The organism is Gordonia aichiensis NBRC 108223 (assembly GCF_000332975.1).
Lineage (GTDB): Bacteria > Actinomycetota > Actinomycetes > Mycobacteriales > Mycobacteriaceae > Gordonia > Gordonia aichiensis.
Genome location: NZ_BANR01000029.1, coordinates 1 through 48,174 on the forward strand (window position 1 = coordinate 1; position 48,174 = coordinate 48,174).

Sequence of the window (48,174 nt, forward strand, 5' to 3'; positions counted from 1 at the left end):
AGGCTGACGCTGAGGTGGTGGCGCAGGCAGCCGCACGTGATCAACGCTCACAAGCCCAACGCAACCATGATGCCGTATCAGCGTTGCTGTCGCAGGTGGTTGATGCCGGTGTACTCGGCCGCTCACATCGTGGCCTGCCGATCCAGGTCATCGCCACCACCACCCTGGCCGAGCTGCAGGCACAGGCCGGGATCGCGCAGACCGCATCCGGCACCCTGTTACCGATCCCGGATCTGATCGCGATGGCCGCGCACTCGGCGAGCGGGGTGCAACCGTTCCTGGCGGTGTTCGCCGAGCACACCAGCGTGCCCTTGTATTTGGGGCGGTCGAAACGACTCGCCTCGCAGGGACAACGGTTGGCGTCGTTCGCGTCGGCGGGTGGGCGGATGTGTTCAGCACCCGGTTGTACCCAACCAGCCAGCCGGGTGGCGATGCACCACGCCGCCAAGGACTGGGCCCAGGGTGGGCGCACCGACATCGACCAGTTGGCCCCCGCCTGCGATGTGCACAACAACCGGGTCGGACCCAAGCCCGGCCAGTACACGACCCGCATCATCACCGACGGCCCCGACACCGGACGCGTCGCCTGGCGGTTGAACACCGCGCCCGGCATGCCACCCAACCCCGAACACATCAACCGCGCCGCGGACGTCGCCACCGACTTCCGCGACCACCTCGCCACCACACGCGCCCAAGCGTCTACCGCCGCGGCCGGCACCATCACCCACCTCTCCGACCGACGCCGCCGACACACACGAACAGACACAGATGCTGACACAGGGGCCGATGCTGTCGGTGCTGCTGTGCGGGAGAGTGTCGATCGCGGCGACGTGACCGCGTCGGCCGGTCGGAGTGGAGGACGTGGCAATCCCGGCAACCCGGCGACGCCCACAGCGATCAGCGTCGTCGATCACCGACTCCTGACAACGCTGCTCGACACCACACCCGAGCACGCCGATGACCGGCGCGTCGACATCACCTGGAACCCGCCCCGACCACTCGACCTCGACCCCGACCCACCTCCTGGCGGCGATCCACCCGGCGGCGAACCACCCGGCAGCGTCGACCCGCCCCTACCCGACGCCGCCTGACAGACCCGACCTGCCCCATCGAGCCACGGACCACCCCACACCCCGCCACCACTCCACGTGGCGGGGCACCGGTGGTTGCCCACCTCGTACCCGATGTCAGCCTCAGATACCAGCCGACACTGGAAGATTCACGAAGCTCGGCTGCGCAGGGTCGAGCATGATGTGCTGTGGTTTCAGGCCCGACTCGTTCAACAGCGGGCGGAGGGGAAGGCCACGCGGCATGTTCATGGCGAACACGTCGATACGTAGTCGATGACCGGCCGGGATTCGCGCTTCGGTTGGGAGTAGTCCGACGTCGAGGGTGACCGGCTTGCCCGGCGTGACCCGTTGGCGCGCAGCAAGAGTCATCGTGTACATCGGGTCGATGACATCACCGTTCGGCGCGAACTGCGATTCCGCCCGGTTGTAACCCCGCAGCGACGCCATCACCTGGCCCGAACTGATCACCTTCGAGGTCCCGTCTGGTGCGACGTCGTTCAGCGTCGCCGTCCAGTAGCCGTCGGTGGCATCCATGACGGTATTGAGGTGCAGGCTGCTGTAGCCCGACACCTGACGGGTGCTGTTCAGCGGAGCTGTGGTGAACGAAAGTGCTCCCCGCTCCGAGGTCCTTGCATCGTCTGAGCAACCCTGGAACACCGCGGTCAGACCTGCCATCTGCTGGGCGGAGTCACGCGAACACAGCGTCCACAATGTCGGAGATACGGTCATCGAACCCCGGGCCCCGGTGGCTGCAGGTGTCAGGGTGCCGTCGCCCTGCGCGTGGGGCGCAGTTCCGCTGCGACGGTTCGACAGATACAACCGCTGCCGGGTCATACCGTCACGCGGGAACTGTGACGCGCTGATCCAGCTGTCGCCCACCTGCTTCAGGTTGACAGGCCCGTACGAGTCGATCCCGTTGTCGATTCCCTTGAGCCACTTGTCGAACCACGCCTTCTGCAAGACGTCGAGTCGCGGTGGGGTGCCCGGCCGACCCTGCCCGCCACCGATCGTCATGTGGTAGCCGTCGCCCATCACCAGCTGTTTACGTCCGGGCGAGAGCGGGATCTTGTTGTACATCCGCACCTCGCTGTTGGTGAACAGATCGAACCACCCGCCGTAGATGAACGTGGGCGTGGTGATGCGCTCGGCATGGTCTAGCCACGATTGCCGGGGCTCCGAACCGGTTGTCAGTAGGTCCTTCAAATACGGGGGAACCGACGGGATGTCGGGGGTGGTGAGCCCCGCGATGAGCTCGGGATAGAAGGTCAACGGGTCTTTCACCCTGTCTGCCAGCCACTTCCAGTCGAATGTGCCGTTGAGCATCGATGCGACGTTGGGAATCATCTTGGTGCCGTTGACGAGGGTCAGCCACAACGGCAGAAAGCCCGCTCCGAGCGCTCCGCCGGGAGCGACAATATCGCGGATGAGGTCGCCACCGGGTTCGACGGGGAAGATCGCCTTCAACGCCGCGGGGCGTTTGTTGGCTGCCTGGATCTGATTGATCGCCGAGTACGACACGCCCGCCATGCCGATCCTGCCGTTCGACCAGCGTTGCTTGGCGGCCCAGTCGATCACCTCGGTGGTGTCCTGCTGCTCACGGCTCTGGAATACGTCCCAGACGCCCTGGGAAAAGCCGGTACCTCTGACATCGACGACCACCACTGTGTAACCGCTGCGCACCAGATCGAAGTCGGCCGAGAAGTTACGCGTCCCGCCGTCGCTGACGGTTCTCGCCAACTGGTTGATCCCGTCGATCGGCGTTCCACGCAGATTGATGGCCTTCGCGAGTTGCATCGCGTAGGGGGCAAGAACCGGATGCTGAAGCGCCTCCGACGCGACGGCGGTCACGAGCTTCGTGTACGGAGTCATGTTCACCACGACGGGTGTACGCGTCGCGACAGCCCTCCCGTGAGCGTTCGCAGGCCGATAGACATTGGCGCGGAGCACGGTTCCATCGCTCATGCGAATCGGGACGTCCCATTGGGTTGCCACACCGGCGTACGGATGGGCGCCGTCGTGTGACGCCTGCCAGCGTGCTGCCGCCCGACCGCCGTCGGGCGTCGACGCGTCCGCGACACCCGGCCCGGCCAACACCAGCACCGCCGCCGAGAGCACGGCGATCACCGCACCCCACCCCGTCGAACCTGACACACTTCGCAACCGACCGACCACCGGGACCCCTGACCGTTGAACGCATTGTGAGACGAACGCGTCGCAGACTATCAGCCCGCTGTGGCCCAGGTCACTTTCGGCCCCGTAGCCGCGCTCCGTCGCGGACCTCTGCAAGCCCGAACCCGAGCGCGCAAGCGATCAGTTCTGCTCGACGTCGATCGGATGCGTCGCGAGCAAGGGCATCGGCCAGGGCTGGCGACGCAGCACGTCGGCCCACACGTCGACGGTCGGAGGAGCCAGGAGATCTCGCGGAAGAGCCGAGGCCAGCAACCAGCTGTCCTGCGCCAACTCGGCGTCGAGCTGCCCGATCCCCCAGCCTGCGTACCCGGCGAAGATACGGACACCTTCGAGGACTTCTGCAAGGAGCTCTTCATCCGCGTCAAGGTCGACGAGAACCACTCGACCGTCGACCGGACGCAGCCCCTCGAACGCCTCGATCTCCACGCCGTGTTTCGCGACACCGAGGCACAACGCGGCGTCTTGCTTGACCGGCCCCCCGATGAAGAGTGCCTGCGGCGACGCCGCGAGATCGGTCCACTGCGGAAGAATGTTGTGGACCGCGGTCTGACTCATCCGGTTGAGGATCACCCCGAGGCTGCCGCCATCGTTGTGCTCGATGACATAGATGACCGAACGGGCGAACGTGGGCTCGGTCAGGTCCGTCGACGCGAGCAGCAACGTACCGGGCCGCACACTGTTTGCCGATTCCATGTCGCGGGCACCGGGGATGCCGCTGCCGCCCTCGGTTCCGTCAGAGTTCTCGGGTGAGAAATCGTCCGCGCTGTCACCACCCACGGTGACCATCATCTCATGCCACGTGCGCGCAGGTCGGTACTCTTGATCGGTGAGCTCCACTGCGCGCGACGGCCGTTCCGTGCGTGCTGCGTGGCGCGATCTCCTCGACTCGTTGCGCCGATCGCCCGGGCTCGGGCGGCTGCTCTCCGTACGCCTTGCGAGCCAATTGACCGATGGCGTGTTCCAGGCGGCACTCGTCGGCGGTGTGCTGTTCAATCCCGAGCGCCATGCCGACCCGCTCGCCGTCGCAGGCGGTATGGCGGTGCTGCTGCTCCCCTACTCGATCATCGGGCCGTTCGCGGGAGCACTGCTCGACCACTGGGATCGTCGAGCGGTTCTGTTGTACGCCAACCTGATTCGCGGTCTGATGATCACCCTGGTCGCAGTGGCCATTGCGACCGGGAGTCCCGACAGCGTCGTGCTGATCGGCGCGCTCGCAGTGACCGGCGCCAGCCGCTTCGTCGCGTCCGGATTGTCGGCAGGACTTCCCCACGTCGCGTCGCAGGACGTCATTGTCGCGACCAACGCACTGTTCACGACTCTCGGCGGCTTCATGTTGTCGGTGGGTGCCGTCCTCGCGATGGGGGTACGCCTCCTCGCAGGCTCCGACAACACAGGCAGCGCGACGACCATGATTGCGGCTGTCGTGATCGCAATTGTCGCGGCGTTCCTGGCGCGGGGCTTTCCGCGCCTCCAACTCGGTCCCGACCATCCCGACGATCCCGGCCGGTCTGCGGTGCACGCTGTCGCCGTCGGTCTGCAGCACGGTGCGATCGCCGTCGCGCGCTGTAGGCCGGTGGCCGCCGCGCTGTCGGCGATCGGCGCGCACCGCGTGGTGTTCGGCATCAACACGCTGATGCTGCTCGTCCTCGCGCGGCATTCGGGATCGGGCGACGGCCTCGACCGTGTCGGCGCCGTCGTCGCGTGCACCGCGGCAGGCGCGTTGGCCGCAGCCTTCATCACGCCGGTCGCCGTCGACCGGTTCGGCCGCAAGGCGACGCTCATCACCGCGCTGTCGGTCGGAGCCGTCGCCGAGGTGTCGTTGTTGTCGTTCGCGCCCGTCGTCTTCTGTATCTGCGCGGTCGTACTCGGGCTCATCGGACAGGTCGCGAAGCTGTGCGGCGACGTGTCGATGCAGGTCGACATCGACGACGCCGTCCGAGGCCAGGTCTTCTCAGTTCAGGACGCAGTCTTCAACATCGCTTATGTCGCGGCGATCGCCATCGCCGCCACCACGATCGCGCCCGATGGCCGGACCCCCGCGCTCGTCGTCGTCGCCGTGCTGATCTATGTGGCGGGTATCGTCGTCGTGCGTCTGGTGCATCCCGGGCGCGACGAGCTGCTCGGTGCGAGCCACCATGCCGCGGAGCACCCGCGCGACGAACGTCAGCCAGAACAGCACTCCGACTCTCACCTCCCGAACTCAGGCGCGTCGGCACCGTAGGCCGCGTCGGCGAGACCGTCTCCGTCGGAGTCGACGAGCACGGTGTCGAAATCGCCGTCACCGTCGGAATCCACGTAGAGCCGACGCCGCGTTCCCGACGCCGACACCTCGGCGTCGATCTTGCCGTCTCCGTCGAGGTCGAGCCGCCCGGACGACGGTTGGCGACCTGCGCGCGGTAACGGCTCGTCCTCGCCACCGGATTCTGATGCGCCGTCCGTCTTGCTGCCGTCCACCCCGCCGCCGTCCACCCCGCCCTGATCGACCGCGACATCCCACAGACCGCGGCCCGAGTCGCGATACAGCCGTTCCGGTCGGCCGTCGTTGTCGACGTCGAGAGCGGCGACATCGGCGCGGCCGTCGCCGTCGACATCCCACAGCGCATCGTCGGCGCGCCCGTCGCCGTCGAAGTCGATACTGACCGCGTCGTGTGTGCCATCGGAATCGAGATCGAGATCCGCGCGACTCGACCAGCGGCTCAACGTGCCATCGCCGGGTCCGAACACGTACTCGATCAAGGAATCCACGCGTCATCAGACGTTCTCGAATGCTCTGGGGTTCCATCCCCTGCGATCGATCTCGGCGCGCGCCGCGACTACCCCGTTCGCACTTCCCGCGATCCTTTCCGAGTTCGTGGCACGGTACGTTTTGTTCATGTATGTGAGCGAGCTGGGAGAGCAGTTCCACCGCGCTCGTCTCGAACCGGCGATCACACATCTCGACGCCGCATCGGCCGGGCGATCGTCGAACGCTGTCATCGGGACGGTGTCGGCGCACCTCTGGCGCGAGGCCGAGCGCGGGTCGTATGTCGCGGCCGACGACCGCGCCGCCGAGATCGCACGGGACAAACGCGACATCGCGCAACTTATCGGCCACACACCCGACGAACTGACCTACCGCGAGAGCGCTCGTGCCGCACTGCGCACGCTGCTGACCTCGTGGAGCCTGCCGATGGCGTCGACGGTCTGGGTGGCCAAGAACGAGTTCGGGCCCAATCTCGTGGAGTTCGAGCGGCGCGGCTACGCGGTCCGGCCACTCCCCGACGGCGACGTGTACGGGCACGTGGACACCGACGCCCTCGAGAACATGCTGCAGTTCGAGCAGCCCGATTTCATCCACGTCTGCCATGTCGGCTCCATGTCTGGTGCGGTGCAGCCCGTGGCCCGCATCGTCGAGATCGCACATCAGGTCGGGGTCCCGGTCGTCGCCGACATGGCGCAGGCCGTCGGTCACGTACCGACGGTCACCGGCGCCGACGTCGTCTATGGCACCAGCCGCAAATGGCTGACCGGCCCGCGCGGCGTCGGGTTCCTTGCCGTACGCCGTGACTCGCTGCGCCCGGTGGAGGTCGACGCCTCGCAGTCGTTCATCGCGGGCATGCTCGGCCTGGGCGTCGCGGTGTCGGAGGTGCTCCAGATCGGTCAGCAGCGGGTGTTTCGCGAACTCGCCGGGATCGGCCGGGCCACCCGTGAGCGGCTCGACGGAATCGGCAGTTGGCAGGTCCTCGAGCCGATCGACGAACCGTCGGCCATCGTCACCCTCGCCCCGCCGCCGGGCTTCCAGCGTGCCGACGTCCACCAGGCACGCGACAAACTGTTCGAACTCGGACTGCTGGTGACCGCAGCCGACTCGTGGCGCGCACCGCTGGCCGGCGAGTCGTCAGTACTGCGGATCAGTCCGCACCTCGACGTGACGCGCGAACAACTCGACCGGCTTGCCGACGCCCTTCGCACGATGGGTTACTGAGCGCGGCGCCCGAGCTATCGAGCGCGGCGCGCAGGTGACCGAACGCCGGACCCGGCGCGCGAGCACTTGCACGATGCGCTGAAGTCGGTCTGGCGACCCACCGGTGTGACCTGCCCCTTTGCTCCACACCGATGTGTCAGACTGTTTCTCGATGTCTGCGCGCCGAGAGAGCACGAGCACCGTCGGTCACCTCGCGATCGTTGCCAATCCGACGTCGGGTCACGGTTCGGCACAGCGCGTGCTGGAGGCCGCCACGGCCGTCCTGCGCGGACATGGCGTCAGCCACGAGGTCCTCATCGGCGACTCCCGCCAGCAGAGCGCACAACTCGCCGAAAGCGCTGCCGAACGCAAGGCGGACGCCCTCGTCGTCGTGGGTGGTGACGGAACGGTGCAGACTGTTCTGCGCGCTGTCTCCAGTCGCCGGCTGCCCCTCGGCATCATCCCCGCAGGCAGCGGAAACGATGCCGCGCGGATGCTCGACATCCCCGTCGACGACGTGGCCCGAGCGGTCGGGCTCATTCTCGACGGCCACACCCGTCGAATCGACCTCGGCCGCGCGTCGTTCTCCGACGGCACCGAGGAACTGTTCTGCACCATCGCCGCAACGGGATTCGACGCCGCTGTCGCCGAACGTGCCGGGGAGATCTCCTGGCCGAGCGGCCGAGCACTCTTCGCGCTGGCAGCCCTACGGCAACTACCCAAGCTCAACCGCCACCACTACCAGGTGCGTGTCGACGACGTCGAGGTCGAAACCGACGCCGCATTCACCGCGATCGCCAACAGTCCGACCTACGGGGCAGGCATGCGGATCGCACCCCACGCCAAGGTCGACGACGGGCTCTTCGACATCGTGATGGGCGCTCACCCCCGCCGCCTGCCCCGACTCGCACTCCTCCGCGGTTTGGCACAGCTGCTCTACGGCAGCGTCGAGAAGAACCCGCTGTTCACAGACATGCGGGGGCGGGAAGTAGAGCTCTACTGCGATCCGCAGGCGGATGTGTCGCTCGACGGCGAGATCGTCGGCTCGCTGCCCGGTGTCTTCGACGTCGTCGCCGAGGCCATCGACGTCTTCGCGCCGCACTGAGATCTGGGCACATCTCCGGCAACGCAGACCGGACGGGCGGTCAGGCCTCCCCGCGCTCGGCCCACCACTCGCGCAGCGCGGCGACGGCCTCCTCGTGCGAGAGGGGACCGCGATCAAGGCGCAACTCCTTGAGATACCGCCATGCCTGGCCGACGATCGGCCCGGCGGGTATCTGGAGGATCTCCATGATCGCGTTGCCGTCCAGATCGGGTCGCACGCGTTCGAGGTCTTCGGCTGCAGCCAACGCGGCGATCCGCTCCTCGAGGCTGTCGTAGTTCTCCTGCAGACGACGCGCTCTGCGCTTGTTGCGCGTGGTGCAGTCGGCACGCACCAGCTTGTTGAGGCGATCGAGCAGCGGACCGGCGTCGGTGACGTAGCGGCGGACAGCCGAATCAGTCCACCGTCCCTCCCCGTAGCCATGGAAGCGCAGGTGCAGGAACACCAGCGTTGCCACATCTTCGACGACGGCCTTCGGGTACTTCAGTGCGCGCATACGTTTGCGCACCATTTTCGCGCCGACGACCTCGTGATGGTGAAAGCTCACCCCGCCGTCGGGCTCGTGGCGTCGCGTCGCGGGTTTGCCGATGTCATGGAGCAGCGCCGCCCAGCGCAGTATGAGGTCGGGGTCGCCCTGCTCGAGGTCGATCGCCTGCTGCAGCACCGTCAGCGAGTGCTGGTAGACGTCCTTGTGCTGATGGTGCTCGTCGATGGTGAGCTTCATGCCCGGGACCTCGGGGAGCACGCGCTGCGCGAGCCCGGTCTCGACCATCACGTCGATCGCCTCGATCGGATGCTCACCGAGGATGAGCTTGTCGAGTTCGGTGCGCACACGCTCGGCGGTGATGCGGTTGATCTCGTCGGCCATCTCGGTGATCGCGTCGAAAACCCGTGGCGCGAGCCGGAACCCGAGCTGGGACACGAACCGCACCGCCCGCAGCATCCGCAGCGGGTCGTCGTTGAACGACTCCTGCGGCGTCGCCGGGGTGTCGATGATCCCGGCGAGCAGTGCGGTCATTCCGTCGAGCGGATCGTGGAACTCCGCCGGCCCGGTGGGACCGATCGCGACCGCCATCGCGTTCATCGTGAAATCGCGGCGCACCAGATCGGCTTCGAGTGAATCGCCGAACGTCACCTCGGGATTTCGGCCGACCCGGTCGTACTGATCGGCACGAAACGTCGTGATCTCGATCATCACGTCGCCCTTACGTGCCGAGATCGTCCCGAACTCGATACCGGTGTCCCAGATCGCGTCGGCCCACCCGGTCAGCAGGCGCGTGATCTCTTCCGGCCGCGCGTCGGTGGTGAAGTCGAGGTCGTTGCCGAGCCGCCCGAGGACGGCGTCGCGAACCGACCCTCCCACCAGGTACAACTCGTGGCCTGCGGTCGCGAACCGCTCGCCCAGCGGCGCGAGGACGTCGGAAAGTCCCTGCAACGAGACCGCGGCAGCGGCGAGCAGCCTGGTGCGGCGCTCGATGCGCGCGTTCGATGCGGTCGGGTCGGTCACGGCACGCCAGCCTACCGGCGCGGCCGCCGCACAAACATCTCGGCACCCACGCCGAACAGCCTTCTGACCGGTCCCGTTCCCGGCTCGCCCGGCGGCTGTGGGCAAACGGCAGGTGACCAGCGGCTAGCATCGAGTCTGTGTCCACCGAGTCCCCGACCAACCGTGCAGACGTCTCAGGCGACGTCTCTTCGGCTGGTCAGGGCGGTCCTTCGACGGGAAACTCCCCCGGTAGAGCGGGCGCCGATCCGGCGGGGAAATCCGTAGGCAACCCGGCAGCCGGCTCCGCCGGCAAACCCGGGCCGTCGCGCCGGTCGCGTCGAGGCCGTCGCCGACGACGCGCCCAGGACAACCGCCGCACCGAGAACTCCGGGACCGATCACCGTGCGGGCATCGAGCCCGCTCACAGTGCCAAGAACCCGAACCCCAAGAACCCGAACGCCAAGAACCCGAACGGCAAGAACCCCGACACGCAGCGAGACCGCCAGCGCAAACGTGCACCGTCTCCGGCAGATGTCGCTCGCGCCACATCCCGTTCACACCGCGTCGAAGCCGGTCTGGCAGATGCCGAGCCCGCCGATTGTGACGCGGAGACGTCGATCGAGGGCGCCCACGCCAAGGTCACGCCGCCCAAGCCGTCCGACATCGCGGTCGTCAGTGCACAGATCACCAAGACCGGCCTGGCCCACGCGTCGAACGGTCCCAAGCCGGGTCAGAACCGCAATCGACGACGCACCGCCCGCACCGGCGAACGCGGTGGCAGCCCCGACCGCTTGCAGACCGTCCGCGAGACGTCTGCCGGCGGGCTCGTGATCTCCGACCTCGAGCTGCCCGTCGACGAGCTGTCCGCGGCGCTGATCGGTCGTGTCGACAGACGCGGCAGGCTGATGTGGTCGCTGCCGAAGGGGCACATCGAGACCGGCGAGACCGCCGAGCAGACCGCGATCCGCGAGGTCGCGGAGGAGACCGGCATCCAGGGCACGGTGGTGGCGCCACTCGGCAAGATCGACTACTGGTTCGTCAGCGAAGGCAAACGCATCCACAAGACGGTGCACCACTATCTGCTGCGCAGCGTCGGCGGCGAACTCTCCGACGCCGATTACGAGGTCAGCGAGGTCGCCTGGGTGCCGTTGCACGAGTTGCCGCGGAAGCTCACGTACTCTGACGAGCGGCGATTGGCCCGGATGGCGCGCGGCGTGATCGCCGATCTCGCCGCCGACCCTGCGCGGTTGGCCCAATCCGAGGCCGAGAGCAGCCGCACCGAACCGAACGCATATGAGAGAGCCGCAGCCGCACGTAATCAGCGACGCAACGACGTCGGGCATCGCTCGGAGGTCAAGCGCCGCACGGACAGCCAGCCCCAGGCGCGGCCGCGCCGACGGCGCAGGCGTCCACGGCGTCCTGCGTCCGGGGATGCGTGACGTCCTGCGTACTGGTGTTTCACGGCGCCCGCGTGCCTCTGTCGTCACCCGTGCGCGCGTTCTGCTCGCTCTCGTCGGCGTGGTCATCCTGGCGGCACTGTGCGCTGCCCCAGCGTCCGCCGCACCCGGTACGGGAACCTCGGATGGCGCAGCGTCGTCGTCAGACGACCAGCGTTTCGCCTCCGTCGTGATCGACACGCTGACCCCGTCGTTGGTCACCACCACATCGGGCCCTGATCTCACCATCGAGGGGCACGTACGCAACACCAGTTCGCGCTCGATCAAAGACCTCAGCATCCGTCTCGAACGCGGCGACGCCGTGCGTGACGCCGCCGGGCTGCGGAGCAGTCTCGCCGTGGCTCATCCGCCGATCGCCGTCGCCGGTCGCTTCCGCGCCCTCACCGACGAGCTCGCTCCCGGTGCCGAGGTCTCGTTCCGACTCAACATGTCCCTCTCGGGCGAGTCGGGCATGCAGATTTCGCAGACCGGCGTGTACCCGCTGCAGGTCAACGTCAACGGTGTCCCCGACTACGGATCGATGGCGCAGGTAGCCGGATCACGGACCCTTCTCCCCGTCCTCTCTCTACCGCCCGATAAGGACCGCGCGGCCCAATTCGACTCATCGGGGCTCGACGGGACGGGACTCGGTTCGACGGGACCGGATTCGACGTCGGGCAGCAATGGTGGTCTCGGGGCCGACGGTGCGGTCTCGGCCGATACCTCTGACCCCGCGCGTATCACCATGCTCTGGCCCCTGGCAGCACCCCCACAACTCGCGGCAGGCGGGTTGGGCGGCGGAACCGAGCCCGTGCGCCTGATCAGTGACGACATGGCGCGCTCCCTTCGAGATGGCGGCCGGCTGCATGAGCTGCTCGAATCCGCCAAGAATGCGATCGGCACCTCCGATTCCGATGCCGGGCAGGACGACGCCGGTGGCGCAAACGCCGGCGCGTCGTCGAGCGGTTCCGGTTCACAGACATCGGACTCGGGCACGCCGGGTTCCGGAACGGGCGCATCGGGAGCACAAACACAGGGCGCAGGCTCATCGGAGGCCGGGACGCCGGGTCCCGCCGCGGCGGGGCCCGGGGAGTCGTCGACGACATCCGGTGCAGCCCCGACCTCCGACCTGCAACGAAGCATGTGTCTTGCCGTCGATCCCGATCTGTTGGTGACCATTCGCGCAATGTCGATGGGCTACGTGGTGGCCAGCGATCCGTCCGACCCCACGTCGCGGACCACGCCCGGCACCGGGAGTGACGCCGCCTCCCAGTGGCTCACCGACCTTCGTGGTGTCGCGGCACGGACCTGTGTCGTCGCCCTACCGTTCAGCCAGGCAGATCTGGCCTCGCTGGCCCGCATCGACCGTTCCGGGCTGACCTCGGCCACACTCGACACCCCCGCCGACGTCGTCGACGCAATCCTCGGAGTCCGCAGTGTGCGGGGACTGACCATCCCCGCGCTCGGTGCCGTCGATCAGTCCGGAAGTGAGTTGCTGCGCCGGTCGGGGCATCCCAGAGTGCTCGTCGCCGGTTCGTCGGTCGATCCGACCGGCGCTCCCACTGCGTCCGGCCTCTACAACGCGGGCGGTCTGCAAGCTCAGACCTACGACTCGTCGGTCAGCGCCGCACTCGGCGCGGTGGGCACGGGTCCGCTGGTCACCGCGCTCACGCCGCCGAGCCAGCAGGTCGATCTTGCCGACGAGTCACCGACCAGCAGACGCCAGGCCGCCGTCGCTGCGCTGGCGTTCCGGTCGATCGCGACACCCGGATCGAGCGCAGGCGATGGAACCGATGCCGGCACCGCAACCACGAACACCGCAACGACGAACACACCGGTGACGAACACAGCCGGCCGCGCAGAGGTCGTCATGCCGCCGACCTACTGGTCTGCCACCGCCGACGACGCCAACGCTCTGTTCTCCACGGCGACGGTCCTGTTCGGCTCGCGCGCGGCCACCCCCGCCCCGTTGGACGACCTGGTGAATCGACTCGGCGCGGCGTCGGCACCCGCGCGCCTGATCGATCCGCCCGGCGTCGGCCCGATATCGCAGATAGGACCCGCGCTCACCGATCGAACCATCGACTCGATCCGGTCTGCGGCAGACGAATCATGGCGCCTTCAGGGAGCGCTGGTCGATTCGACCGACGTCGACGCCAGCCCGGAGCGATACATGTCCCAGTTGCGTGAGGATCTTCTCCGCTCGATCCGCTCGCCCGACGAGAACAATTCGACCACCAGAACGCGGCTCGCCCGAGAACGTCAGCAGCGGATCGCCGCGGTGCGCGCGACTCTCGACCGAATGCACGGTTCGGTCGACATCCTCGATCCCGGCGGCCGATACACGCTCGCCTCGGAGCGCAGTCCGCTGCTGCTCGTCGTGCGCAACGACCTCGCACTACCGATCAGGGTCCGGATCACCACGACGGCCCCGAAGGATCTCGAGATCGGAGACGTCGGGGTCGTCGAGATCCCCGCCCGCGGCACCCGGCAGATCCAGTTGCCGACGCATGCGCAGTCATCCGAGGCGATGACGGTGACGATCGGCATGTCGACGGTGACCGGCGTGACACTCGGTGCGCCCATCAAACTCTCGGTGTACTCCAACGCCTACGGGAAACCGCTGTTCATCGTCACGATCTGCGCAGCCGTCGCGCTGATCCTGCTCACGGCACGCCGGTTGTGGCGGCGGTTCCGCGGCAGGCCGGACCCCGCCGACGAGGACAGACCCGAGCCCGACGAGCTCGAACGCATGCTCGCCGCGAGCACGTACCAGCAACGGCGCCGTACCCTCCAACAAGAGGAAGCACTCATCGAGGCGACCGAACCGCGTGACGGTGACAGGCTCGCGGGTGAACTGCCCGACGGGGAGACCCCCGAAACCGGCCGGGCCGAGTTGGCCGGCGACCACAACGAGGGCTACGAGAACGAGAAGAACCGGGTAGGCGGGGAGCAGCCAGGTACCGAGACGGCGAAAGACAGCGGGACGGCAAAGGACAGCGGCACGGACAGGACGGGTGCATGAGCGATCGAGGACAACGAGGCGACGGCCGAGACCCACGCGCCCCCCGCGATCCCGGCATGCGCGATCCCGGGGTGGGTCCTGCGCCATTGAACGGGCCGGTCGGCGCGCGTCCGCCGCTGTCGGGTCGCGCCGCTCCCCGCGTGATCCCGCCGACACGCTCCGACATCCCGCGTTCGACGCCGCGCGACCCGCGCCCGTCCCGTGATCTACCCCCGCACCGTGACAGCGCGCACGAGCGGCCCCGCGACAACGCGCCTCAGCCGGGTGCTCAGCCGCGACGTGGCGCCCAACCGCGCCGCGGCACCGAACCTGTGCGCCCGGGACGCCCCCTGCGCGAGGCCAAACCGTCGACGACGTCACGGCGGTCTGATGCGCGCAGGGAGGTTCCGCCAAACCCCCAGGCGGCCCGCGGCCGGACGCCCACCGCGACCGTGCCGCGTAGCGCCGGCAGCTCGACCGACGCCTCTCGCCCGAACGACGCCTCGTCGTCGCCGACGGGCCTCGCGCGCGACTCCGACGAGAGCATCGTCAAGACCTCCGGCTCCATCGCGCTCGCCACTCTGACCAGCCGCGTCACCGGTTTCGTCCGCACCGTTCTGGTGTTGGCGATGCTCGGTCCCGCGATAGCCTCGGCGTTCCAGGCGGCGTACGTGCTGCCGAACATGATCGCCGAGGTCGTACTCGGCGCAGTGCTGACCGCGATCGTGATCCCGACCCTTGTCCGTGCGGAGGCCGAGGACCCCGACGGCGGTCGCGGCTTCATCAACCGCATCTTCACGCTGGCGCTGTGCACACTGGGCGCCGCGACGGTGATCGCGCTGATCGCCGCTCCCCTGCTCACCTACCTCAATGTCGGCGATGGGGATGTCAACAGACCGCTGACGACAGCACTCGCCTATCTGCTGCTGCCGGAGATCCTCTTCTACGGGCTCTCGGCGCTGTTCATCGCGATCCTGAACATGAAGGGCCTGTTCAAACCCGGTGCATGGGCGCCGGTGCTGAACAACGTCGTGCAGATCGCCACGCTCGTCCTGTACGCGCTGATGCCGGGCGAGATGACCCTCAACCCGGTCAGAATGTCCGAGCCCAAGCTGCTCGTCCTCGGTATCGGCACCACGCTCGGCGTTGTCTTGCAGGCGTCCGTATTGCTCCCCTGGCTGCGCCGTGCCGGGGTGCAGCTGAAACTCCAATGGGGCATCGACGCGCGGCTGCGCGCCTTCGGCCGTCAGGCCGTCGCGATCGTCGGCTACGTAGCGGTACTGCAGGTGGGCCTCTTCATCACCTACCGGATCGCGTCTCACGCCGACTCGTCGGGCATTTCGATCTACAACACTCATTGGCAGTTGCTGCAGCTGCCCTACGGCGTCCTCGGCGTGACGATCCTGACGGCGATCATGCCGAGGCTGTCCCGCAACGCGGCAGCCGACAACCGCGATGCCGTCGTCGACGATCTCTCGCTCGCCTCGCGTCTCACGATGGTCGCGCTGGTTCCGACCGTCGCGTTCATGACGTTCTTCGGTCCGGCCATCGGCATCGCGATCTTCAACTTCGGCAAGTTCGACGCCGCCGCGTCGTCCCAGCTCGGCTCTGTACTCGCCTGGGGCGCTTTCACGCTCATCCCGTATTCGATCACGCTCGTGCAATTGCGCGTCTTCTACGCCGCGCAGGATGCGTGGACGCCGACGTGGATCGCGCTCGGCATCACCGTCGTCAAGGTCGCGGCGTCGTATCTGGGTCCTGTCCTGTTCTCCGATCCGCACCTGGTGATCCGGTGGCTGTCGCTGTCCAATGGTCTCGGATATCTCGCAGGCGCCATCGTCGGCCACTTCCTCCTCCGAAAACGACTCGCCTACCGACGCCTCGAAGGTGTTGCGCGCACAACGATCGTGACTCTGATCGTGTCCGTCGGCGTCGCTGCCATCGTGTGGGGTATCGCCGAGCTGTCGGGGCTGCACTATCTGGGGACCGCCGAGGGCAAGATCGGCTCGCTCGTCTACCTCGTCCTCACCGCCGTCGTCGTACTCGGTGTGACCTACGCCGGACTGTCCGCTGCGGGCCTGCCCGACGTCGTTGCGATCGGCAATTCGGTACGGCGCCTGCTTGGTCGGTTCATCCCCGCGCTCGCACCGCCTGCCGGTGAGGTCACGGAATCGACGCCGACGATCACGGTTCAGTTTCCGCGGGTCACTGCCGACGAATCGCTCCCGTACTCTGGTCAGGTACAGGTGATCCGGCGATTCGACCGTGGTACCGCGACCTGGCAGTCGTACGCGGTACACAGCGGAGGTGCCGCCGGAGGTCGGGGTCTCGAGGTCCCCTCGCAACCGCGTGAACCACGAGATATTCGGTATCGGAGAAGAGGAGTCCGACGCGTGACTGACAGCGGCGTGACTGAGAGCAACGTGACCGACGGCGACGTCACCGAGAGTGCTCTCGAGACCACCCACCGGCCCGAGACGCCCTCCGGCAACGCACACGAGCGGCCCGGACCGGACGAACCCGCCACGGCACACGAACGGTCGGCGTCCCCGGCCCGCGAGGCCGCGCCCGACCCAGATCGTCCCGAATTCATCGGAGCGCCCGTGCGGCGCGGCCCGCGCCTCGTGCCGGGTGCCGCCGTCGCCGGTGGCCGCTACCGCCTCCTCGACACGCACGGGGGAACGCGCGGACTCCAGTTCTGGCGCGCGCAGGACATCAACCTTGACCGCGAGGTCGGTCTGACATTCGTCGACGCCGAGCAACTCGCACCACCGCCCGAGCGCGGAGAACAGCCCAGCGCAACCGATTCCGGCCCGCAGGGAGTGCTCACGCGCACTCTGCGGCTCGGCCAGATCAGCTCCGCGGGCGTCGCACGCGTCCTCGACGTCGTGCGCGGATCGTCCGGCGGCATCGTGGTCACCGAATGGGTCCCCGGCTCGTCATTGGCCGACGTCGCACGCTCGGGTCCCTCCCCCATCGGCGCCGCACGCGCGGTTCGCGCACTCGCCGCCGCCGCTGAAGCCGCACACCGATCCGGCGGTGCTCTCTCCATCGACCACCCCGATCGGATTCGGATCAGCACAGACGGCAACGCCGTTCTCGCCTTCCCGGGAACCCTTGCAGGCGACGACAAGTCGTCCGACGTGCGCGGCCTCGGCGCGGTGCTCTATGCGCTGCTCCTCGCACGCTGGCCGCTCGACGGCCAGACCGGACACGATCTGGTCACCACTGCAGACACGACGACGCCCGTCGGCGGGCTCCCCATCGCATCGCCCGGGCCCGACGGCGAGCCGATCGATCCACGAGAGGTCAAGTCCGACATACCATTCGAGATCTCCGCTGTCGCCTCACGTGCACTCGACGGCGCCCGCGGTATCCGCACCGCGGGTACCGTGCAGCACGTCCTCGACCAGGCGACGGTCGTCGATCTCCAGACGGACATGCTGCCGGCCATCAACAACGACGAGCCGCCCGTCCGGATCGGCACGCACGAACCGTCCACGGCTTCGGCGGCCCGCAAACGCAACGTCGGATTGCTCGCAGGCGCGGCCCTGCTCGCCCTGTTCGTCGTCATCGCGCTGATTGTCTGGGCCACAGGCGTTTTCGGTGGTGACGATGGCGACACCAACATCAATTCGATCCTTCCCACCACGTCGGCGCCCGCCTCGCCGGGCAACCCTGCGCCGCCGGCGGCAGCTGCCGGTTCGGCCATCCCCCTCAACGCGATCTCACTCGTCGACTTCTCGGGCCAGCCGCCGGACAACTCCGTCAATCTGCAGAACGTGATCAGCGGTGCCGCTCCCCCATGGCGTAGCGATAGCTACCGCGGCTCAGCCGCGTTCGGGGGTCTCAAGAACGGCATGGGTCTCATGTTCGATCTGGGCAGTGACCAGAGCGTCAAGACCGTCACCGTCAAGTCCCCCACACCGGGTTTCAACGTCGAGATCCGCACGGCGCCATCGGCAACGCCGACGCAGGCCCAGACGTCCACAGTCGCTTCGGGGACAGTCGATTCGGCCAGCACCACGCTGACCGTCGGGGACCCACAGCCCAGTCGCTATGTCATGGTGTGGCTCACCTCGCTGCCCGCGTCGGGCAATGGCAGCTACCAGGTGCAAATCGGCCAGGTCACGATGTCGCGCTGACCTTCGTGTCGTCGGCCTCTTCTCCAGCGGCTGCCGCCTGAGCAGACGGCGCCCAGCCCGGCGGCCCGAACACATAGCCCAGCCGCGCACGCCACCCAGCTGCGCTGCGCACATCTCGAGCGATGCTCGCGTACTCATGGGTCTGCAGTGTGACGATATTGTACGTGCCGACGGGCTTGGTGAGTCCGTAAGTCGGGCGGTGGATTTCGGGTTGGAACGAGCCGAACAGCCGATCCCAGATGATGAGGGTGCCGCCGTAGTTTCGGTCGAGGTACTCCGGATCACTACCGTGATGCACTCGATGATGCGACGGCGTGTTGAACACGAATTCGAAAGGGCGCCACATCTTGTCGATGCGCTCGGTGTGAATCCAGAACTGGTAGACCAGGTTCAGCGAATACGAGGCGAACACCAACGCCGGAGGCACACCGAGAAGGGGGAGTGGCAACCACATCACCAGCGCCGCACTGATATTCCACTTCTGGCGCAACGCTGTCGCAAAGTTGAAGTATTCGCTCGAGTGATGCGCCTGATGCGTTGCCCACACCAGTCTGACCCGATGCGACACACGATGCGACCAATAGAACAGGAAGTCGACGCCGAGGAAGGCGACGGCCCACGTGTACCACGCGGTGGCCGGGAGATGCCACGGTGCGAGATAGGCGAAGATTGCCGTGTACACCAGCAATCCCAGCAGCTTCCAGACTGCGCTGGTCGCGATCGACACGACGCCCATCGACAGACTCGCCCTGGCGTCGCGCTTCTCGTAGGCGCCCCGGGGCGGACGGCCATCGCCGTCGGCGTCCTCGAGTTTCCACGCCGCGAACCACTCGATGGCCAGCATCGTCACGAAGAACGGAATGGCCAGAACCGTCGGTTCTCTCATGGGATCGGGGAGTAGGTCGAGCATGGTGGTGTCACCTCCGGTCCAGCCATCTGACACGACCGTGTGTCAGATTCATGTTGACACAGTATCGTGTCAGAAGAGCGCTGTCCATGCCGCGACACGCGCCCGCCCACCAGAGAGGAATCCGTGACCCTCGAGACCTCCGCGACCACAACCTCCGCGACCACAACCTCCGGACGGCTGTACGCCGGTACGGCACCCGAGCAGCGGCAGGCCAGGCGTCGAGCCGCGTTTGTCGACGCAGGACTGAACCTCTTCGGGCGGGACGGCTTTCGGCAGGTGTCTGTCAAACGATTGTGCGACGAGGCGGGCCTCACCCAGCGGTATTTCTACGAATCCTTCTCCGACCGCACAGCGCTGCTGGCCGCGGTGTACGACCATTGCGTCGAGATCTGCCGTACCGCAGTGGGGGAGAGCATCGTCGCGGTCGCCGAGATCAATGCGGATGCGCAGCACGATCAGCGCCTCGTGGAGCTGACCCGAGCCGCACTCGACGCCCTGCTGGGCTGTCTCACCGGCGACCGTCGGATGGCGCGCATCATGCTCGTCGAGGTCGTCGGGGTCGACGCCTCGCTCGAGCGCCTGCGTATGGACGCCATCCACGCGTGGGCCGAGCTCGCCATGCACGTCGCATTCGGCGACGACCAGCGACCTCCGCGATTCCGGCTCGCCGCGGTCGGATTGATCGGGGCTCTCACCCAGCTTCTCGTCGACTGGTACATCGCGACGGATGCTGGAACTCCCGCCGCGGAGGTCTCCGACATCCGGGACGTCTGCGTCGACATGTTCATCGCGACATATCAGCGATTGACCTGACACCCGACCTACCCTGAATGGCGACCTGCCACCTCCACCGGAGCCGGGCATCACCGCACGAAAGGATTCTGCCTCATGTCCACCGCTGAGCTGACCGACCGCGCCGTCGAATTCCTCTCCACCGGAACACGAACAGGCAAGATCGCGTGGGTGGCCAAGGACGGGCGAGCGCTGGTCACGCCGATCTGGTTCATTGTCGAAGACGGCACGCTGGTGTTCAACACCGGCGAGGACACGTCGAAAGGGCGTGCACTGCAGCGTGATCCACGTGCGACGATCGTGGTCGACGACGAGCGGCCACCCTTCTCGTTCGTGCAGGTCCAGGGCACTGTGACATTCGACGACGACCCGTCGGACCTGCTCCGCACCGCGACTGCCATCGCCGAGCGCTACATGGGCCCCGAACTCGCCGAACAGTTCGGCAAGCGCAACGCCGTACCCGGTGAGGCCGTCGGGCGGCTCACCCCCACCAAGGTGATCGCCGCTTTCGACGTCGCCGACTGATCGAGATCAGCCGTCGCGGTGCAGTCGCGGCTCGAGTTGCTGCGTCTTCTCATCCGTCCACCCCGGCGGCTGCAGAATGCGCGACCACGCATAGGGAATCGCCGACTGATAGTTGTGTCCGTGTCCGTCCGGCACATCAACCGAGACGGCCATGTCTGCCGACACCTGGAGGAACGTGACGAACGGAATCCAGTGTGTCGCACCGATGACGTCTCTGCCACGCTGCTCTTTGAGCCAATCCGGTTCGCGCAGAATGAGTTGCGGCGACCACCACGCAATCGGGTCGGACGCGTGCTGCAGGTACACCATGCGCGAGAAGTCCCACGGTGCGTCGGGCCGGGCGAGGTCCTTCTGCTCGGCGATGAATCGCACCTGCCTGCCGTGGTTATAGATCGGAAGCCACTGCGGTGAGCCCTTGTCGCGGCCGGCGGTCGCGTCATTCCATAGCGTGTTGCTGAACGTCGGGCCCGAGAGCAGAGCGCCATCGGTACGCGCCGTGACCGTCGGCACGGTGCCGAAAGCTGCTTCTGCGCCGAAGGATCCGAGGCTCTCCCCAAAGACGACCAGCTTCGGACGCTCCGCTTCTGGCAATTCGCGCACCTTCGCGTCGACCGCCTCGAACAGCGCTGTCCCCGCCTGCCGTGCACGCTCCTTGTCGACCAGAAATGAGATCCAGCTCGGCAGATACGAGTACTGCATCGCCACCGTGGCGACGTCGCCGTTGTACATGTACTCCAGCGAATCGATCGTCACCTTGTTGAGCCACCCCGAGCCGGTCGTCGACCCCACCGCGATCACCTTGCGCTTCAGACCGCCAGTACGTACGAGTTCGTCGGCGGCCAACTCGGCGTTGGCGCGCAGGTCATCGCCCGAACCGAGTCCGACGAATGCCCTGATCGGCTCCATCGCGGGCTGCTTGTTGAACTCCGACAACTCCGCGACATCCGGCCCGCCGGAGACGATCACGCGTCCCTCCCGACCGAGAGACTCCCACGTGACCAGCGATCCCGGGCCACCCGAGCGTAACCCGGAGGTCGGGGGAGAGGTATTGGGTCGGACCTCGTCGTTGGCGCTGGCAAAGCTGCTGTTGAGCGCTCTCATCGAGTACTTTGCGACGACGCCGTTGAGGATGAAAACCGTGAGCAGGGCGACAACGAGCAGGCCTGCGACCGCCGCGACACGTGGCGGAGCGATCTTGTCGAGTTGGCGTACCAACCATTTCAGCAAACTCGCCCATGCCTGCCCTATCACCATCAGCACCGCGAAGACCAGCAGCGCGAACACCACGATGATCGGATACGCAGTCCAGGAGAGATTTTCGACGCCCATGAGATTACGAATCTCGTTCTGCCACCTCGAGTACCAGTACAGCATCACAACAGTTCCGATCAGCGAAACGAAACCCAGTGCGAGCCAATAGTTCCGCTTCGGCGACGGCCAGCGTTCCGATCGAGACAACATGAACCGAACCAGCCACGCGATGAAGGCACCGACGCAGTACCCGACGGCGGCTGCGCCACCCGACACGATGCCTTGGAACAGTGGCCCGCGGGGGAGTAGTGACGGCGTCGTCGACAACCACAGGAAGATCGTGCCGAAGATGAGCCCGGCAAAGCTGATCCGGTGCGCATAGTCAGATGCCGCGCGGCGTAGCCTCGCAGACTTTCCAGAGGTGGGCGGAGAGTCTTCTGCCGACGACGTGTCGGGTGAGGATGCGGCGGGGGAGCCTGTGGTCTCCGGCGAGGAATCGTCTGAATCACGTCGCGTCTCGTCGCGGGCACTGTCCGTCGGCGACGGATCGCGCTCGGAGCCGGTCGCTGAATGTTCTGGCACCTGGGCACCCTTCAGGGTCGTCGGACATCGATGTGACTCGTGAATCCTAAACCTGTGCGACCCTACCGTGGTGAGCCGCGACGATCCTGCGTCAGCAGAGGACGCCGACGCGTCGACTTCGCAGGAGCGGCGTCGAATCTGGTTGGTGCCCGTCATCGGTGCTGCAATCATGGTGACCGCCCAGATGTGCGCCCACTTTCTTCACTTCCCGGGCGTCGACTGGTTGGTGACCGCCGCTGCAGTGGTGGCGGTCTCCATCGCCCTCGCGGCGGGACTCACCCACGAAGACCTAGGGCTCGGACGCGCCGGACTGCGTAAGGGCGGGCGATACGCGCTGGTCATCGTGGTTGCGGTGGCGATCATCGTGGTCGTCGGCGTCGCCATTCCCCCGACCCGCGAACTGTTCCAGAACGACGCCTATCGCGATCTCGGACATGCACTGCTCGCTGCGTTCATCGTGATCCCGTTCCAGACCGTGCTTCCCGAGGAGCTGTTCTTCCGGGGAGTGCTGTTGGGCTCACTGCGTCAACTGACGACCCCTGTGCGCGCCCTGCTCATCCAGGCAGTGCTCTTCGGCTGCTGGCATGTCATCACCTCGCTCGGCCTCACCGCAGGAAACGCGGGTCTGTCCGACCTGTTCGGCCACAGCGTGTTCGCGCAAGCGATCGGGGTCGCCGGGGCTGTCGGGATCACCGCGGTCTCGGGTGTGCTCTTCGGCTGGCTGCGCGTGCGCAGCGACAGCTTGCTCGCCCCGATCGCGCTGCACTGGGCCGTCAATGGCATCGGCGCTGTCGGAGCCGCATTGGCGTGGCGATTCGGAGGCTAGGGGGCCCGCCCGCGTCTCGCATCGCCTCTGAGTTCTACTCGCCGCCTGGGTTGCGGCTGCGCTTCGTCGCGTACAGGGCGCCATCGGCCAGCGTCAACAACGTCGACAAGACCGCCGAAGGGTCCTCGCCCTGGTCGCCGCCGGGTGCAGTTGCCCAGCCGACGGACACACCCGTTCCCGCTGCCGACTCCAATGCGCGCTCGAGGCGGTCCGCTAGTCGCCTCACGAGTTCATCGGATGCCTCGGGAACAAGCACAACGAACTCATCGCCACCGATGCGAGCTGAGATCATCGGATACGAGACTTCTTCTCGAAGAACTCCTGCCGCGGCAACCAACACTGCGTCGCCTCCACCGTGACCGAGGGTGTCGTTGATTGCCTTGAAGTGGTCGATATCGATGAGGAGAAGTGCAACGATGCCGGGGCTCGACTCGATCAATCGGTGGGCCCGACGTTCGAAGGCGCGGCGGTTCGCCAGCCCGGTCAAGGGATCCGTCGACGAGATCCTGAAACTGCGCCCGATAGCGAATCGGATATCGGCGCTGTGCGCACCGATCAGGACCACCGTCCCGTTCACCACGAACAGCATCACGCAGGCGCGCAGTACACCGTTACCCACATCCATACCGCCGCGTTCGACGGCAGCGACCGCGAGAGCACAGATCACGACCGAACTGAACACCACGTGGGCGACCGTCGCCCTTATTCGCAGGAAGTGGCTTGCATAGGCGCCGGTGACCGCGTAGAGCGCCGTACCGAAGAGGGCCAACTCTCCACTACTGAATGTGACCAGCACGAGCAGCAGGCCGAGGTCGGCGTACATCACGAACACCTCTGGCCCATAACGTATTCGGGTCCTGTTGGACCACCACACCGACCCGAGATGCATCCGCGCGACCATGAAGCTCACGGGGATGCACGTCGCGCAGGTGGCAATCGTGACGATTCTCGGAGCGCCGGGACCCGGCCCGCCCGTCACGAATATGGAGGCAACTCCACCGATGCCGAACATCAGTACGTACGCGGCAATCGCATATCGAAAGAGAGCTTCACGAATGTTCAGTTCGTCGAGTACTTCGCGTTGCTCTCGACGCCGTCGTGGAGAGTCGGCCACCATCATTGTTGCGCTTCCTCGACTCACTCACATCTTCCAACAACTCGGGCGATAGTACCCGCGGCGTGACCAACCACGCCCGGCTTCGCGGACCGACTGCGCGGGATCACCCAGCCGGCGCAGCTTTCTCGAGTTTCGCGATTGCGCGTTTGGCGTCACGCTGGATGAGGTCGCGCGGATCGTCGAGCCATGGCCCAAGACCTCGATGTCCTCGGGCCGTTTCATACGGGCAAGCGCGGTCATCGCGGCCTGGGTGACCTCTGGGTCGGTGGCAAGCAGGTGCACCAGCAGATCGTGCGAACGATCAGTGCGGAATCGTGCCCAGATAGTGCGTCACCGCGTTGCGGACACCACTATTCGAATCTCGCAGGAGGGCAACCATCCGATCGTAGTCGGCTCTGGTCGCGATGTAGTCGAGCGCACGCGCCGCCTGATATCGCACACCTTCCGGCGCCCAGGATTTATCGAACTGCCCAAACAACGCTTCGATGGTGTCGCGGTTACCTTTGGCGGCTGGATCAATAAGATTGATATTCAGGCACATCCAGATCGAGTCTTTGTGTTTGCGTTCGGCTTTCGTGTGGCGCGGCTCGGGCAACCGCTCGTCGATGTGCTTGATCCAATCGGTGAACACCGGCACCGCAGCAGGCATCGTCTTATATAAGTACCTGAGCGGGTCTAGGTAGTAGGTTTTGTAGCCCACCCGCGCAAGATCACGTACCAGGCGGAAGTCGACACCGACCTGCCCGTCTTTGATGCGCGGCGGCGGATCCGCCAGCCACTCCGAACCACGGGGCATATACGCGAACCGGAACGGAGGCGGATCGGGCAGATCACGAAAGAACTCGTCGTCACTCGTCATGTCTGGATACTCCTGGGGCCGATTACGGTTCGCACGGGTGTGGACGAGTCCACCCCGCCGACCGACCAAAGCCTCTCACCCAGCGTGTCGGGGGCAGCCACCCTCCCCACACCCGAATCCCTCCACAGCCGACACGCCAACCCGGCATACGCGACACCGCGCTGCACTAATCTCAACCCATGCCAGGGGGAACCAGCGACACACACAGCGACGAGCACCTGCTCGCCGCGCACCTCGACGGCGACCTCCACGCCTTCTCGACCCTCATCCGACGCCACCAAGAACGCCTCTGGGCCGTCGCCTACCGCACTCTCAACAACCCCGACGACGCCGCCGACGCACTCCAAGACGCACTCTTCAACGCTCACCGATGACGAAATGCAGGGAACATGAACCAGACACGCCGACACACGCCTTGTCATCTCGGGCGTGTCGCCGATGCTGGTTCATCTTGCTTGCAAACCCGCTGGTCACGGCGATGCATCTCTGATAATGAGCGCAGCTAAATGATCCGCCGGTCACGGTCGGACCTGCGCGCCACCGCAACATCGCAACCTGTCACGGCCCCGCGGTGTCGGGCGTCAGGGTTCGGGCCAGTCGAGGTCGAGGGAGTGTAGCCACGGTAAGAATGGCATGCGCACGGCCGAGGCAAGGATGTGGCCTAGTTGGCTGGTGGCGGGGACATCGAGGGTTGTCGGCGCAGATTGTGCTCGAGTTCGGTTGCTGTTGTGAGCAGTGCGGGTTCGTCGCCGGGGAGACCGATCAATTGGAGTCCTAGTGGTAGTCCATCGGCGGTGCGTCCACCGGGGATGATCACCACCGGGCAGCCCAGTAGTTGCCAGGCGCGGCTGAGTATCGGCGATCCGGTGGCGGTGAGGCCTGCAGGTGCGGGCCCGAGTGCGGCGGGACCGATGATGACGGTGTTGTGGCCGAGATGAGTGGTGAGAAGATCGCGTGACCGGTCACGGCGGGTGAGAGCTGCGGTGTGGGCTATACCGGGTGTGCCGAGGCCGTGCTCGATCAGTGCACGCAGGGGTGAACTCAGTGCGGCCCGCTGGTGGTTATAGATGTCATGCAAAGTGTGCGCGGCTTCGTAGGACATCACTGTTGCATGGTCTTCGGTGAGGGTACGGACGTGGTCGTCGGCGTCGAACTTCTCGGGTTCGAGGTTGGCGGCGCGAAGGAGGTCGGGAACGGTGGCGAGTAGTTCGGCCATTGCGGGGTGAAGCTCGCCGAGATCGCTTCCTGTCCAGATGAGCGCGCTGGATAGCTCGGTGACCGGTGTGGGAGGCGTGGGGCTCCCGGTGAACGCGGTGTACACGTAGTGTAGGTCGGCGACGGTGCGGGTGAGTAGTCCCAGGGAGTCGAGTGAGGTGCTGAGGCCGGCGACTCCGCGCAGGTCCGTTGCACCGGGGGCGAGCACCATTCCCGCTGTCCCACAGAACGATGCGGGTCGAGTCAATGATCCTGCGGTTTGTGTGCCGAGGGCGATCGGGATGGTGCCTGCGCCGACGGCAGCAGCTGACCCGCTCGAGGATCCGCCGGGTGTGTGGTTGGGTGCGTGCGGGTTTCGTGTCGGTCCGGGCGCGAAGTAGCCGAATTCGGTGGTGACGGTTTTGCCTTGCACGATGGCGCCAAGGTCACGGAATCGTGCGACGCATGGCGCGTCTCTGATGGCGGAACCTGCTGGTGTGACCGGTGATCCGGCGCGTGTGGGTAGGCCGGCGACGTCGATGAGATCCTTGACACCGATCGAGAGCCCGCTGAGCGGTCCCGCGTCTGGGGTTTGGTCGACCGTGCGTGCGTGGTCAATGTGGTTGGTCGCCAACGCCACCCATGCTGACAGCCCTGGTTCCTGCCGCTCGATGGACAGTCGTGTCTGCCGTACGAGCGTCTCCGCGGTGATGGCTCCAGTATGTATGGCTTCGGTCTGCTCACGGACTGGCTGGGTCGCGTAGTCCACGGTCTTCTCCCTCGCTGTCGTTGTGCGGCTACGGTGTCCGTGTCGCGCGTTGGATCGTCTTCGTCGGCGGTGATTACGATGCGGGAGCTATACACCAGCCTGGGATGCGGGTTCGGGTGGGGCATCCCGCCGCGTTGAGTGCAGCAATGATGTCGTCGCGCAATGCAATCGGGTCGTCGCAGGCGGGCGCTACGACAACGATGCCGTGGGCGATGTCGAGCAACCGCATATCGATGGCGAAACTGACGATCGATCGCGCGCTGGGCATCACGGTGACGCACGTTTGCGTGCGGGCAGCTTGGGAGCCTGCCGCTTCGACTTTGATGACCGGAACGACAGTGTGACCGTCGTCTGTCTGACGCGACATCCGTCGTGCTTGGCGTTGGGCGGTCGAGAGGGTCGCGCAATCGATGAGCACGGGAAGTTCGGTGATGGTGGCGAGGTCGCTGGCCACCGACGGTGTTGTGGTCAGCACGGTCACGAAGAAGTCGCCGGTGGAGGTCGTCGTGGGACGGTTGAGCATGGCGGTCATGGTGTCTCCCGGAGTGCGTCGATGTGGTCCTTCCACGATGTGTGGTGGTCTCACATTTCGGAATCGGGCGGTTCACTGACCGGACTCAGTCTCGGTCAGGCCAGGCGACATCGGGTTGTATGCGTGTGTGGGCGAAGCGCGTCGCCACCACATCGGTCACGATACGACCCCACTTCGCCGGCATCTCCGACATTTCACATTCGACCCGGGAGAACCGATGCCTGATCCGACCACTCCGACTATCGATTCTCAGCTGTTCCGAGACGTCACCGGGCACTACCCGACGGGTGTCGTCGTTGTCACCGGGAGGGATGCCGAGGGCGAGTTGCTGGCGATGGTGGTGGGCAGCTTCAACTCGGTATCGCTGGAACCGCCACTGGTTTCGTTCATGCCGATGAAGACCTCACGGACCTTCGCGAAGATGCGTGAGTGTCCCTCGGTCTGCATCAATATCCTGGCCGGTGAACAGGAAGACGTGGTTTTCGCGATCGCGCAGCGGTGGGAGAACAAGTTCGACGGCATCGCCTGGCACCCATCACCGTCCGGCGATCCGGTGCTCGCGGATGCGGTCGCATGGATCGACACCCGCATCGACGATGTAATCGAGGCGGGAGATCACTGGATCGTGCTGTGCGCCGTTCATGATATGGCGGTGGAGAATCCGGTGTCTCCACTGATCTATTTCCAGAGCGGCTATGGCAGCTTTGTGTGCACCTCACTGATGGCGCGAATGGACCACGAGATACTGCCCGCGATCCATGCTGCGCACGCCGCGCGGCCGATCGTGGAACATCTGGCCAAGCAAATCGGCTGTGAAGTAACGATTTTCACCTCGGTCAGCGAGGACGAGGTGGCCACGGTGTTGTCGGTGACAGGACCTGGAATGGGGCATGAGGGTGATTTCGCTCGGCGGGTGCCGATGATTCCGCCGATCGGAGATACCTACTTCTTCGATCAGCCCACCGAGAGCCAGGAGCGCTGGATCGAGCGTCTGCGTGGCGCGGACCCGGAGGTGAAAGAGACCTTCCGCCAACGCCTTTCATACTTGCGGGAGAATGGATATCTGTACTCCCGGCTTCCCGAAGACCAAGGGAGAGCGGCCTATGAGATCATTCGCGACGCAACCGAACTCTACTCCTCGGGACGTCTGACTCCCGCCCAGCAACGCATCATTCGCAGTGCCATGATCAACTCGTCGGTCGACTATCGGGTCGAAGAACTCGACGAGGACCAAAGGTACCAACTGGGGTCGATCGTCGTGCCGGTCCGGGATCGACGCGGCGTCTACTCGTTGACGCTGCGACTGGCGCAGCTGCCAGCGCACGCCACACGGCGGCAGATCGAGAATTGGCTTGGCGAGGCGCGGCGGGTTGTCGACATTCTGGAGGGGTGAGTCCGACGTCCGGCGCCGCCACAAGGGGCAACGCCGGGTCGATTCAACCCGGCGTTGCCGCGTGATCTGTGACCGGTTCGGTCAGTACAGTTCGATGACCAGTGTGTCCGACAGTGCCCGCGAAACACACAGTGCCATCTCCTTGTTGGCCGCCCGGTCGGCCGCGGATAGGCAGTGATCGCGATGGTCGGGGATGCCGTCGATGACGCCCGAGACACACGAGCCGCACACGCCTTCCTCACACGATTTGAACACCTCGATACCGTTATCCTCGAGCACTCCCAGGATCGATTTGTCGGCGGGAACCGGGTAGGTCTCGCCGTCGACCTCAACGACGAAGGGGCGGTCGTTGCTGGTGTCAATGTCGCCGGCGACGAAATGCTCGATGTGGATCTGGTTGTCACCCACGACGGGTGCGAACGCTGCTGCCACCTGGTCCATGAAGCCTTGTGGCCCGCAGGTGTAGACGTGGCTGGCAGCAGTCAGGTGCGGACGCAATCCGGCGAGCAGCTCTGGCTGCTCGGCGCGCGGCACCCCGACGTAAAGTACGACCTTGTCCCGGAACTCGACGCGATGACGCAGCAGGTCCGCGAAGGCCATCTCCTCCTCGGACCGGGCGAAGTAGATGAGCCCGAAGTTTCCACCACGACTGTGCAATTCGTAGGCCATGCTCAGCAGCGGAGTGACCCCGATGCCGCCGGCGACCAACAGATGGTGGTCGGCGGTCTCGGCAATCGACAGTAGGTTGCGGGGCGGCCCGACCTTGAGGACGTCACCGGTACTCACCGTGTGCAACGCCGCCGAACCGCCCCGTGAGTACGGTTCCCGTTTGACCGCGATCAGCAACGACTGCGGGTCGTGGGGTGCGCTGCACAATGAGTATTGGCGCAGCACCCCGGTCGGTCCGGTGACGTCCACGTGCGCGCCGGCCTCAAACGGCGAGAAGGGTTTCCCGTCCTGGCGAACGAGACGCAGGGTGCGGATGGCGGCGGTTTCGGAGACCACCTCGGCCACCGTGACTAGCACACTCACAGCAGGAACCCGGCGGCCGGGACGGCATCTTCGGCGTCGATGAGCCGAATGACCTTCTGGGCGATCTGATCTCCGCTGGGCGCCAGACGGATCGCGTGGGTGACCTCGCCGGCCCACAGGTCGTGCACACCGCGTTTGAACGCGACGATGACCTGCGCCGAGCGCACGACGACTTCGGTGTCGGACACCGCGACCGGCACGAACCGTGAGACCGTCCGTATGGTCTGGGCCGCGTCGATCGCCGCTATCGCGTAGCCCTCGGTCATGCGGGCGACGCGCAGCTGCCGCATTGTCGCGTCGTCGTAGATCATGTTGAGACTGTTGACGAAATCGTCGTTGTCGCGCTCGATCGGAACGATGTAGAGGGCGTCGTCGGTGTAGAGCTGCTGCCAGTTCTGGTAGTCCTTGCGGTCGAGCAGGTCGGCCTCCTTCCAGATCAACTCGATGGCCCGCACCAGGCGTGCGTCCGTCATCGGGCTGATCCGGCTGATGGTGTCAGTCATCGCTCATCATCTCCTTCCACTTGTCGTAGGCGGCGCGCATGCCCGTCTCGTCGGTGACATGCGAGGTGGGCCAGCCCTCCGGGCTGGTGACCTCGCGTTTGAGTCCGCGGTTGACCATGATCGGCATGTCGGGCGCAGCCTGCGCGCCGCGCTGCACCCGATCCCAGCCTTCGGCATCGTCGGGGGTGCCGAATCCGAAGGGTCCCTGGAAGTGTTCGTGCACCCGCAGCCGGCCGCGGTTAACCGGTCCGACGATCTCGGGTGGTCCGTCGGGGCCGAGAGCGACGTGCTCGATGTAGGTTTCGTTGACGCTGATCGGCCGCAACACCCGGAAGAAGGAGATCGACATCGACACGTTGGGGAACAGGTTGAGGTTGAACCCGGTGCCGTGCATGGCCCGCACGAGCTTACGGACGGCGGTATCGTCGAGGCCTTGATCGGCGAGTTCGGCCACCAGCGGGTCGAATCGTGCTTGCAGCGCTTCGGCGCCGTCGTCGATGTCGAGGTCAGAGTGCTCGGGGACCATCTGCATCACCGAATGTCCATTGCCCAGATCGTGGGTGGTGCAGTCGGGGTCGGTCATGAAGCTCATCATGTCGGCGGTCTCGGCATCCACCGATGCCATCCAGGAGCGGTGCACGATCGGAAAATGGTAACCGTCGGTGGTGTTCTCGAGTTGGATCTTCCAGTTGCCGCGGAATTTGAACTGGTGAGTGCCGAGAACCTTGATGGGGTAGCCGCCGCCCTGTTTCATGAAGCGGTCGATCCAGAGCTTGGCATCGCCGAGGAAGGCGTCGAGGGGTTCGGCGTCGCCGTTGAAGGTCGCGAAGATCATGCCACCGTAGGCTTCGGTGCGCAGCCGTCTCAGCCCCATGCCGTCTTTCTCCATCACCCCCTCGTAGCCGTCGGGGTAGGGGATGCCGCGCAGGCGACCATCCAGACTGTAGGACCAGGCGTGATATGGGCAGGTGAATCCGTTTGCGGTGCCCTTCTTTTGCTCACAGACGCTGGCACCGCGATGCCGGCAACGGTTGAGCAGAGTGTGGATGGTGCCCTTGCGGTCTTTGGTGACGATCACCGGTTGGCGGCCGACGTAGGTCGATTTGAAGCTGCCGGCCTTGGGGAGTTCGGACTCGTGGGCGACCCAGATCCATGTCTTTTCAAAGATTTTGGTGATCTCGTCGTCGAAGATCTCCGGGTCGGTGTACATCCGGCCGGCCACGCGGTCGGGCAGCACCAGATCAGCCGGTGGCAGGGTGTAGACATTGTCCGCAGTGAATTCGGCGGTCATCGAGGTGTCTCCAGTCGATCGAGGATGGGTGCGACTCACAGAAAGCCCGGCACGGTCGGGTCCAGGCCCATGAGTACCGCTCCGGCGGCGTCGTACATGCCCTGGCTGAGGGTGGCGTGAAGTTGGGGTACCTGCGCGTCGAGTCGAAGTAAGTTGAACGGGTGGCTGTTCTGGATGATGGCGGCCCCGGAGATCGCACCGAGGTCGTGGACGACCTTGGAGGAGACATCCGAGATGTTGACCGCCGACAACCGGATTCGGGCGATCTGTTCGGGCTGCAGGCCATCGCCGGCGAGGATGGTCTCCCACGCCTCGTCGGCAACGTCGAAATACCATGCGCGCGCGGACTGGAGCTTCGCGTAGGCCTTCGCGACATCGAGACGGTAGTAGGCCCGTGCGCCGACCGGGGCGGCGCCGGTGACGCCGGTGTAGGCCCCGTTGTCGAGGGCATACTGCAGCGCGGCCTGGGCCACACCGAGCCCTACCGCGGCGTGTATCTGCGCTTGGTAGGCAATCACCGGATAGCGGAACAGGGGTTCGTCGGTGATCTGCGACGGACCGCCTCGTACGAAAGTCCACTCGCGGTCGACGTCTACGTCTCTGACCACGGTGTCGAACGACCCGGAGGCCCGCATGCCGCTGACGTCCCACGCGTTGACGATTTCGACCTGTGATGCGGGGAGCACTGCCGTACGCGGCTTGCCGCTGGCGGACTCGTCGAGTAGTCCGACGCCGATCCAGTCCGCACCCATGCAGCCACTGGCGAACTTCCACCGTCCGTTGACCCGATAGCCACGATTGGTTTCGGTCGCAGGTTGCATCGGAAACAGTCCACCGGCAAACACGACGTCGGGTCCGTTGCGGTAGAGCTGCGCCTGGGTCTCGATCGGCAGTGCCGCGAGGTAGGTCAGCGCCGAGGCGAATGCCACCACCCAGCCGGCCGATCCGTCGACTCGTGCGACCTTTTCGATGATGCGCAGAAAGTCTGCCGGAGGCAGCGGGTCACCGCCGAATCGTGCGGGTGCGGCCGCGCGGTAGACGCCCAAAGGCTTGAGCTTGTCAATGAAATCACGTGGCACAAACCCTTGCTGGTGGAACTCCGAACGCCTGTCGGCGAGTTCAGCGAGGACGGATTCCCACGTGACTTCCGTTGCAGATTCCAGGGTTTCGGTCATGTGCTCAAAGCTCCTTGCGTCGGCGGTGCATAGCCATGTTCGGAGATGACACCAACGCCGGACCACGTAGTGGTCCGGTGAGTGAACCTCCTCATGCCACTGCGTCACTGGGACGACCTACCGTCGCTGCATGACGCCGAGCACCGAGCTCGGCCCACGTCGATCGAGGAGGAGAACGGTGAGCGACATGACCGCCAATCTGACCCCCACTCAGCGAGAGTTCCGCGCGGCGATGGCGAACCTGTCTGCGGGTGTCACCATCGTCACCACCGACGGCCGGCATGGTCGGGCGGGCACAACGGTCACCGCGGTGTGCTCGGTGACCGACACGCCGCCGATGATGGTGGTCTGTATCAACAAGTCAGCGACAAGCCACGACGCGTTCGTAGCTAACGACACCATCGGTATCAATGTCCTGGGCCACGAACAGCAAAGTGTGGCATTGGTTTTCGCTAATGCGACCGATATTCCACGTGAACGTCGCTTCGATGATCCGCGGTGGGATCTGCACACCTTCGGTGTGCCGGTCCTTTCCGGCGCCGCAGCCTCGCTCGTCGGGCGGATCAGTTCTGTTTCCCTTCAGGGATCGCATTCGGTGCTGTTCGTCGAAATCGACGAGGTGGCGACCTCTGCCGACTCCGGTGGACTGGTCTACTACCAACGTGCATTTCACGGCGTCGGTCCGGTCCCCGCGTGACCAATACGGGCACCGTGACTGCGGACGGCAACAGCTCGGTGCGCATGACGTTGACCTGTTACAACGACACTCACGGGTGGGGTTGGAAACATGTGGATCTGTTCGTCCATGATGTGTCCACCGGGCGCGAACTAGGGTGGGTTCATTGGGGTGTGCCCGAGGATGGGCCGACCGCCGCGGATCGGGTAACCGCACTGATCGAGCCGACTCTGAGGCGTACCTCGCATTGGCGATACCATCGAGGAGCCAGCGGTATTGACTACTGGGAAGCCGACGTCGAGTGGCACGACAATCCGGCGCAGCTCACCTCATAAACAGCCGAGCTTCGTAACGAACGAGCCCTTGGACCCATCCGCGCTTCGTCAGGCTGTCACGGCGCGAGCAGAACTGAAGTCCGAGGAAAGTCGGTGGCAAAGTTGTCCGGCAAGGGGATGATGCAGACATTCTCGGTGCGGGTGCGGGCGACCTTCCAGACGCCGTCGACCTTGCGGAACAGATTGTTGAGTCGGCTTCCTCGAATCAGTCCCTTGCCATCGGCAAACAGCCATGGCTGGAAGTGAATCCACTGCCCATCGGCTGACTCGCCATCTGCATGCACGTGGATCTGCTCAGAGGTTAGGTAGTGTGCATTGATCAGGAGTTCCGGATCTTGCTTCTCCGGCCAGAACCGGTTGAAATGGGCGCGGATCTGGCCTTTGCCGACGGCCCGCCCGAACTGGTTGCTGTAGTACTCACCGACGCCCTCCCAGATCGCATCATCGGTGTAGAGATCCAAGATCAGGTCGATGCGATGTTGGTTGTCACGCACTCCGTATTCCGGATTCGGGGTGTCGCATAGGAACATGTAACGCGCTTGGATGCGTCGGATGTCGGCTTCAGCTTCGAGTCGTTCGAGGCGTTGAAGCAAGCGGGCGGTGTCGATGCCGGTAGCGGTCATACATGCAGTGTCGAGCCCTCGTAGCGGGGACTAAAAGTGTCCGGTCCACCCAGCGGACTCGGGTGCTTGCCCGCCGACGCGACCCTTAGATGGCAGCAAAGTCACATGTTTGACCATCCGGAGGTGCGGCGCAGCCCATGCGTGATGTCGGTGGCTGCGGCCCACAACGCGTGCAGCACCTGCTGGTCGTCGCGTCGCTCGGCCATCATGGTGATCGAGATCGCCGCAACGACCTGTTCGGGACCGGGGTAGAACACTGGGACCGCAATCGTCTTGAATCCGGACACGCACGTCTGGTTCTCCTCGGAGAATCGTCGCTCCCGAATGGAGGCGAGCCGTACGGCGAGTTCGCTGCGGGTGTGTACCCCGAACTTGGTCAGCGCCTGGTGATCGAGATCGGCCAGCGCCGGTGGTTCGGCGTAGGACAGGAACAAGCGACCTGAGGCGGTGGTGGGCATCGGCACGCGGTATTCGACCGAAGCCAAAAGCCGCATTTCCCGACGTCCAGCGAATCTTTCAAGGTAGACGCACTCGGTGCCCTGTGGGACTGCAAGGTGAGCTACACCTCGGGTGGAGGCCCTCAGGTCCATGAGTGCCGGTCGGGCGATAGACCGCAGATTGGCCGGTCCGGGTACGAGCTGACCGAGTTCGAAAATCCGCCAGCCGAGTTGGTAGCCATCCGGTGTCCGTGCCAGGAGACCGAGCGTGGCAAGTTCCATCGCGAGCCGGTGTGCGCTGGCCTTGGGCACTCCGGATCGGCGGCTCAGCTCGGTCAGTCCCATGGTCGCTGGGCCGGTGCTGAACGCAGCGAGAAGTAGATGCGCTTTGCCGAGGACAGACAGCGGATAGTCGGCTGTCGCGTCGGGCGCGCCGACGTTTGCATTGATTGTGGGTGCTACAGCCATGGTGTGCCCTTTGCGGTCGGACCTGCAAGTTTTCCATTTGGACAACATGATTCTGCGCCCATCACGTTACTGACACGTGCCCTTTTCTGTTTCCGGTAAGAAAATTTGTCCATTTGGACAACGGCGTTGGGCACGGGGTCGGGTTCGATCAGCGAACCGACGCGTTGAATTGTCGACCCGGGTCGATGAGGGTTCGGGGCAGTCATCCGTGATCGTTGATCGTCAGGCCCGAGGAGTGCCCTGTGACCCAGCCAGACATTCGCTTTGCCTATGCCCCGACGCCGCTGGGCCAGTTGCACTACGCCGAGGCCGGTAGCGGGTCACCGGTGTTGCTGCTGCATCAGACCCCCCGTTCGTGGGATGAATACCGCGAGGTCCTTCCTCTGCTGGGGCGTCACCGTCGGGCGATCGCGATGGACATGTACGGGTTTGGCATGTCGGCGAAACCGGCACCGGGAACTGCGCACACCATCGAGAACTTTGCCGAGGGAGCGATGGCGTTGGCCGATGCACTCGAGCTCGACACGTTTGCGGTGCTCGGTCACCACACCGGCATGTTCGTGGCGTCGGAGGTCGCCGCGAGGGCGCCTGCACGGGTCTCGGCAGCGGTGTTCTCGGCGGGCGAGTACGCCGATAACGAGTTTCGGGCCACCGTCAGCCGGGAGATGCGCGGCGACGGCGATCCCGACAGCGCGGCCGGCGATGTCGACGTCGCACCGATCCAGGAGGACGGCTCACACTTGATGACGTTGTGGGCTAAGCGTTACCCGCTGTATCCGACTGGGCGACCCGATGTCCTCAATCGCTACATCCGTGACGCCCTCGCCCCTGGAGTCGACCCGGCCGAGGGCCACCGGGCGTGCGCCCGGTATGTGATGGAGGAGCGGGTAGAGCTGGTGACGGCGCCTGTGTTGCTGCTGGCCAATACCGCTGACCCGGTGTCCTACCCGCACACGGACCGCGTGGCGGAGGCCTATGTGAACGCGAAATCGGTCGAGGTCGTTGAAATCGCCGGTGGCACTGTGCCGGTGATGGAGCACAAGACCGCCGATGTGGTGTCGGCAGTCGAAGCGTTTCTTGACGGAGTAGGAGCCTAAGCGATGACCTCCCACGACGTCGACGTCACCAGCTTCGCCGACATCGCCACGGCGCTGCGTGGTGCAGTGCGGGGCATTGTGGCCGGGCCCGCCGACCCTGCTTACCGCTCACTGGTGGATGGCTTTCATCAAGCGTTCGCCCACACCCCACCGATCGCAGTCCGCCCCGTCGACGCTGAGGACGTCGTCGCGGTCGTGTCCGTGGCCCGCCGGGCTGGCTTCCCGGTCACCGCGCTCGGCGAAGGCCACGGATTCCACTACGGAATCAGCGACGGCATCCTGCTGCAAACCCGCGGACTGGCCAGCGTCGAGATCGACGCGGCGGCCGCGACGGCCCGGATCGGCGCCGGCACGCGATGGCAGGAGGTGGTGGCCGCCGCCGAACCCGTCGGCCTGACACCGCTGGCCGGATCCGATGCCGGCGTCGGGGCGGTCGGCTATGTGCTCGGCGGCGGACTGGGCCCGCTGGGCCGCACCTACGGCTATGCCGCCGACTCGGTAGTGTCCTTCGACGTCGTCACCGGCGAGGGAGTCCTGGTGACCGTCGACGACGAGCACCATCCGCAGTTGTTCTGGGCCCTGCGTGGTGGCAACCACGGATTGGGCATCGTCACCGCGATGACCGTGCGCCTGGTTGCCGCAGAGCACATCAACGGCAACGCGTGGTACTACGAGGGCACCGACATCGAGACGATGCTGCGGGCCTGGGCGCGGTGGTCGGTGCGTTTGCCCGACGAGATGAACTCCTACGCCCACATCGTGCGCATGCCCGACGATCCGGACCTACCACAAGAGCTCCGCGGCAAAACGTTGCTCGAACTCATCCACGTCTATGTCGGCGACGCCCGCGACGGCAGCAGTCTGGTGGCGCCTCTTCTCGAGTTGGCGCAGCCGGTGTTTCATGAACCGGGCCGGGTGCGCGAGGAGACCCTGCCGCCGATGGTCGTCTCCGATGGCGGGGTCTATCTCGATGATCTCGACGACGCGGCCATCGACGCGATCCTCGACCTCGCCGGACCCCAACACCCCTACGCGCAGGTGCCGCTGGTCTCGGTCGGGCTGCAACTGCTTGGCGGTGCGTTGGCAACAGCGCGGTCCTCCGCCAATGCGGTCACCGGGCGCGATGCCGCGTACGCATTCCACGTCATCGGCGCCGAACCAGACGTCATCGACACGGTGATCCCCGAACAGATCCGCACCCTGCACCGAGCGGTCGCCCGCCTGCACTCTGCTGGAACGATCCCCAACTATATCGGACCGTCGAACGACCCGGGCGCAGTCGACTGCGCCTGGCCCGACGCTATGGCGCAGCGGCTGAGGGAGATTCGTCGCCGCTACGACCCAGACGGGATACTCGCCCTCAGTCACACCAACTGATCAGCCCGCCCACCTGCGGACGTGGCCGCGACAGATTTCTGTCGCGGCCACGTCGTCGTTGTTGTATGCTCCGTCACTCAATCGGCCGATGGGATAGCGGTGTGCCGCCACCCGTAGTTCGGATGGCGGCACACCGCTGATGGTGGGGGGGTGATCAGAGTTCGAACTTCCCGACGCCCTCGATGCCGACGCGGGTGAAGGCGTTCTCGGGGATCGATCCCTTGCGCGCCTTGAAATGTGGAATGACGTACTTGCCGATCATCTCAATGGTCTTGAGTGTCTTGGAGTGGCCGTACCCGTCGATCTTGAGGACCACCTCGTCGATGCCCATGCCCTCCAGGCGTTCACACCGTTCGACGAAGAAGTCGGGATCGCCGACCATCAGCATCGGGGTGGTCTCGTTCAAGTACTGCAGGTCGTTACCTCGATCGCGGATGTTCTCATACAGCTTCTGCCAGTACTGGTAGCCCGGCGCGTTGGTGCCGGCCAGTCCGGCCGCGAGGTCTTCGACGCTCTTGAGCAACGCGCGCATGGTGACCGCTGCGTCGTCGAAGGCCTTCTCAGTGGACTCGGCACAGTAGGCCGGGAAGGTGAAACCGGTGACATGCGGATTGACCGGATACAGGTTGTCCAGCGGTGCAGCCTCTTTGAGACCACGCCGGTACTCATCGATCACCATCTGCTGGTACTCCCAGCCGAGATAGCTGTCGGCGGTCATTACACCGAGGCCGAGTTTGCCAGCGTTGTAATGACTTTCGGGGCTGGTCGCGGTCACGTAGATCGGCGGGAGATCCTGGCTCTCCAATCGCGGGTTGATTGCGACGTCGTCAATGTCGTAGTACTCGCCGTGGAAAGTAACCGATTCCTGGGTCAGCGCACGAATCACGATCTCGATGTGTTCACGCCATTCCTCGCGCGTCTTGTTGGGGTCGATCCCGAAGCCCCGCATGTACTTTTCGTTGTTCGATCGCGCCGTCGCGAACTCGAAGCGGCCATTGGACAAGATGTCCATGGTGGCGACCCGCTCGGCCACCCGCAGCGGATGGTTGAAGCCCAGCGAGGTGATCGCCATCTGCCGCACCCTGATGCTGCTGGTGCGATCGGCGAGGATCGGCATGACGACCTCAGGCGCCGAGACCGACCACTGGCCCTCCATGAAGTGCTGTTCGGAGGTGCCGATGAAATCGAATCCCATCTCCTCGGCAAACACCAACTCCTTGATGGTTTCACGAAGACGCACTCCGTAGGACATGCCCCGGTTGACCTGGGCCTCGGAAATGATCCCGAATTTCACGGTTTCTCCTTTTGATGTGACAGACGATGGGGTGAACTCGGTTGTCGCCAAGACGAGTTCGTGTCACGGGTGTGTCCCGTCCGGTGCGAATCCCGCCTCGGTTGGACTTCCCTGTCAGGTCACAGTGTTTGACGTCGTCCGGGCAGCCTCCACCTGACGGACCGGTGAGCGGACCCGGCCCTGCTCATCGGCACCACACCTGTCGTACCGTCGGCGCCGTGAGCAAGCAGAACACACCCCCGACCTACTACGCGTTGGACCTTGTGACCCCCGAACGCCCGGCACTGACCGGCACACACACCTACGATGCGGTCGTGGTGGGCGCCGGATATGCCGGCATTTCCGCGGCCACCACATTCGCCGAATCTGGGATGAGTGTGGTTGTGCTCGAAAAGGATTACGTAGCGGCCGGCGCGTCGGGACGCAACGGCGGGATTCTGCTGCTCAGTGAGGGCACCCATCTCGGCGATGCCGACGAGTCGGCCATCGTTGACGAGTCTCTCGGTGCGGCGGCCGCCGAGTTCGTCACATTCATCGAGGACAACGGGATCGACGCGGACCTGCGGCGCGGGTCGATCCGGTTGGCGATCACCAAACGTCAAGCCGCACAACTGGCGCAGTCGGCTGCGGCCGGGTCCGCAGAGGCACGGGCCGGACGAACCTATCTCGATCGCGACGCCCTCACCGAGCATCTGCAGTCCGATCGCTATGTGGCTGGACTCCTCGAGCGCGACAACATCAACCTCAACCCCCACAAACTTCTGGAAGGGCTCGCTGCCCACGCCGAAAGACTCGGCGTGGTGATCGCCGAGCAGAGCACGGTCACCGGTGTCCGCACGAGTCGCGGGGCAGTCACTGTATCCACCGGTGGCGGCGAGGTGCACGCTGAACGGCTGGTGGTCGCCACCGGTACCGGCACGGGCCAGGTGGTGCCACGTATACGGGATCTGCTGTTCACCGGCTACTCGCAGATCGCCGTCACGGAACCTATCCCGCAAGACACACTCGATGCGGTCCTGCCGTCGTGGTACTCCACCTCCGAGATCGCGACCTTCTCCCGCTATTTCCGGCGGCTGCCCGACAATCGGTTGTTGTTCGGTATCAGCACCCTGTTCGACACGATCGCCGGGCCGGGCATGGCTACACAGATTCGTGCCGAACTGCGTGACACGTTTCCGTCGCTGGGCGATGCTCCGTTTCAGAGCGCATGGGAAGGTGCCATCGCGTCCACTGTGGAGGAAACCCCGTTGCTCGAGCGGATCGCGCCAAGCGCGGTGGTCACCTCGAGCAACGGTGTCCTCGCATCATGGAATGCAGGGCGGATCGCGGCGGTCGCGACCGCACCCGAGTACGCCGCCTACGACCTGCTGCGTGGCAACCGCCACACCACCTGGCCGCCGCTGCATCTTCCGGACCGGGTAGTGCGCACCGGTGCCCGCGGCTACTTCAAGATCAAGGATCGCCTCTGAGTGGTTGTGTGCTGCGCCGGCCGCGCCGTCAGAATCGGATCACTGCGCGGCCGGCGATTGCACCGCGAGCCACCCGATCGACGGCGGTGGCCACCCGCTCGAGATCGAATTCTTCGACGGCAATCGCGATATCCCCAGCCGCGATCTGCGGAAGTAGCTTGCGCGCAATCTCCAATGCGCGGGCTTCGCAGTTCATCAAGTTGACCGGCACCAGCGCGACATCGGTGAACAACCAGTTCGGCAGGTCCAATCGGACCTCGGCACCGGCGGTATAGCCCACACAGATCGCGGCACCACCGGGTCGCACCCACCCGATACGCTCGACAACATCGGGGCCCCCGATGGTGTCGATCAGCACATGACCCGGACGGGTCAGAGCCAGACGCCCGGTGGCAGTTGTGTCCTCCAGTGCGATGCCCTCCACTCCCGGCGGCAGCGCGGGCAGCCGCGTCCGCCGCGACACTAGCGCGATGACATGCGCACCGGCCCGACGTGCAAGTTGCACCACCATGGACCCGACAGCGCCGGTGGCACCACTGACCAACACGGTCTGACCTTGCTGAACGTGCCCCAGATCATGGACCGCCACATACGCGGTAGTCGTCGGCACAAAGAATGTCGATGCGACCGCCGCATCGAGCCGCTGGTCGAGGACGATGAGGGAGTCATCGGCGACCGCGAGCCGCTCCTGCCACGTTCCGTCTCGATCGAGCCCCACCGCCCCGTCACGGAAGATCACCTGGGTCCCAACTGGATACGTGTCGGAATCGAGCACCGAACCTGAGCCCTCGCAGCCCGGAACATACGGCAACGGTGGTACGAGATCGAAAGAACCGGTGGCGACGGTGAGGTCGAGGTGGCTCACCGTCGCCGCGTCAATGCGGACGATGCTCTGGCCGTCACCGCGAGTCGGGTCGGCGACGGTGTCAACGATCGGGGCGGTATTCCACCGGTGCACTCTTGCCGCGCGCATACAGGAACCTCTCGGGACGGTACATGGATAGATGGGATCAGCCTGCACGCTCGACGCTCATAATCCGCGCGGCGTAGTCCGCTCACCAGACCAGGAGGCAGGGCACGCGTCCGGAGTGCCGGTCCGGGATCGATCGGAGATAGCGTAGGAGCATCGACAGCCCGGCGCGGCCGTGTGCGGGCAGATGGAGGATCAGGATGAGCGAGGCGAGTCTCGGCGACGAGGACAGTGATCTCGAGGCGCCCGATACGCGTACCCGACTCCTCGACGCGGCCATCCACATTGCCAGCACCCAGGGCCTGGACAAGGTGACCTATCGATCGGTGGCGACCCAGGCGGGGCTCTCGCACAGTCTGGTCCGGTTTTACTTCGGCTCGGGAGAGGCGATGATCACCGCCGCCCTCGAACGCGCCGCGCAACTTGACGTCGAGGAATCGCATATCCGGGCGGCCACGATCGAGGAGTTCGGTGTCGATTTGCTCGATGTGATGGGCGGCGAACGGAATCGGGGCATGCTGCAGTACGACTACCTGTTGCGCGCGGTGCGTCGTGGCGTGCCCCTCGACCGGCTGGTCACGTTGTACGACTTCTACATCGGCCAGGTCGCGGGGACTCTCGACGACCTCGACATCGATGATCCCGACGGTTCGATCGCGGCGATGATCCTGGGTGCCGTCGACGGACTGATCATGCAGCACGCCATCTACGAATCCGACGAACGAACCGAACGGACCCTCGACCGCATCCGAGATCTGTTACGGCTGCTCAAGAATTCTTCATCCGGCCGATAGCCGCTGCCCTCGGCCGGTTCGGTCACCGAACCATGAGGATGTGAAAGCGCCGACGGCGTGGCACCTTCTGCGTAACTCGCGATAGAAGGAGACACACCATGCCGGCCACTCAGCTGCTCATCGGTCCCGATTGGGTCGGTGCCTCAACCGGCGCCACCGGCGAGACGATCAACCCGGCGACCGGTGAGGCGCTTGGCGTCTTCGCCGAGGCCAGCGCCGCCGATGTCGATGCCGCGGTCGCCGCCGCACGGGCCGGTTTCGAGTCCGCCGCCTGGCGCTCGCTGACCGCCGATGCGCGCGGGAAAATCCTGTGGAGGATTGCCGAGCTGATCGAACGCAACGCCGAGGAACTGGCCGCTCTTGAGACCGCTGATCAGGGCCAGCCGATCTTCGTCAGCACCAACGTGTCGATCCCGTTGGCCGCACAAACATTTCGCTACTACGCCGGCTGGGCTACCAAGCTCGAGGGCAAGGTCTCACCGGTGTCGATACCCGGCCAGTTCACCTACCAACAGCGTCGGCCCCTCGGTGTCGCCGCCCTTATCACGCCGTGGAACTTTCCCCTCGACATCGCCGCCTGGAAACTGGCGCCAGCGCTGGCCACCGGCAACGCGACCATCCTCAAACCGGCCGAACAAACGCCACTGTCGACTGTGCGGCTCGTCGAACTCGCACTCGAAGCCGGCGTCCCCACCGGGGTGGTCAACCTGCTGACCGGTGGCCCCGAGGTCGGCCGGGCGCTCGTCGCCCACCCCGGTGTCGACAAAGTGTCGTTCACCGGCTCGACCGCAGTTGGCCAGGAGATCGTGCGCACCGCCGCCGACACCCTCAAACGGGTCGGTCTCGAACTCGGCGGCAAGGCCCCCAGCATTGTCGCCCGCGACGCCGACATCGACGCCGCCGTCGCCGGAAACCTGCAAGGCGCGCTGTTCAACACCGGGCAAGCCTGTGGCGCGTTCACCCGCTTCTTCGTCCACCGCTCCCGCGTCGACGAGTTCGCCACCAAGATCGCCATCGCCGCCGACTCCCTGACCATCGGACCCGGCAGCGACCCGAACACCGTTGTCGGACCACTGGTGTCGGCCGAGCACCTGGCCCGCGTCGACGGCTACGTGGCCGGCGGCAAGTCCGAGGGTGCGCAACTGGTGACCGGCGGTGAGCGCGTGGGCGGGCCGTTGGAGAATGGGTTCTTCTACCGGCCGACGGTGTTCACCGAGGTCAAGGACGAGATGACCATCGCCCGTGAGGAGATCTTCGGGCCGGTCCTGTCGATCATGCCCTACGACGACCTCGATGAGGCCATTGCGCGTGCCAACAACACCGACTACGGCCTGGCGGCAGTGGTCTGGACCCAGGACCTCAAAACCGCGCACCGTCTCCCCGAACGTATCCACGCCGGCACTGTGTTCGTCAACCAACTGCCGCTCATCGATCCCGGCACCCCGTGGGGTGGGTTCGGAAAGAGCGGCTGGGGCCGCGAGATGGGGGCCTACTCCCTCGACGAGTACACCGAATCCCAGTCGGTGTTCATGAATCTCGACTGACCGCCCGATCACACCCACATCTCCCGCCGATCCACTCAGCAGCGAGACGGTAAGCACCACACCACCGGGGTGTGGTGTCGAAGCCAACTCCGATGACTGGGGAAGGAAACTACCATGCACAGCCCCCTGTTCGACGCACTGACCGCCGACGAAATCCGCGCCACCTCCACCATCATCCGCAAAGCCGGAATCGGTGGTGAGCGACCAGGTTTCGGCTCGGTCTTTACTCAGGAACCCGACAAGGCAGCGGTGCGCGCCGGAACCCCAGTCACTCGCCAAGCCCGCGCGCTAGTCCTCGACCGCACCTCGGCGGCCACCTTCGACGTGCTGGTCGACCTCGACGAGGAAACCGTGGTCTCCTCCACCCAACTCACCGAGGGCGGTGCGCAGATGCTCGCCGAGGAGATCCCGATCATCAACGAGCTGGCGAAGTCGGACCCGCGTTACATCGAGGCTCTGGCCAAACGCGGCATCACCGACCTGGAGCTGGTGCAGCTCGACCCGTTCGGCGTGGGCAATCGTGGCGATATCGACCTCACCGGCCGCCGCCTCTGGGCGTGCGTGAGCTACTACCGCCATTTCCCTGACGACAACGCCTACGCGCACGTCATCGAAGGCGTCATCGTTCTCGTCGACACCGTCAAGAACGAGGTGTTCGACGTCGAAGACCACGGTGTCAAACCGATGAATCCGACCTGCGACAACTACACCGCCGACCACAACCAACCGCTGCGCGCCGACATCAAACCACTCGACATCATCCAACCCGAAGGCGTGAGCTTCACCCTCGACGGTCCCCAGATGAACTGGCAGAAATGGCGATTCCGCATCAACATGCACCCGCTGGACGGGCTGGTTCTCACCGGTGTCGAGTACCGTGACGGTGAGCACTACCGCTCGGTCATGCACCGCGGCTCACTCGCCGAGATGATGGTCCCGTACGGCATACCCAGAGGCGCACACTACTTCCGCAGCGCCTTCGACGCCGGAGAATACGGGCTGGGCCGAATGGCCAACTCGCTGCTGCTCGGCTGTGACTGTCTCGGCGAGATCACCTACCTCGACGCCGTCATGGCCGACGACGACGGCAACCCAGCCACGATCAACAACGCCATCTGCATCCACGAAGAAGACGCCGGCATCCTTTGGAAGCACACCGACTGGGTCACCGGTAAGGTCGACGTCCGACGCTCCCGAAAACTGGTGGTCTCTTTCATCGCCACCGTCGGCAACTATCACTACGGCTTCTACTGGAACTTCTTCCAGGACGGGCACATTGAAGTCGACACCAAGCTGCTCGGTATAGTCCAGACCATTGCCACCGAGCCCGGTGAGGTCCCGGCCCATGCCACCCCGATCGCCCAGAACCTCGCTGCCACCTGGCATCAGCACTTGTTCTCCTTCCGCCTCGACATGGAGGTCGACGGGTGGGAGAACACCGTGTACCAGAACGATGTTGACGCCGCACCCGTCGGCGCCGACAACCCCTACGGAAACGCAATCGCCGTCACCAAAGCCCTCATCGCGCACGAGCATGACGGCGACGGTCTGACCAACCCGCAGACCGCGCGTAACTGGTCGGTGATCAACCCCCACAAGACAAACAAGTGGGGGATGCCCGTCGGCTACAAGCTCCTGCCAGGATGGGCGTCGGACACCCTCATTGCCCAGGAGCCGTCGCTGATGGCCACCCGTGCGGGCTTCGCCACCAAGAACATCTGGGTCACTCCGTACCATCCCGACGAAATGCATTCTGCCGGTGACCATCCCAACCAGGATCGGGCCGGCGCCGGGCTGCCCGCGTGGACCGCCGCCAACCGTCCAGTCGAGAACACCGACGTCGTGCTATGGCACACCGTGGGCGTCACCCATATCCCGCGGTCGGAAGATTGGCCGGTCATGCCCACCGAGATCGCGAGCTTCATGTTGGTACCCAACAACTTCTTCGACAAGAACCCGGCCCTCGACGTACCCGATCTGAGCGCCGACCACTGTAGCTCCATTGGGTGCGCGCATTGCCCACCCGGCGAGTGCACCTGCGGACAGTAAGCACCGGGAGATGCACACGATCTTGATCATCGGCGCACTGGTGCCGATGGCGGTCGGCCTGGGATGCTGCGGACTCGACCGCAGCCGTATCGATGCCATCGACACGCTGGTGATGGCGGTGATGCTGGTCGGCATGACCGACATCATGGTCTTCGACCATCACCTGCTCCCCGTCGCCGGCTGGATCGCTGTCTTCGCAGGATCGGTAGTCGCAACCCTCACCCGCTCGAGCCGATCACGCCTGACCGTTGTCCGCGCCATCACCATCATGGTCATGGCCGTCCTGACCGCCGCCATGTCCGCGACAATGTCATCAACAAGCGCCGCCGCCGGTAACCACACAATGGCATCGGGAACATCAGCGTCGATGGACATGGGCTTGTCCCGCCACACCAGCATGTCCACCGACGTCACCTCGGCCGCGGGACATGGGCTGTCGAGCTGGGCGCTCGCGGCACTTGTTGTCGCCATCGGCGCGGCGGCGTATGCCACACGCGAGATCATTCGGACGCCGCGGCTGCTGCCGCGGCTGGAATTGGGCGCCAGCATCGTATCGGTGGTTGCCATGGCCACAATGCTGATCCTGTGACCGCTCGCCCACCCCTGCCCGACGCGCCGGTCAGGCTGCCGACCACGCTGGCCTTGTCCGCCCGCCCGCCCGCATCGCTCTGGGGACGTTCGCCAGCGACCGTTACCTATGAGCGCCGCGGATACCGGCACGGCGCTCATGTTGTTGCAGGCCGGGTTGGAAGACCCCGACCTGTGCGACGCCATCGAGGAGGCAGTCGGCCCCACGGGCGCCCGACTGCCGCAACCGGTGACCGACGCTGCCGTCGCCCGCGGTGAGCTGCCTCCAGTCGTTGATCCCTTCGCGTACGAAGAAGTCGTGGGCGCGGTCCTGTTGCTGCGTCGCGCGAACGGTCTCGCGATCACCGACGATTACTTGCAGTCGCTAGTCGACGCCGTGATCATCCCCGCCCTGACAGCCTCGCCCGCCCTCGCCGGGCTGCCCGCCGGCATCTTCTCTGGCCACCCCGCGACCACCACTGCTACTAACCCGTTCCAAGAGACCTCATGACCAGCCTCACGATCGACGACTTCACCTACCGCTCCGTCGTGGGCGCCGACGGTCTCCGCCTCAACGTCGCCGTCGGCGGTCAGGGACCGGTCGTGGTCCTGCTCCACGGGTTCCCGCAGACGCATTACATGTGGCGGCATGTCGCCCGTCGGCTCGCAGCGCAGTTCACGGTGATAGCCCCGGACTTGCGCGGCTACGGCGACAGCGACAAGCCTGCCGCCAGCAGCCCCGACACGTACTCCAAGCGCACGATGGGCAACGATGTCGTCGCTGTTGCCCACGAGTTGGGCTTCGATCGCTTCGGGCTGGTAGGCCACGACCGCGGGGCCTTGGTCGCCGTCCGCGCTGGCATCGATCACCCTGAGGCGGTGTCCTTCCTCGGCATTCTCGACGTCTTGCCGACCCTCGACACCTGGTCGGTCCTGCAGGGCGTTCACGCCAAGGTGGCCTGGCACCTCTATCTCATGGCGCAGCCCGCCGGGATGCCCGAGAAGATGATCGCCGCAGTCGCGCCCGAGTTCTACGGCTCCTTCCTCGACGCGTGGGACCCGACCGGCACCACCTTCACCCCGAAAGAGCGGGACTACTACGTGCAGAGCTCGATGGCGTCCACCGACTCGATCGTCGCCGACTACCGCGCCACCGCGGAGATCGACCTCGACATGGACACCGCCGACCGTGAACGCGGCGCCCAGCTGGCCATGCCCACGGCCGTCATCTCTCAGGACTGGGGCGCACAGCTCGGCTTCGATGCCTCGGCCCTCTGGCGCGCGTGGGCACCCGACTTCACCTACCAGGCCACGGCCAGCGGCCACTTTATGGCCGAGGAAAGCCCC

At 65.4% G+C, this 48,174-nt stretch carries 41 protein-coding genes and 1 pseudogene; 23 read left to right on the plus strand and 19 right to left on the minus strand.

The window, feature by feature from the left end; all coding sequences use genetic code 11:
• Window positions 1-1,091: HNH endonuclease signature motif containing protein (locus GOACH_RS20115; protein WP_005178969.1), on the plus strand; the 1,091-nt coding region annotated here is incomplete at its 5' end.
• 102 nt (window positions 1,092-1,193) lie between these two features.
• Here the strand turns inward: GOACH_RS20115 and GOACH_RS20120 are convergent.
• The gene (locus tag GOACH_RS20120) at window positions 1,194-3,221 is read right to left on the minus strand and encodes a CocE/NonD family hydrolase (protein ID WP_040519300.1); all 2,028 of its coding nucleotides are present in this window, start codon (window positions 3,219-3,221) and stop codon (window positions 1,194-1,196) included.
• Window positions 3,222-3,380: 159 nt separating this feature from the next.
• Window positions 3,381-4,046, minus strand: coding sequence for a YqgE/AlgH family protein (locus GOACH_RS20125; protein ID WP_005178974.1), 666 nt, complete (start codon window positions 4,044-4,046; stop codon window positions 3,381-3,383).
• Window positions 4,047-4,116: 70 nt separating this feature from the next.
• Here GOACH_RS20125 and GOACH_RS20130 point away from each other — a divergent pair, with 70 nt between their 5' ends.
• Window positions 4,117-5,481 carry an MFS transporter gene (locus GOACH_RS20130; protein WP_005178985.1) on the plus strand — a complete coding sequence of 455 codons (1,365 nt, stop codon included), beginning with the start codon at window positions 4,117-4,119 and terminating at the stop codon, window positions 5,479-5,481.
• On the opposite strand, the gene GOACH_RS20135 is transcribed toward GOACH_RS20130, so the two are convergent.
• Window positions 5,448-6,005, minus strand: coding sequence for a hypothetical protein (locus GOACH_RS20135; protein WP_005178986.1), 558 nt, complete (start codon window positions 6,003-6,005; stop codon window positions 5,448-5,450). The two genes, GOACH_RS20130 and GOACH_RS20135, sit on opposite strands and share 34 nt — an antisense overlap.
• A gap of 127 nt (window positions 6,006-6,132) precedes the next feature.
• On the opposite strand from GOACH_RS20135, the gene GOACH_RS20140 reads away from it, so the two are divergent.
• Together GOACH_RS20140 and GOACH_RS20145 are read left to right on the plus strand one after the other, a co-directional pair.
• On the plus strand, window positions 6,133-7,224 hold the full coding sequence (locus GOACH_RS20140) for an aminotransferase class V-fold PLP-dependent enzyme (protein WP_005178989.1): 1,092 nt from the start codon (window positions 6,133-6,135) through the stop codon (window positions 7,222-7,224).
• 151 nt (window positions 7,225-7,375) lie between these two features.
• A complete protein-coding gene (locus tag GOACH_RS20145) occupies window positions 7,376-8,308 on the plus strand; it encodes a diacylglycerol/lipid kinase family protein (protein ID WP_005178992.1) in 933 nt (310 codons plus the stop codon).
• Window positions 8,309-8,348: 40 nt separating this feature from the next.
• On the opposite strand, the gene GOACH_RS20150 is transcribed toward GOACH_RS20145, so the two are convergent.
• Window positions 8,349-9,812, minus strand: a complete 1,464-nt coding sequence (locus GOACH_RS20150; protein ID WP_005178994.1) for a CCA tRNA nucleotidyltransferase — start codon at window positions 9,810-9,812, stop codon at window positions 8,349-8,351.
• A gap of 137 nt (window positions 9,813-9,949) precedes the next feature.
• Between GOACH_RS20150 and GOACH_RS20155 the strand changes: the two genes are divergently transcribed.
• From GOACH_RS20155 to murJ, 3 genes are read left to right on the plus strand one after another with little or no spacing between them, the layout of a single operon-like run.
• Window positions 9,950-11,230 (plus strand): NUDIX hydrolase, encoded by a 1,281-nt coding sequence (locus GOACH_RS20155; protein ID WP_005178996.1) that lies wholly within the window; start codon window positions 9,950-9,952, stop codon window positions 11,228-11,230.
• Window positions 11,223-14,252, plus strand: coding sequence for a DUF6049 family protein (locus GOACH_RS20160; protein ID WP_005179000.1), 3,030 nt, complete (start codon window positions 11,223-11,225; stop codon window positions 14,250-14,252). Before GOACH_RS20155 ends, GOACH_RS20160 begins: the two co-directional genes overlap by 8 nt.
• Window positions 14,249-18,376, plus strand: coding sequence for a murein biosynthesis integral membrane protein MurJ (murJ, locus tag GOACH_RS20165; RefSeq protein WP_005179010.1), 4,128 nt, complete (start codon window positions 14,249-14,251; stop codon window positions 18,374-18,376). The genes GOACH_RS20160 and murJ overlap by 4 nt, the downstream gene beginning before the upstream one ends.
• On the opposite strand, the gene GOACH_RS20170 is transcribed toward murJ, so the two are convergent.
• Window positions 18,360-19,286 (minus strand): sterol desaturase family protein, encoded by a 927-nt coding sequence (locus GOACH_RS20170; RefSeq protein ID WP_005179012.1) that lies wholly within the window; start codon window positions 19,284-19,286, stop codon window positions 18,360-18,362. The genes murJ and GOACH_RS20170 overlap by 17 nt on opposite strands.
• A gap of 123 nt (window positions 19,287-19,409) precedes the next feature.
• Here GOACH_RS20170 and GOACH_RS20175 point away from each other — a divergent pair, with 123 nt between their 5' ends.
• Window positions 19,410-20,099, plus strand: a complete 690-nt coding sequence (locus GOACH_RS20175) for a TetR/AcrR family transcriptional regulator (protein WP_005179015.1) — start codon at window positions 19,410-19,412, stop codon at window positions 20,097-20,099.
• 75 nt (window positions 20,100-20,174) lie between these two features.
• Window positions 20,175-20,603 carry a PPOX class F420-dependent oxidoreductase gene (locus tag GOACH_RS20180; protein ID WP_005179019.1) on the plus strand — a complete coding sequence of 143 codons (429 nt, stop codon included), beginning with the start codon at window positions 20,175-20,177 and terminating at the stop codon, window positions 20,601-20,603.
• A 6-nt stretch (window positions 20,604-20,609) separates the two neighbouring features.
• Here the strand turns inward: GOACH_RS20180 and GOACH_RS20185 are convergent, their stop codons facing one another.
• Window positions 20,610-22,436 carry an alpha/beta hydrolase gene (locus GOACH_RS20185; protein WP_005179024.1) on the minus strand — a complete coding sequence of 609 codons (1,827 nt, stop codon included), beginning with the start codon at window positions 22,434-22,436 and terminating at the stop codon, window positions 20,610-20,612.
• Between the two features lie 169 nt (window positions 22,437-22,605).
• Between GOACH_RS20185 and GOACH_RS20190 the strand changes: the two genes are divergently transcribed.
• Window positions 22,606-23,262 carry a CPBP family intramembrane glutamic endopeptidase gene (locus tag GOACH_RS20190; protein WP_052004080.1) on the plus strand — a complete coding sequence of 219 codons (657 nt, stop codon included), beginning with the start codon at window positions 22,606-22,608 and terminating at the stop codon, window positions 23,260-23,262.
• A 34-nt stretch (window positions 23,263-23,296) separates the two neighbouring features.
• Here GOACH_RS20190 and GOACH_RS20195 read toward each other — a convergent pair whose 3' ends face one another.
• The 3 genes from GOACH_RS20195 to GOACH_RS20205 are packed head-to-tail and all read right to left on the minus strand — an operon-like array spanning window position 23,297 to window position 25,238.
• A complete protein-coding gene (locus tag GOACH_RS20195; RefSeq protein ID WP_005179032.1) occupies window positions 23,297-24,382 on the minus strand; it encodes a GGDEF domain-containing protein in 1,086 nt (361 codons plus the stop codon).
• Window positions 24,383-24,403: 21 nt separating this feature from the next.
• A complete protein-coding gene (locus GOACH_RS24040) occupies window positions 24,404-24,661 on the minus strand; it encodes a hypothetical protein (RefSeq protein WP_040519294.1) in 258 nt (85 codons plus the stop codon).
• A 19-nt stretch (window positions 24,662-24,680) separates the two neighbouring features.
• Complete coding sequence (locus GOACH_RS20205) at window positions 24,681-25,238, minus strand: HEAT repeat domain-containing protein (protein ID WP_005179033.1); 558 nt, start codon at window positions 25,236-25,238, stop codon at window positions 24,681-24,683.
• Between the two features lie 179 nt (window positions 25,239-25,417).
• Here GOACH_RS20205 and GOACH_RS20210 point away from each other — a divergent pair.
• Window positions 25,418-25,609: pseudogene (locus GOACH_RS20210) on the plus strand (sigma factor); the annotation flags it as partial.
• A gap of 290 nt (window positions 25,610-25,899) precedes the next feature.
• Here the strand turns inward: GOACH_RS20210 and GOACH_RS20215 are convergent.
• Window positions 25,900-27,201: an amidase gene (locus GOACH_RS20215; RefSeq protein WP_005179036.1), complete on the minus strand. Its 1,302-nt coding sequence runs from the start codon at window positions 27,199-27,201 to the stop codon at window positions 25,900-25,902.
• A gap of 73 nt (window positions 27,202-27,274) precedes the next feature.
• Window positions 27,275-27,733, minus strand: a complete 459-nt coding sequence (locus tag GOACH_RS20220) for a hypothetical protein (RefSeq protein WP_005179039.1) — start codon at window positions 27,731-27,733, stop codon at window positions 27,275-27,277.
• Window positions 27,734-27,950: 217 nt separating this feature from the next.
• Here GOACH_RS20220 and GOACH_RS20225 point away from each other — a divergent pair, with 217 nt between their 5' ends.
• Window positions 27,951-29,126 carry a flavin reductase family protein gene (locus tag GOACH_RS20225; protein WP_005179041.1) on the plus strand — a complete coding sequence of 392 codons (1,176 nt, stop codon included), beginning with the start codon at window positions 27,951-27,953 and terminating at the stop codon, window positions 29,124-29,126.
• Window positions 29,127-29,207: 81 nt separating this feature from the next.
• On the opposite strand, the gene GOACH_RS20230 is transcribed toward GOACH_RS20225, so the two are convergent.
• Genes GOACH_RS20230 through GOACH_RS20245 form a run of 4 tightly spaced genes read right to left on the minus strand, consistent with a single transcriptional unit; the run spans window position 29,208 to window position 33,127 of the window.
• Window positions 29,208-30,158 (minus strand): PDR/VanB family oxidoreductase, encoded by a 951-nt coding sequence (locus GOACH_RS20230; RefSeq protein WP_005179043.1) that lies wholly within the window; start codon window positions 30,156-30,158, stop codon window positions 29,208-29,210.
• Window positions 30,155-30,661 (minus strand): aromatic-ring-hydroxylating dioxygenase subunit beta, encoded by a 507-nt coding sequence (locus GOACH_RS20235; RefSeq protein ID WP_005179046.1) that lies wholly within the window; start codon window positions 30,659-30,661, stop codon window positions 30,155-30,157. The genes GOACH_RS20230 and GOACH_RS20235 overlap by 4 nt, the downstream gene beginning before the upstream one ends.
• Window positions 30,654-31,952: an aromatic ring-hydroxylating oxygenase subunit alpha gene (locus GOACH_RS20240; protein WP_005179049.1), complete on the minus strand. Its 1,299-nt coding sequence runs from the start codon at window positions 31,950-31,952 to the stop codon at window positions 30,654-30,656. The genes GOACH_RS20235 and GOACH_RS20240 overlap by 8 nt, the downstream gene beginning before the upstream one ends.
• Window positions 31,953-31,987: 35 nt before the next feature.
• Window positions 31,988-33,127, minus strand: coding sequence for an acyl-CoA dehydrogenase family protein (locus tag GOACH_RS20245; protein WP_005179052.1), 1,140 nt, complete (start codon window positions 33,125-33,127; stop codon window positions 31,988-31,990).
• 187 nt (window positions 33,128-33,314) lie between these two features.
• On the opposite strand from GOACH_RS20245, the gene GOACH_RS20250 reads away from it, so the two are divergent.
• Window positions 33,315-33,824, plus strand: coding sequence for a flavin reductase (locus GOACH_RS20250; RefSeq protein ID WP_040519297.1), 510 nt, complete (start codon window positions 33,315-33,317; stop codon window positions 33,822-33,824).
• Complete coding sequence (locus GOACH_RS20255) at window positions 33,821-34,138, plus strand: hypothetical protein (RefSeq protein WP_005179058.1); 318 nt, start codon at window positions 33,821-33,823, stop codon at window positions 34,136-34,138. The genes GOACH_RS20250 and GOACH_RS20255 overlap by 4 nt, the downstream gene beginning before the upstream one ends.
• Before the next feature lie 56 nt (window positions 34,139-34,194).
• Here the strand turns inward: GOACH_RS20255 and GOACH_RS20260 are convergent, their stop codons facing one another.
• Both GOACH_RS20260 and GOACH_RS20265 read right to left on the minus strand, forming a co-directional pair.
• Entirely contained in the window at window positions 34,195-34,761 is a 567-nt protein-coding gene (locus GOACH_RS20260; protein WP_005179061.1) for a nuclear transport factor 2 family protein, read from the minus strand.
• Window positions 34,762-34,862: 101 nt separating this feature from the next.
• On the minus strand, window positions 34,863-35,666 hold the full coding sequence (locus GOACH_RS20265; protein ID WP_005179064.1) for an IclR family transcriptional regulator: 804 nt from the start codon (window positions 35,664-35,666) through the stop codon (window positions 34,863-34,865).
• Between the two features lie 242 nt (window positions 35,667-35,908).
• On the opposite strand from GOACH_RS20265, the gene GOACH_RS20270 reads away from it, so the two are divergent.
• Both GOACH_RS20270 and GOACH_RS20275 read left to right on the plus strand, forming a co-directional pair.
• Window positions 35,909-36,763 (plus strand): alpha/beta fold hydrolase, encoded by an 855-nt coding sequence (locus GOACH_RS20270; protein WP_005179067.1) that lies wholly within the window; start codon window positions 35,909-35,911, stop codon window positions 36,761-36,763.
• 3 nt (window positions 36,764-36,766) lie between these two features.
• Complete coding sequence (locus tag GOACH_RS20275) at window positions 36,767-38,140, plus strand: FAD-binding oxidoreductase (protein ID WP_005179077.1); 1,374 nt, start codon at window positions 36,767-36,769, stop codon at window positions 38,138-38,140.
• Window positions 38,141-38,294: 154 nt separating this feature from the next.
• Here GOACH_RS20275 and GOACH_RS20280 read toward each other — a convergent pair whose 3' ends face one another.
• Window positions 38,295-39,434, minus strand: a complete 1,140-nt coding sequence (locus GOACH_RS20280) for an LLM class flavin-dependent oxidoreductase (protein WP_005179081.1) — start codon at window positions 39,432-39,434, stop codon at window positions 38,295-38,297.
• Between the two features lie 218 nt (window positions 39,435-39,652).
• Here GOACH_RS20280 and GOACH_RS20285 point away from each other — a divergent pair, with 218 nt between their 5' ends.
• The gene (locus GOACH_RS20285; RefSeq protein ID WP_005179084.1) at window positions 39,653-40,903 is read left to right on the plus strand and encodes an NAD(P)/FAD-dependent oxidoreductase; all 1,251 of its coding nucleotides are present in this window, start codon (window positions 39,653-39,655) and stop codon (window positions 40,901-40,903) included.
• Window positions 40,904-40,931: 28 nt separating this feature from the next.
• Here the strand turns inward: GOACH_RS20285 and GOACH_RS20290 are convergent, their stop codons facing one another.
• Window positions 40,932-41,876, minus strand: a complete 945-nt coding sequence (locus tag GOACH_RS20290) for a quinone oxidoreductase family protein (protein WP_005179086.1) — start codon at window positions 41,874-41,876, stop codon at window positions 40,932-40,934.
• 197 nt (window positions 41,877-42,073) lie between these two features.
• Between GOACH_RS20290 and GOACH_RS20295 the strand changes: the two genes are divergently transcribed.
• The 6 genes from GOACH_RS20295 to GOACH_RS20320 all read left to right on the plus strand — a co-directional run.
• Window positions 42,074-42,667 carry a TetR/AcrR family transcriptional regulator gene (locus GOACH_RS20295; RefSeq protein ID WP_005179087.1) on the plus strand — a complete coding sequence of 198 codons (594 nt, stop codon included), beginning with the start codon at window positions 42,074-42,076 and terminating at the stop codon, window positions 42,665-42,667.
• A 98-nt stretch (window positions 42,668-42,765) separates the two neighbouring features.
• Window positions 42,766-44,211, plus strand: a complete 1,446-nt coding sequence (locus GOACH_RS20300; protein ID WP_005179097.1) for an aldehyde dehydrogenase family protein — start codon at window positions 42,766-42,768, stop codon at window positions 44,209-44,211.
• Window positions 44,212-44,325: 114 nt separating this feature from the next.
• A complete protein-coding gene (locus GOACH_RS20305; RefSeq protein ID WP_005179100.1) occupies window positions 44,326-46,260 on the plus strand; it encodes a primary-amine oxidase in 1,935 nt (644 codons plus the stop codon).
• A 10-nt stretch (window positions 46,261-46,270) separates the two neighbouring features.
• The gene (locus GOACH_RS20310; RefSeq protein ID WP_005179102.1) at window positions 46,271-46,849 is read left to right on the plus strand and encodes a hypothetical protein; all 579 of its coding nucleotides are present in this window, start codon (window positions 46,271-46,273) and stop codon (window positions 46,847-46,849) included.
• A gap of 108 nt (window positions 46,850-46,957) precedes the next feature.
• On the plus strand, window positions 46,958-47,338 hold the full coding sequence (locus tag GOACH_RS20315; RefSeq protein ID WP_005179104.1) for a TetR-like C-terminal domain-containing protein: 381 nt from the start codon (window positions 46,958-46,960) through the stop codon (window positions 47,336-47,338).
• Window positions 47,335-48,174, plus strand: an 840-nt coding sequence (locus GOACH_RS20320; RefSeq protein WP_005179106.1) for an alpha/beta hydrolase, incomplete at its 3' end; no start/stop codon positions are given. The genes GOACH_RS20315 and GOACH_RS20320, both read left to right, overlap by 4 nt.

Coding starts and splice junctions, on each gene's coding strand:
- GOACH_RS20125 (WP_005178974.1), bottom strand. CDS start 4,046: ATGGTCACCGTGGGTGGTGACAGCGCGGACGATTTCTCACCCGAGAAC.
- GOACH_RS20140 (WP_005178989.1), top strand. CDS start 6,133: ATGTATGTGAGCGAGCTGGGAGAGCAGTTCCACCGCGCTCGTCTCGAA.
- GOACH_RS20145 (WP_005178992.1), top strand. CDS start 7,376: ATGTCTGCGCGCCGAGAGAGCACGAGCACCGTCGGTCACCTCGCGATC.
- GOACH_RS20160 (WP_005179000.1), top strand. CDS start 11,223: ATGCGTGACGTCCTGCGTACTGGTGTTTCACGGCGCCCGCGTGCCTCT.
- murJ (WP_005179010.1), top strand. CDS start 14,249: ATGAGCGATCGAGGACAACGAGGCGACGGCCGAGACCCACGCGCCCCC.
- GOACH_RS20170 (WP_005179012.1), bottom strand. CDS start 19,286: ATGCTCGACCTACTCCCCGATCCCATGAGAGAACCGACGGTTCTGGCC.
- GOACH_RS20180 (WP_005179019.1), top strand. CDS start 20,175: ATGTCCACCGCTGAGCTGACCGACCGCGCCGTCGAATTCCTCTCCACC.
- GOACH_RS20190 (WP_052004080.1), top strand. CDS start 22,606: ATGGTGACCGCCCAGATGTGCGCCCACTTTCTTCACTTCCCGGGCGTC.
- GOACH_RS20195 (WP_005179032.1), bottom strand. CDS start 24,382: ATGATGGTGGCCGACTCTCCACGACGGCGTCGAGAGCAACGCGAAGTA.
- GOACH_RS20205 (WP_005179033.1), bottom strand. CDS start 25,238: ATGACGAGTGACGACGAGTTCTTTCGTGATCTGCCCGATCCGCCTCCG.
- GOACH_RS20220 (WP_005179039.1), bottom strand. CDS start 27,733: ATGACCGCCATGCTCAACCGTCCCACGACGACCTCCACCGGCGACTTC.
- GOACH_RS20225 (WP_005179041.1), top strand. CDS start 27,951: ATGCCTGATCCGACCACTCCGACTATCGATTCTCAGCTGTTCCGAGAC.
- GOACH_RS20235 (WP_005179046.1), bottom strand. CDS start 30,661: ATGACTGACACCATCAGCCGGATCAGCCCGATGACGGACGCACGCCTG.
- GOACH_RS20240 (WP_005179049.1), bottom strand. CDS start 31,952: ATGACCGCCGAATTCACTGCGGACAATGTCTACACCCTGCCACCGGCT.
- GOACH_RS20245 (WP_005179052.1), bottom strand. CDS start 33,127: ATGACCGAAACCCTGGAATCTGCAACGGAAGTCACGTGGGAATCCGTC.
- GOACH_RS20250 (WP_040519297.1), top strand. CDS start 33,315: ATGACCGCCAATCTGACCCCCACTCAGCGAGAGTTCCGCGCGGCGATG.
- GOACH_RS20260 (WP_005179061.1), bottom strand. CDS start 34,761: ATGACCGCTACCGGCATCGACACCGCCCGCTTGCTTCAACGCCTCGAA.
- GOACH_RS20265 (WP_005179064.1), bottom strand. CDS start 35,666: ATGGCTGTAGCACCCACAATCAATGCAAACGTCGGCGCGCCCGACGCG.
- GOACH_RS20275 (WP_005179077.1), top strand. CDS start 36,767: ATGACCTCCCACGACGTCGACGTCACCAGCTTCGCCGACATCGCCACG.
- GOACH_RS20290 (WP_005179086.1), bottom strand. CDS start 41,876: ATGCGCGCGGCAAGAGTGCACCGGTGGAATACCGCCCCGATCGTTGAC.
- GOACH_RS20295 (WP_005179087.1), top strand. CDS start 42,074: ATGAGCGAGGCGAGTCTCGGCGACGAGGACAGTGATCTCGAGGCGCCC.
- GOACH_RS20300 (WP_005179097.1), top strand. CDS start 42,766: ATGCCGGCCACTCAGCTGCTCATCGGTCCCGATTGGGTCGGTGCCTCA.
- GOACH_RS20305 (WP_005179100.1), top strand. CDS start 44,326: ATGCACAGCCCCCTGTTCGACGCACTGACCGCCGACGAAATCCGCGCC.
- GOACH_RS20310 (WP_005179102.1), top strand. CDS start 46,271: ATGCACACGATCTTGATCATCGGCGCACTGGTGCCGATGGCGGTCGGC.
- GOACH_RS20315 (WP_005179104.1), top strand. CDS start 46,958: ATGAGCGCCGCGGATACCGGCACGGCGCTCATGTTGTTGCAGGCCGGG.